Origin of the sequence: Lysobacter sp. BMK333-48F3 (genome assembly GCF_019733395.1) — a bacterium.
Classification (GTDB): domain Bacteria; phylum Pseudomonadota; class Gammaproteobacteria; order Xanthomonadales; family Xanthomonadaceae; genus Lysobacter.
In genome coordinates, this window is the sequence record NZ_JAIHOO010000001.1 from 1,143,988 (window position 1) to 1,199,959 (window position 55,972).

Annotated in this window: 51 protein-coding genes (2 of these 51 running past the window's edge); 29 read left to right on the top strand and 22 right to left on the bottom strand. The window is 71.6% G+C overall.

The genetic code is table 11. From position 1 onward, the window contains the following. The 5 genes from K4L06_RS04795 to K4L06_RS04815 all read left to right on the top strand — a co-directional run. Positions 1–28: the 3' end of a LacI family DNA-binding transcriptional regulator gene (locus K4L06_RS04795; RefSeq protein WP_221670312.1), read on the top strand. Its footprint begins 1,025 nt before the window's first position; only the last 28 of its 1,053 coding nucleotides appear in the window; the start codon falls outside the window, past its left edge; its stop codon occupies positions 26–28. Further along, the gene (gene fucP, locus K4L06_RS04800; RefSeq protein ID WP_221670313.1) at positions 25–1,323 is read left to right on the top strand and encodes an L-fucose:H+ symporter permease; all 1,299 of its coding nucleotides are present in this window, start codon (positions 25–27) and stop codon (positions 1,321–1,323) included. Before K4L06_RS04795 ends, fucP begins: the two co-directional genes overlap by 4 nt. Next, positions 1,323–2,336 carry a carbohydrate kinase gene (locus tag K4L06_RS04805; protein ID WP_221670314.1) on the top strand — a complete coding sequence of 338 codons (1,014 nt, stop codon included), beginning with the start codon at positions 1,323–1,325 and terminating at the stop codon, positions 2,334–2,336. The genes fucP and K4L06_RS04805 overlap by 1 nt, the downstream gene beginning before the upstream one ends. Positions 2,337–2,367: 31 nt before the next feature. Beyond that, complete coding sequence (locus tag K4L06_RS04810; RefSeq protein WP_221670315.1) at positions 2,368–3,579, top strand: AGE family epimerase/isomerase; 1,212 nt, start codon at positions 2,368–2,370, stop codon at positions 3,577–3,579. 393 nt (positions 3,580–3,972) lie between these two features. Next, positions 3,973–4,338, top strand: coding sequence for a nuclear transport factor 2 family protein (locus K4L06_RS04815; RefSeq protein WP_221670316.1), 366 nt, complete (start codon positions 3,973–3,975; stop codon positions 4,336–4,338). Between the two features lie 251 nt (positions 4,339–4,589). Here K4L06_RS04815 and rpoD read toward each other — a convergent pair whose 3' ends face one another. Beyond that, positions 4,590–6,452, bottom strand: coding sequence for an RNA polymerase sigma factor RpoD (gene rpoD, locus K4L06_RS04820; RefSeq protein WP_221670317.1), 1,863 nt, complete (start codon positions 6,450–6,452; stop codon positions 4,590–4,592). 92 nt (positions 6,453–6,544) lie between these two features. Continuing rightward, the gene (gene dtd, locus K4L06_RS04825) at positions 6,545–6,985 is read right to left on the bottom strand and encodes a D-aminoacyl-tRNA deacylase (RefSeq protein ID WP_221670318.1); all 441 of its coding nucleotides are present in this window, start codon (positions 6,983–6,985) and stop codon (positions 6,545–6,547) included. 99 nt (positions 6,986–7,084) lie between these two features. Between dtd and K4L06_RS04830 the strand changes: the two genes are divergently transcribed. From K4L06_RS04830 to K4L06_RS04840, 3 genes are all read left to right on the top strand, one after another. Beyond that, a complete protein-coding gene (locus K4L06_RS04830; protein ID WP_221670319.1) occupies positions 7,085–8,005 on the top strand; it encodes a lauroyl acyltransferase in 921 nt (306 codons plus the stop codon). Positions 8,006–8,080: 75 nt separating this feature from the next. After that, positions 8,081–8,626 carry a PH domain-containing protein gene (locus tag K4L06_RS04835; protein ID WP_221670320.1) on the top strand — a complete coding sequence of 182 codons (546 nt, stop codon included), beginning with the start codon at positions 8,081–8,083 and terminating at the stop codon, positions 8,624–8,626. 89 nt (positions 8,627–8,715) lie between these two features. Next, a complete protein-coding gene (locus tag K4L06_RS04840; RefSeq protein WP_255595521.1) occupies positions 8,716–10,158 on the top strand; it encodes a PH domain-containing protein in 1,443 nt (480 codons plus the stop codon). 33 nt (positions 10,159–10,191) lie between these two features. Here K4L06_RS04840 and K4L06_RS04845 read toward each other — a convergent pair whose 3' ends face one another. Further along, positions 10,192–11,076 carry a glycosyltransferase family 2 protein gene (locus K4L06_RS04845; protein ID WP_221670322.1) on the bottom strand — a complete coding sequence of 295 codons (885 nt, stop codon included), beginning with the start codon at positions 11,074–11,076 and terminating at the stop codon, positions 10,192–10,194. A gap of 117 nt (positions 11,077–11,193) precedes the next feature. Between K4L06_RS04845 and K4L06_RS04850 the strand changes: the two genes are divergently transcribed. Then, the gene (locus K4L06_RS04850) at positions 11,194–11,988 is read left to right on the top strand and encodes a glycosyltransferase family 2 protein (RefSeq protein ID WP_221670323.1); all 795 of its coding nucleotides are present in this window, start codon (positions 11,194–11,196) and stop codon (positions 11,986–11,988) included. A 27-nt stretch (positions 11,989–12,015) separates the two neighbouring features. Here K4L06_RS04850 and K4L06_RS04855 read toward each other — a convergent pair whose 3' ends face one another. After that, positions 12,016–13,086: a CDP-glycerol glycerophosphotransferase family protein gene (locus K4L06_RS04855; protein WP_221670324.1), complete on the bottom strand. Its 1,071-nt coding sequence runs from the start codon at positions 13,084–13,086 to the stop codon at positions 12,016–12,018. Between the two features lie 175 nt (positions 13,087–13,261). On the opposite strand from K4L06_RS04855, the gene K4L06_RS04860 reads away from it, so the two are divergent. After that, complete coding sequence (locus K4L06_RS04860) at positions 13,262–14,068, top strand: glycosyltransferase family 2 protein (protein ID WP_221673524.1); 807 nt, start codon at positions 13,262–13,264, stop codon at positions 14,066–14,068. A 137-nt stretch (positions 14,069–14,205) separates the two neighbouring features. Here the strand turns inward: K4L06_RS04860 and K4L06_RS04865 are convergent, their stop codons facing one another. The 5 genes from K4L06_RS04865 to def all read right to left on the bottom strand — a co-directional run bounded on the left by K4L06_RS04865 (position 14,206) and on the right by def (position 21,036). After that, positions 14,206–15,486 (bottom strand): O-antigen ligase family protein, encoded by a 1,281-nt coding sequence (locus tag K4L06_RS04865; RefSeq protein WP_221670325.1) that lies wholly within the window; start codon positions 15,484–15,486, stop codon positions 14,206–14,208. Between the two features lie 2 nt (positions 15,487–15,488). Then, complete coding sequence (locus K4L06_RS04870) at positions 15,489–17,228, bottom strand: glycosyltransferase family 39 protein (protein WP_221670326.1); 1,740 nt, start codon at positions 17,226–17,228, stop codon at positions 15,489–15,491. Between the two features lie 228 nt (positions 17,229–17,456). Next, positions 17,457–18,764 carry a 16S rRNA (cytosine(967)-C(5))-methyltransferase RsmB gene (gene rsmB, locus K4L06_RS04875; protein WP_255595525.1) on the bottom strand — a complete coding sequence of 436 codons (1,308 nt, stop codon included), beginning with the start codon at positions 18,762–18,764 and terminating at the stop codon, positions 17,457–17,459. Positions 18,765–19,413: 649 nt separating this feature from the next. Next, on the bottom strand, positions 19,414–20,337 hold the full coding sequence (fmt, locus tag K4L06_RS04880; protein WP_221670328.1) for a methionyl-tRNA formyltransferase: 924 nt from the start codon (positions 20,335–20,337) through the stop codon (positions 19,414–19,416). A gap of 186 nt (positions 20,338–20,523) precedes the next feature. After that, entirely contained in the window at positions 20,524–21,036 is a 513-nt protein-coding gene (def, locus tag K4L06_RS04885) for a peptide deformylase (protein WP_221670329.1), read from the bottom strand. Positions 21,037–21,194: 158 nt separating this feature from the next. Between def and K4L06_RS04890 the strand changes: the two genes are divergently transcribed. From K4L06_RS04890 to K4L06_RS04945, 12 genes are all read left to right on the top strand, one after another. Then, positions 21,195–22,346, top strand: a complete 1,152-nt coding sequence (locus K4L06_RS04890; RefSeq protein WP_221670330.1) for a LysM domain-containing protein — start codon at positions 21,195–21,197, stop codon at positions 22,344–22,346. A 93-nt stretch (positions 22,347–22,439) separates the two neighbouring features. Next, positions 22,440–23,606: a DNA-processing protein DprA gene (dprA, locus tag K4L06_RS04895; RefSeq protein ID WP_221670331.1), complete on the top strand. Its 1,167-nt coding sequence runs from the start codon at positions 22,440–22,442 to the stop codon at positions 23,604–23,606. A 91-nt stretch (positions 23,607–23,697) separates the two neighbouring features. Further along, positions 23,698–24,186, top strand: a complete 489-nt coding sequence (locus tag K4L06_RS04900; protein WP_064749151.1) for a DUF494 family protein — start codon at positions 23,698–23,700, stop codon at positions 24,184–24,186. A 238-nt stretch (positions 24,187–24,424) separates the two neighbouring features. Continuing rightward, positions 24,425–25,225 carry a pilin gene (locus K4L06_RS04905; protein WP_221670332.1) on the top strand — a complete coding sequence of 267 codons (801 nt, stop codon included), beginning with the start codon at positions 24,425–24,427 and terminating at the stop codon, positions 25,223–25,225. A 45-nt stretch (positions 25,226–25,270) separates the two neighbouring features. Then, on the top strand, positions 25,271–26,245 hold the full coding sequence (locus K4L06_RS04910) for an RDD family protein (RefSeq protein ID WP_221670333.1): 975 nt from the start codon (positions 25,271–25,273) through the stop codon (positions 26,243–26,245). Between the two features lie 243 nt (positions 26,246–26,488). Continuing rightward, entirely contained in the window at positions 26,489–28,984 is a 2,496-nt protein-coding gene (locus tag K4L06_RS04915; RefSeq protein WP_221670334.1) for a DNA topoisomerase I, read from the top strand. Positions 28,985–29,675: 691 nt separating this feature from the next. Beyond that, positions 29,676–30,686, top strand: coding sequence for a lytic polysaccharide monooxygenase (locus tag K4L06_RS04920; protein WP_255594989.1), 1,011 nt, complete (start codon positions 29,676–29,678; stop codon positions 30,684–30,686). 77 nt (positions 30,687–30,763) lie between these two features. After that, the gene (locus K4L06_RS04925) at positions 30,764–31,330 is read left to right on the top strand and encodes a Sua5/YciO/YrdC/YwlC family protein (RefSeq protein ID WP_221670335.1); all 567 of its coding nucleotides are present in this window, start codon (positions 30,764–30,766) and stop codon (positions 31,328–31,330) included. A gap of 71 nt (positions 31,331–31,401) precedes the next feature. Then, the gene (locus tag K4L06_RS04930; RefSeq protein ID WP_221670336.1) at positions 31,402–32,091 is read left to right on the top strand and encodes a DUF4124 domain-containing protein; all 690 of its coding nucleotides are present in this window, start codon (positions 31,402–31,404) and stop codon (positions 32,089–32,091) included. Then, positions 32,091–32,750 (top strand): DUF4124 domain-containing protein, encoded by a 660-nt coding sequence (locus K4L06_RS04935; RefSeq protein ID WP_221670337.1) that lies wholly within the window; start codon positions 32,091–32,093, stop codon positions 32,748–32,750. Before K4L06_RS04930 ends, K4L06_RS04935 begins: the two co-directional genes overlap by 1 nt. A 383-nt stretch (positions 32,751–33,133) precedes the next feature. Beyond that, positions 33,134–34,492 (top strand): Dot/Icm T4SS effector Zinc-dependent metalloprotease LegP, encoded by a 1,359-nt coding sequence (gene legP, locus K4L06_RS04940; RefSeq protein WP_221670338.1) that lies wholly within the window; start codon positions 33,134–33,136, stop codon positions 34,490–34,492. 24 nt (positions 34,493–34,516) lie between these two features. Beyond that, positions 34,517–35,488, top strand: a complete 972-nt coding sequence (locus K4L06_RS04945) for an MvdC/MvdD family ATP grasp protein (RefSeq protein ID WP_221670339.1) — start codon at positions 34,517–34,519, stop codon at positions 35,486–35,488. Here K4L06_RS04945 and K4L06_RS04950 read toward each other — a convergent pair. From K4L06_RS04950 to K4L06_RS04960, 3 genes are all read right to left on the bottom strand, one after another. Then, complete coding sequence (locus tag K4L06_RS04950; RefSeq protein ID WP_221670340.1) at positions 35,472–35,804, bottom strand: YbaY family lipoprotein; 333 nt, start codon at positions 35,802–35,804, stop codon at positions 35,472–35,474. The two genes, K4L06_RS04945 and K4L06_RS04950, sit on opposite strands and share 17 nt — an antisense overlap. A 120-nt stretch (positions 35,805–35,924) precedes the next feature. Then, positions 35,925–36,845 (bottom strand): hypothetical protein, encoded by a 921-nt coding sequence (locus K4L06_RS04955; RefSeq protein WP_221670341.1) that lies wholly within the window; start codon positions 36,843–36,845, stop codon positions 35,925–35,927. A 32-nt stretch (positions 36,846–36,877) separates the two neighbouring features. After that, the gene (locus tag K4L06_RS04960) at positions 36,878–37,654 is read right to left on the bottom strand and encodes an SDR family oxidoreductase (protein ID WP_221670342.1); all 777 of its coding nucleotides are present in this window, start codon (positions 37,652–37,654) and stop codon (positions 36,878–36,880) included. 112 nt (positions 37,655–37,766) lie between these two features. On the opposite strand from K4L06_RS04960, the gene K4L06_RS04965 reads away from it, so the two are divergent. Then, positions 37,767–37,994, top strand: a complete 228-nt coding sequence (locus K4L06_RS04965; protein WP_221670343.1) for a hypothetical protein — start codon at positions 37,767–37,769, stop codon at positions 37,992–37,994. Between the two features lie 110 nt (positions 37,995–38,104). On the opposite strand, the gene sppA is transcribed toward K4L06_RS04965, so the two are convergent. Both sppA and K4L06_RS04975 read right to left on the bottom strand, forming a co-directional pair. Next, entirely contained in the window at positions 38,105–39,991 is a 1,887-nt protein-coding gene (gene sppA / locus K4L06_RS04970) for a signal peptide peptidase SppA (protein WP_221670344.1), read from the bottom strand. 194 nt (positions 39,992–40,185) lie between these two features. Next, a complete protein-coding gene (locus K4L06_RS04975; protein ID WP_221670345.1) occupies positions 40,186–41,607 on the bottom strand; it encodes an MATE family efflux transporter in 1,422 nt (473 codons plus the stop codon). Between the two features lie 120 nt (positions 41,608–41,727). On the opposite strand from K4L06_RS04975, the gene K4L06_RS04980 reads away from it, so the two are divergent. Beyond that, on the top strand, positions 41,728–43,203 hold the full coding sequence (locus K4L06_RS04980; protein ID WP_221670346.1) for a DUF3667 domain-containing protein: 1,476 nt from the start codon (positions 41,728–41,730) through the stop codon (positions 43,201–43,203). A 17-nt stretch (positions 43,204–43,220) separates the two neighbouring features. Beyond that, entirely contained in the window at positions 43,221–43,544 is a 324-nt protein-coding gene (locus K4L06_RS04985) for a DUF4286 family protein (RefSeq protein WP_221670347.1), read from the top strand. A 13-nt stretch (positions 43,545–43,557) separates the two neighbouring features. Here K4L06_RS04985 and K4L06_RS04990 read toward each other — a convergent pair whose 3' ends face one another. The 3 genes from K4L06_RS04990 to K4L06_RS05000 form a co-directional block, all read right to left on the bottom strand. Next, positions 43,558–43,872 carry an antibiotic biosynthesis monooxygenase family protein gene (locus tag K4L06_RS04990; RefSeq protein WP_221670348.1) on the bottom strand — a complete coding sequence of 105 codons (315 nt, stop codon included), beginning with the start codon at positions 43,870–43,872 and terminating at the stop codon, positions 43,558–43,560. Between the two features lie 94 nt (positions 43,873–43,966). Continuing rightward, on the bottom strand, positions 43,967–44,617 hold the full coding sequence (locus tag K4L06_RS04995) for a DUF3106 domain-containing protein (protein WP_221670349.1): 651 nt from the start codon (positions 44,615–44,617) through the stop codon (positions 43,967–43,969). Further along, on the bottom strand, positions 44,607–45,644 hold the full coding sequence (locus K4L06_RS05000) for a hypothetical protein (protein WP_221670350.1): 1,038 nt from the start codon (positions 45,642–45,644) through the stop codon (positions 44,607–44,609). Before K4L06_RS05000 ends, K4L06_RS04995 begins: the two co-directional genes overlap by 11 nt. A gap of 443 nt (positions 45,645–46,087) precedes the next feature. Here K4L06_RS05000 and K4L06_RS05005 point away from each other — a divergent pair, with 443 nt between their 5' ends. Further along, complete coding sequence (locus K4L06_RS05005; RefSeq protein WP_221670351.1) at positions 46,088–48,334, top strand: primosomal protein N'; 2,247 nt, start codon at positions 46,088–46,090, stop codon at positions 48,332–48,334. Between the two features lie 10 nt (positions 48,335–48,344). On the opposite strand, the gene K4L06_RS05010 is transcribed toward K4L06_RS05005, so the two are convergent. Then, positions 48,345–50,051, bottom strand: coding sequence for a VanW family protein (locus K4L06_RS05010; RefSeq protein ID WP_221670352.1), 1,707 nt, complete (start codon positions 50,049–50,051; stop codon positions 48,345–48,347). 48 nt (positions 50,052–50,099) lie between these two features. Beyond that, positions 50,100–50,933, bottom strand: coding sequence for an NYN domain-containing protein (locus K4L06_RS05015; RefSeq protein ID WP_221670353.1), 834 nt, complete (start codon positions 50,931–50,933; stop codon positions 50,100–50,102). A gap of 139 nt (positions 50,934–51,072) precedes the next feature. On the opposite strand from K4L06_RS05015, the gene tal reads away from it, so the two are divergent. Together tal and K4L06_RS05025 are read left to right on the top strand one after the other, a co-directional pair. Then, positions 51,073–52,056 (top strand): transaldolase, encoded by a 984-nt coding sequence (gene tal / locus K4L06_RS05020; RefSeq protein WP_343225728.1) that lies wholly within the window; start codon positions 51,073–51,075, stop codon positions 52,054–52,056. Between the two features lie 16 nt (positions 52,057–52,072). Further along, complete coding sequence (locus K4L06_RS05025; RefSeq protein ID WP_221670355.1) at positions 52,073–53,335, top strand: NAD(P)/FAD-dependent oxidoreductase; 1,263 nt, start codon at positions 52,073–52,075, stop codon at positions 53,333–53,335. A 131-nt stretch (positions 53,336–53,466) separates the two neighbouring features. Here K4L06_RS05025 and K4L06_RS05030 read toward each other — a convergent pair whose 3' ends face one another. Next, positions 53,467–53,898, bottom strand: coding sequence for a hypothetical protein (locus K4L06_RS05030; protein ID WP_221670356.1), 432 nt, complete (start codon positions 53,896–53,898; stop codon positions 53,467–53,469). A 302-nt stretch (positions 53,899–54,200) separates the two neighbouring features. Between K4L06_RS05030 and K4L06_RS05035 the strand changes: the two genes are divergently transcribed. Then, positions 54,201–55,007 (top strand): phytanoyl-CoA dioxygenase family protein, encoded by an 807-nt coding sequence (locus K4L06_RS05035; protein ID WP_221670357.1) that lies wholly within the window; start codon positions 54,201–54,203, stop codon positions 55,005–55,007. Between the two features lie 55 nt (positions 55,008–55,062). Here the strand turns inward: K4L06_RS05035 and K4L06_RS05040 are convergent, their stop codons facing one another. Beyond that, positions 55,063–55,488 carry a hypothetical protein gene (locus K4L06_RS05040; protein WP_221670358.1) on the bottom strand — a complete coding sequence of 142 codons (426 nt, stop codon included), beginning with the start codon at positions 55,486–55,488 and terminating at the stop codon, positions 55,063–55,065. 200 nt (positions 55,489–55,688) lie between these two features. Further along, positions 55,689–55,972, bottom strand: partial view of a DUF1203 domain-containing protein gene (locus K4L06_RS05045; protein WP_221670359.1) — the 3' portion only. 184 nt of this gene lie beyond the right edge of the window; 284 of the gene's 468 nt are visible here — the last part of the coding sequence; the start codon falls outside the window, past its right edge; the stop codon is at positions 55,689–55,691.

The following is a 55,972-nucleotide window of genomic DNA, read 5'->3' on the forward strand; positions in this document are numbered from 1 at the left end:
CCTGCCGCACAACGGAGCTTCCGCATGAGCCGTCGCGACATGTCCTACACCGCCGCGCTGGCGGTGGTGACCACGATCTTCTTCACCTGGGGCGGCCTGACCAGCCTCAACGATGTGCTGATCCCGCATCTGAAGGCCGTGTTCCAGATGAACTACGCCCAGTCGATGCTGATCCAGTCGACCTTCTTCGGCGCGTACTTCCTGATGTCGCTGCCGGCCAGCCGGGTGGTGGCCAGGTTCGGCTACAAGAACAGCATCGTGATCGGCCTGATCGTGGCCGCGATCGGCGCGGCGATGTTCTTCCCGGCCGCGCGCATTCCGTCCTATCCGCTGTTCCTGGGCGCGCTGTTCGTGCTCGCCAGCGGCATCACCCTGCTGCAGGTCTCGGCCAATCCCTACATCAGCCTGCTCGGCGATCCGGCCGGCGCGCCTAGCCGCCTGAACCTGGCCCAGGCGCTGAATTCGCTGGGCACCACCGTGTTCCCGTACGTGATCGGCCCGCTGATCCTGTCCGGCGCGGTGCTCGGCACCGCCGAACTGGCGGCGATGACGGCCACCGAACAGGCCGCCTACCGCGCCCACGAGGCCGCGTCGGTGCAGATGCCGTACATGATCATCGCCGGCTGCCTGCTGTTGCTGGCGGTGTTCGTCTACACCATGCGCATCCCGCCGCTGACCGAGGCCACCGAGAGCGCCGACCCGGTGCACCACAGCTTCGCCGAGGTGTTGAGCCAGAAGCACCTGCTGTACGGGGTGATCGCGATCTTCCTCTACGTCGGCGCCGAAGTCTCGATCGGCAGCTTCCTGATCAACTACATCTCGCCGCCGGAGATCGGCAACATCGACCACGCCAAGGCCAGCGAATACCTGGCGTACTACTGGGGCGGGGCGATGGTCGGCCGCTTCGTCGGCGCGATGCTGCTGCAGCGCTTCGACGCGCGCCGCCTGCTGGCGCTGTTCGCGATCGCGGCGATGGCGCTGCTGGCGCTGACCATGAGCAGCAAGGGCTCGCTGGCGATGTGGACGGTGCTGTCGATCGGCCTGTTCAACTCGATCATGTTCCCGACCATCTTCACCATCGCCATCGAACGGCTCGGTCCGATGACCAGCAAGGCCTCCAGCCTGCTGATCATGGGCATCGTCGGCGGCGCGGTGGTGCCGTGGCTGCAGGGCGTGCTGTCCGACCGGATCGGCATCCAGCAATCGTTCGTAATTCCTTTGATCTGTTACGCCTTCATCGTCTGGTACGGCTTCGCCGGCTCGCGCATCCGCGCCGGCCAGGGCCAGCACGCCAGCGCCCAGGCTTCGGGAGTGATGCATTGATGTCTGCTGCAGTGCAGCCCGCGCAATCGCGCAACGCCGCCATCGTCTGCTTCGGCGAAGCCCTGATCGATTTCCTCGCCCGCCCGGCCAAGGCCCCGGGCGAGCCGCGCCATTTCGTCGAATACGCCGGCGGCGCGCCGGCCAACGTCGCCGTGGCCGCGGCCCGGCTCGGCGCGCCAGCGCGCTTCGTCGGCATGCTCGGCCAGGACATGTTCGGCGACTTCATCGCCGCGCAGTTGCAGCACTACGGCGTGGACACCCGCGACGTGGTCCGCACCGGCGAGGCCAAGACCGCGCTGGCCTTCGTCTCGCTGGACGGCGACGGCGAGCGCAGCTTCAGCTTCTACCGCCCGCCGGCGGCCGACCTGCTGTTCCGCGACGCCGACTTCCGCGCCGACGGCTTCGTCGATGCGGGCATCTTCCACGTCTGCTCCAACAGCCTGACCGAGGAAGCCATCGCCGCGACCACCCTGGCCGGGATGCGCCGCGCGCGCCTGGCCGGCGCGCTGGTCAGCATGGACATGAACCTGCGGCCCTCGCTGTGGCCGGCCGAGGTCGATCCGGCGCCGCGCCTGATCGCGGCGCTGCTGGAGGCCGACCTGATCAAGCTGTGCGGCAGCGAGTTCGAGTTCCTCGCCCGCCACCTGGGCGGCGAAGAGGCCGCGCTGCAGCGGCTGTGGCACGGCCATGCGCGCTGCGTGCTGATCACCGACGGCGCCACTCCGATCCGCTGGCATACCCGCACCCGCCAGGGCGAGGTCGCGACCTTCCGGGTCGCGCCGGCCGACACCACCGGCGCCGGCGACGCCTTCGTCGGCGGCTTGCTGCAACGCCTGTCCAGCCTGGGCGTGGACGCGGCCGGCTTCGCCGAGTTCATCGCCGACGAAGCCGCGCTGGTCTCGGCGCTGCGCTACGCCGCGGCCGCCGGCGCGCTGGCCACCACCCGCCACGGCGCGTTCGCGGCCATGCCCGACACCGCCGAGGTCGAGCGGCTGATCCGCGAACAGTCCTGACCGCCGCCCCGCTTCCGATCCGGTATCCCCCATGAATCTTCCCGCGCATCCGCTGCCCGACTTCCGCCGGCCCGAGACCCTGCTCGCGCATATCGCCGACACCATGGCCTTCTACGATCCGGTGGCGCTGGATCCGAACGGCGGCTTCTTCCATTACTTCCGCGACGACGGCTCGGTCTACGACGCCTCGCACCGGCATCTGGTCAGCAGCACGCGCTTCGTCTTCAACTATGCGATGGCGGCGGTCGAGTTCGGCCGCGACGACTATCGCGAGCGCGCCCGCCACGGCCTGCGCTACCTGCGCGAGGCGCACCGCGACCCGGCCGGCGGCTATGCCTGGACGATCCGCGACGGCCGCGCCGAAGACCGCATGAACCACTGCTACGGCGTGGCCTTCGTGCTGCTGGCCTACTCCACCGCGCGCAAGGCCGGCATCGCCGAGGCCGCGGCGTGGATGGACGAAACCTGGGACCTGCTGGAAGCGCGCTTCTGGGAACCGGCCCACGGCCTGTACCGCGACGAGGCCGACGCGGAGTGGAACTTCACTGGCTACCGCGGCCAGAACGCCAACATGCACATGTGCGAGGCGATGCTGGCCGCCTTCGAGGCCTCCGGCGAAGAGCGCTATCTGCAGCGCGCGCTGACCCTGGCGCAGAACATGACCCAGCGCCAGGCGGCGCAGGGCGACGGCCTGGTGTGGGAGCACTACGACCGCGATTGGAACATCGACTGGGACTATCACCGCGACGATCCCAAGCACCTGTTCCGGCCCTGGGGCTTCCAGCCCGGCCATCAGACCGAGTGGTCCAAGCTGCTGCTGATCCTCGACCGCCACCTCACCGCGCGCGGCGAAACCGTGCCGTGGCTGGTGCCGACCGCGCGCCATCTGTTCGACGTCGCCGTCGCCCGTTCCTGGGACAGCGAGCACGGCGGGCTGTGCTACGGCTTCGCCCCGGACGGCACGGTCTGCGACGACGACAAGTATTTCTGGGTCCAGGCCGAATCGCTGGCGACGGCGGCGATGTTGGCGATCCGCACCGGCGAAGCTCAGTACTGGGCGTGGTACGACAAGCTGTGGGCCTACGTCTGGCAACACATGGTCGACCACCGCTACGGCGCTTGGTACCGGATTCTCGATCGCGAGAACCGCAAGTACAGCGACGAGAAGAGCCCGGCCGGCAAGACCGACTACCACACCATGGGCGCGTGCTACGAAGTCCTGCGCTGGTTGCGGCAGCGCTGAGGTTCGCGGCCGCGCGGCGCACCGGCTTTCTGTAGGAGCGGCGTGAGCCGCGACCAAGGGACGCGCAGAAAACCATAGTCGTTCGCACCCCATCGAAGCCGCGCCGCCCCCTTGTAGGAGCGGCGTGAGCCGCGACAGCCGAAGCGGCGTACGCAAGCGCACCAAGCCGAGCGCCCGACAACCGCGAGCGCTCGCAGCGCAGGGCTTCGGCAGGCAAGGTGGTATCGAACCGCTGCGGTTGTCGCTGCTTACGCCGCTCCTACAGGGGCAAGGCGGGTTTCGACGCGAACATGTTGCGCCGCTCGTCGGGAGCGCTGCGCGGGGCCCGGCATCAGGGCCGTGCTGCGGTGCGCGCCGCGCCTATCCTGGTCGCCCGCCTCCGAGGATCGCGCCATGGACACCCAGCAGATCGCCAATCGCTACGTCGAGCTGTGCCGCGCAGGCAAGCACGAACAGATCCAGGACGAACTCTATGCCGACGACGCCGTCAGCATCGAGGCGCCGGGCAACCAGGCCGGACCGCTGGGCAACGTCGAAGGCCTGGCGGCGATCCGCGAAAAAGGCCGCCGCTTCATGGACGACGTGATCGAGATCCACGACAGCTGGTGCAGCGACCCGGCGGTCGGCGGTGACTGGTTCAGCCTGGCGATGAGCATCGACGCCACCTACAAGAGTATGGGCCGGATGCCGATGGCCGAGGTCGCGGTGTACAAGGTGCGCGGCGGCAAGATCGTGCACGAACAGTTCTTCTACGGCTGAGCCTGCGCGCCTTGAGTCGCTTCGGGCCCGTATCCGCGCGGCCGGCTGCGCCGGCGCACGTCGCTTCGCTGCCGCAGCTTAGGGCCGCAGGAAATCCCGTGGCAGGCCGCTCCTGCTGAAGCCGCGCACTGCGCCGACGATGCGGTCCGCCGGGAACCACGCGCAGCGCCGGCGATACGGGCCCGACCCCGCAAACGAAACAGGCCCCGCTCTCGCGGGGCCTGCCGTGTTCCGTGCGCTGCCCGACCGACTCAGTCGATATCGAGGAAGCTGCGCAGCTGTTCCGAGCGGCTCGGGTGACGCAGCTTGCGCAGGGCCTTGGCTTCGATCTGGCGGATGCGCTCGCGGGTCACGTCGAACTGCTTGCCGACCTCTTCCAGGGTGTGGTCGGTGTTCATGTCGATGCCGAAGCGCATGCGCAACACCTTGGCCTCCCTCGGGGTCAGGCCGGCGAGCACGTCGCGGACCGTCTCGGAGAGGTTGATGTTGGTGGTCGCTTCCACCGGGGACTCGACGTTGGTGTCCTCGATGAAGTCGCCCAGATGCGAGTCCTCGTCGTCGCCGATCGGGGTCTCCATCGAGATCGGTTCCTTGGCGATCTTCATGACCTTCCGGATCTTGTCCTCCGGCATGTCCATTTCCTTCGCCAGCTCTTCCGGAGTCGCTTCGCGGCCGTACTGCTGCAGCATCTGGCGGCTGATGCGGTTGAGCTTGTTGATCGTCTCGATCATGTGCACCGGGATGCGGATGGTGCGGGCCTGATCGGCGATCGAACGGGTGATGGCCTGGCGGATCCACCAGGTGGCGTAGGTCGAGAACTTGAAGCCGCGGCGGAATTCGAACTTGTCCACCGCCTTCATCAGGCCGATGTTGCCTTCCTGGATCAGGTCGAGGAACTGCAGGCCGCGGTTGGTGTACTTCTTGGCGATCGAGATCACCAGGCGCAGGTTGGCCTCGACCATCTCCTTCTTGGCCTTGCGCGCCTTGGCTTCGCCGTAGGCGACCTGGCGGCTGATTTCCTTGATGTCGGCCAGGGTCAGCAGCGAGGCCTGTTCCAGCTCGATGGTGGCCTGTTGCTCGGCGATGATCTGGTCCTTGACGTCGCGCAGGCCCGACGACCACTTCTGCTTGCGCTTGAGCAGCTCGTCGACCCATTCCAGATTGGTCTGGTTGCCTTCCCAGGCGCGGATGAAGTCCTTGCGCGGCATCTTGGCCACGCGGGTGGCCAGGTCGAGGATCTTGCGCTCGTGGTCCTTGATCGAGCCGACCACCTCGCGCAGGTTGCGCATCAGGGTGTCGGTCAGGGCCAGCGGAAGCTTCAGGGTGACGAACACCGCGGCGATGTCCTCGCGCAGCTTGGCCACGGTCTTGTGGCCGGCGCCGTTCTTGGCCTGGGCCTTGAGGAACTTGCCGTGCAGGTCGGCGATGGCCTCCATGCGCGCGGCCACTTCGACCGGGTCCGGACCCGAGGTGGTCTCCTCGGCGTCGGCGTCGTCGCCGGCCTCGACTTCCTCGTCCTCGTCGTCCGAATCGCCGCTGTCGTCGGCCGGCAGGGCCGCCGCCGGCGGCTCGGGCTCTTCGTCGAGGTGGTCGTTGAAGCCGACCACGATCTCGGCCAGGCGCTTCTTGCCGGCCTTGTGCTGCTCGTAGTCGTCGAGGATCAGCTGGACCGTGCCCGGGAACAGGCCGAGCGAGGCCTGGACCTGGTTCAGGCCTTCTTCGATGCGCTTGGCGATGGCGATTTCGCCTTCGCGGGTCAGCAGCTCCACCGTGCCCATTTCGCGCATGTACATGCGCACCGGGTCGGTGGTGCGGCCGCCTTCGCCGTCGAGCGCGGTCAGCGCCGCGGCGGCTTCTTCGGCCGCCGTGTCGTCGACTTCGCGATTACCGGTATTGCCGTCGGCCAGCAACAGCGTTTCGGCATCGGGTGCGACTTCGTGCACCTCGATGCCCATGCCGTTGATCATGCCGATGATGTCTTCGATCTGTTCGGCATCGACCAGATCGTCGGGCAGGTGATCGTTGACCTCGGCATAGGTCAGATAGCCCTGCTCCAAGCCCTTGGAGATCAGGAGCTTGATGTCGGACGGAGGGGGCTGACGTTCGTTGGCCATGGGCTGCGCCACCGCTGCTTGGATAGGGGAACGCTCCAGTATATCAGATCCGCCAGGGTCGGCCGGAGGGCCGGGGCCAGGCAGGGACGGATCTAGGACCGGAGAAGGAAGGTGACCGGGCCGTCGTTGACCAGGCTGACCACCATATGGGCACCGAAGCGGCCGGTTTCCACCCCTCCGGCGTGACGCGCCCGGCAAGTTTCGACCAGCCGGTTGAATAGCGGTTCAGCCAGGGCCGGCGCGGCCGCGGTGCTGAAGCCCGGACGCATGCCGCTGCTGGTGTCCGCGGCCAGGGTGAACTGGCTGACCAGCAGCAGGCCGCCGCCGGTGTCGGCCAGGCCGCGGTTCATCCGCCCGGCCTCGTCGGCGAACACCCGGTAGCCGAGCAGGCGTTCGGCCATGCGCGCGATCTGGGCTTCGCCGTCGCCGGGTTCGACCCCGACCAGGGCCAGCAGGCCGGGGCCGATCGCGCCGACGGTTTCGCCGTCGACCACGACCGAGGCCTGGGCGACGCGCTGGATCAGACTGAGCATGTGGACGGGCGGATCACGGCGTTCGGGCCCGAAAGTCTAAAGGGACGGAGGGGGTTAAGCCCGCTTAACCCCCTCCGTCCCTTTTACTAAACTGGGGCGATGACCCGTTTCGTCGCCCGCTTGCTCTACCTCGCCGCCGGTGCGCTCGGCCGCCTGCCCTGGTCCTGGCAGATGGGCCTGGGCGATGCGGTGGCCCGGCTATGGCAGCGCCGCGCCGCGCGCGAGGCCCGGGTCGCCCGGGTCAACCTGGAGCTGGCCTATCCGGACCTGGCGCCGGAGCCGCGCGAGCGCCTGCAGCAGGCCATCGTCCGCACCACCGCGCGCCAGGCGATCGAGACCCTGCGCCTGTGGACCCGGCCGCATGCCGAGAACCTGGCGCTGCTGCGCGAGCAGCACGGGGTCGAGCTGTTCGACGCCGCCCTGGCCTCCGGCCGCGGCCTGATCGTGGCCGCGCCGCACTACGGCAACTGGGAGCTGCTGAACCAATGGCTGGCCTCGCGCACGCCGCTGGCGATCCTGTACCGACCGCCCGAATCGGCGGTCGGCGAGGCCTTCCTCAACCTGGTCCGCGCCGACAGCGACACCGGTCGGGTGACCCAGGTCCGCGCCGAGGGCGCGGCGGTGCGCCAGCTGTGGAAACGGCTCAGCGCCGGCGGCGTGGTCGGGATCCTGCCCGACCAGCAGCCCAAGGCCGGCGACGGCGAGTTCGCGCCGTTCTTCGGCGTGCCGGCGCTGACCATGACCCTGCTCGGCCGGCTCGCCGAACGCACCGGCGCGACCGTGCTGTTCGCCTATTGCGAACGCCTGCCGGCGCATCCGCAGCAGCCGGCGTTCGCGCTGCGCATCGAGGCCGCGCCGGCCGGCATCGCCGACCCCGATCCGCAACGCGCCTGCGCCGCCCTCAACGCCGCAGTCGAACGCATCGCCCGGCGCGACCCGGCCCAGTACCAGTGGACCTACAAGCGCTACACCCTGCGCCCGTCCGGCAACGGCGACGACAATCCCTACCGCTTGCGCTGAGCGCGCCGCAACGCGCACTGCGCGGCCGTCGTCGCGGCTACACTCGGCGCTTCACGCACTAGCCGCCGACCGACGATGACCGACGCGCCCGCCAGCGCCGATTCCCCTGCCCCGCCGGCGCCCGCGCCCGCCATCGACGCGCCCGCCGCCGACGAGGGCTGGCAACAGCTGCCGCCGCGCGCCCAATTGCTGTGCACGATCGACGTCAGCATTTCCCTGGCGGTGGTGTTCGCGATCGCCGGGGTGGTCGCCGGGGTGCTGACCCGCGGCCTGCTGGTCGGCGCCGCCAGCGCGCTCACCGGCGCCCTGCTCGGCGCCGGCATCGGCACCTGGATCGGCCTGCGCCGTTATCGCAACACGCTGTGGCGGCTGGACGCGCACGGTTTCGCGGTGCGCCGCGGCGTCGCCTGGCAGCGCGAGACGCTGGTGCCGCTGACCCGGGTCCAGCACCTGGACCTCAAGCACGGCCCGCTGCAGCGATTGCGCGACCTGGCCACCCTGGTCGTGCACACCGCCGGCACCCGCCACAGCGCGGTGTCGATCGACCACCTCGACGCCGCCGACGCCGAGCGCCTGCGCGAACGCCTGGGCCGCCAGCTCGACAGCGACGACGAGGCCTGATGAGCGCGCCCGAGCCCGCCGCCGCGACCGCTCCGTCGCCGCCCGCCGCGCCGCGCGGCGAGGCCGCGCTGGACCGGCGCCTGCATCCGATGTCGTGGCTGTTCGTGCTGATCCAGCAGCTCAAGCAGTTCGTGGTGCCGCTGATCGCCCTGCTGGTGTTCGGCCGCGGCGACCGCAACGAGCTGTGGCCGCTGATCGGCGTCGGCGTGCTGGTCGTGGTGTCGATCTGGCGCTACCTGACCTATCGCTACGGCATCGGCGCCAACCACCTGGTGGTGCGCAGCGGGCTGTTCAACCGCAGCCTGCGCGAGATCCCGTTCGTGCGGATCCAGAACGTGGCCGTGCACCAGACCGTGCTGCACCGCTTGTTCGGGGTCGCCGAGGTGCGCCTGGAATCGGCTGGCAGCAAGGAGCCGGAGGCGCAGATGCGGGTGCTCAAGCTCGCCGACGCGCTGGCCCTGGAAGCGCTGGTGCGGCGGCGCGGCGACGCGGCCGCGCCGGACCAGGCCGAGCCGGCGGCCGAGGTCCTGCTGCGCCTGTCGCCGGCCGAGGTGCTGCGGCTGGGGCTGGTCTCCGACGGCGGCCTGGTCCTGATCGGCGCCGGCTTCGCCGCGCTGACCCAGGCCATGCCCGACTTCAACGCCAAGGTGCCGGGCCGGCTGATGCGCGAGGCGGTGCGCTGGCTGTTCGGCCGGGTCGAGTCCTATCACCTGGACGCGCTCGGCTACGTCGGCGTGGCCCTGATCCTGGCGCTGACCCTGGCGGTCGCGCTCAAGCTGCTGTCGGTGGCGCTGGCGGTGCTGCGCTATTACGGCTTCGAACTCAGCGAACACGGCCGCCGCCTGACCGCCGAACGCGGTCTGCTCGGGCGCTGGCGCACCACCGTGCCGCGCCGGCGCATCCAGGCCTGGACCCTGGAGGAAGGCCTGCTGCACCGCCTGTTGGCGCGGCGCCGGCTGGCGGTGGACACGGTCGGCGCCGGCGACCAGGACGACGGCCGCGCGCTCAAGGAGCTGGCGCCGATCGCGCCGCTGCCGGTCTGCGACGCCCTGGTCGACCGGCTGTTGCCGGGCGCGCAGCTGGAGCGGCTGCCGTGGCGGCCGCTGCCGGACGCGGCTTGGTGGCGACTGTTCCTGCCCGACCTGCCCTGGGTCGCGCTGGCGGCGTTCGCGCTGTACTGGCAGGTCGGAATCTTGAGCGCGCTGGCGCTGCTGTGGCTGCCGTGGGCGGCGTTCAAGGCCCAGCGCCGCGCGCGCCGGATCGGCTACGCCGTCGATGCGCAGTTGGTCGCGGTGCGCGAAGGCTGGTGGCGGCGCTATTGGCGTTTCGCCGAACTCGACAAGCTGCAGGCCTTGCAGATCACCCGCTCGCCGATCGACCGCCGCTGCGGCACCGCGACCCTGTGGCTGGACACCGCCGGCGCCGGCGCGCTGGGGCCGCCGTTGCGGATCCGTTTCCTGCCCGAAGCCGAAGCGCGGCGGCTGTACGCCGAACTGGCCGCGGTGCTGGCGCGGCGCCCGCTGCGTTGGTGAGCGCGCGCCGCCGAGACGCCCGGACGGCGGAACTCAGCCGGCCGGCTGCGGCCAGGCCGCACCGAGGCCGTCGACCGCCGCCGCGTCCGGCTGCGGTTGTTGCTGCAGGCCGTGCTCGGTCCAGGCCAGGCGCTGGCGCCGGGTCTGCGCGCGCAGGGCGCGATTGAAGGCGATGCTCTCGGCGCTGGCGTAGCCGCGCGGATGGTCCAGGTGGACCACGATCGCGCGATGGCGGATGCGGATGCCGCGCACGCCGGCGTTCTCCAGCCGTTCGCCGAATTCGCGGTCCTGGCCGCCGTAGCGCATGCGCTCGTCGAAGCCGTTGACGGCCAGGATGTCGCGCTTCCAGCCCGAGGCGCCGTGGCCGTTCCAGCTCGCCCGCGCCGGGCTGACCTGGTCCAGCAACCAGGCCAGCCGCGGCGGCGCCGTCAGTTTGAGATCGCGGCGCGTGGCCGGCATGCCGTGCGCGCGCAGCCAGTGCGCGTCGAAGCAACGGCCGGCGGCGATGTCGTCGCCGTCGATGCGCCGGCTCGTCTCCATCGGCAGCTTGTGATAGCCGCCGGACAGGAACCGGCCGGGGCGGCGCAGGCGCAGATGGGTGGCGACGAAGTCGGCGCGCGGGATGCAATCGCCGTCGGTGAAGATCAGATAGTCGGCGGCGCTGGCGCGGATCGCCATGTTCAGCGCCTGGCATTTGCGGAAGCCCTGGTCGGGCTGCCACAGGTGGCGCAGCGGCATCGGCAGCTGCGGCCGCAGGCGCTCGATGCATGCGCGGGTTTCCTCGCCGCTGCCGTCGTCGGCGACCAGGATCTCGAAATCGCGCCGGCTCTGCGCGGCGAAGCCCAACAGCACCTTCTCCAGCCAGGCCGGCTGGTTGTAGGTGGTGAACACGACGCTGGCGGCGGGCGATGGGGTCATGGCGGCACGTCGTCACGGAAGCGGCGGCGGAGCAATCAAGCCGCAACGCGTCCGCGCCATCATCGGTTTGCGCGTCCCGCGGTTGCGGCGCGCCCACCTTGACCTGCGAATACGACGATGCCGTTACCGGACCATGCCAGTTCTTCGCGCCGCCCGACGCTGTCGGCGACGGTGATCGCCTGCGACGAAGCCGACCGGATCGGCGATTGCCTGGCCTCGCTGGCGTTCTGCGACGAGATCCTGGTGGTCGACTCGGGCTCGCGCGACGCCACGGTCGAGATCGCGCGCGGCTTCGGCGCGCGGGTGCTGCACCGGCCGTTCGACGGTTTCCGCAGCCAGAAGCAGTACGCGGTCGAACAGGCCGCGCACGACTGGGTGCTGTGCGTGGATGCCGACGAGCGCATCGACGAGCGCTTGCGCGCGGCGATCGAGCGCGCCCGCGACGGCGGCTTCGCCGCGGCGGCCGGCTACCGCTTCGCCCGCCGCTCGGAGTACTTCGGCCGCTACCTGCGCCACGGCAACGCCTACCCCGACCGCAAGCTGCGCCTGTTCGACCGCCGCCGCGGCGGCTGGCGCGGCGACCGCGAAGTGCACGAAAGCGCCAGCGTCGACGGCGCGGTCGCGACCCTGCGCGGCGACCTGCTGCACCGCCCGTTCCGTTCGTTCGAACACCAACTGGCCAAAGGCCGGCGCTACGCGCAGATGATGGCCGAGCACGACCACGCCCGCGGCAAACGCGCCTCGCTGGCGCGCCTGGTGCTGTCGCCGGCCTGGCGCTTCTGGCGCGGCTACCTGTTGCGCGGCGGCTTCCTCGACGGCTGGCCGGGCCTGGTCTACGCCTATGTCACCGCGTATACGGCGCGGCAGAAGACGATCCGGTTGTGGCTGTTGGGGAGAAGCGGGGAGTCGTGAGCGAAAGCGAGTTAGCCCGCTCGCCGCTCACCCCGTCGGCCCCCAATAGCCCAGTTCGCGGCGGATCTGCAGGCCGCGCAGCAAGGCGGTGAACGGGCGCTTGCGCAGGCGGCCGAGGCGGCCGGCGAGCAGGTTGTCGGTGGCGGCGATGACCCGCTGCGAGGAGCGGCCGTCGCGGTAGGGATGGATCTGCTCGGCGTAGGCGTCGATCGCCGCCTGCAGCGACGCGTCCGGCGCGAACGCGCGCGCCAGTTGCCCGGGCAACTGCGCCGGATCGGCGAAATCCAGCATGTGCGGCTTGGGCGCGCGGTTGCGGAAGGTCACCACCGGCTTGCGCTGGACCACGAACTCCGACACCACCGAGGTGGTATCGGCGAGCAGCACGTCGGCGGCGCGCTGGGCCGCGACCAGTTGCTCGGTCTCGACGAAGTGCGCGTTCGCGCCCTGCAGGGCGCGGTAGCGCTCGAACAGTTCCGGCGCGCACTTGGGATGCAGGGTCAGCAGCCAGTAGCGCTCGCCGGCGGCGACCTGCGCGGCGATCGCCTCGAGCAGGTGCGGCGCGGCGCTGAGCCGCTCGGTGAAGGTCGAGGCGAACAGCACCACCGGCCGGCCGCCGGCGCGCGCGCGCAGTTGCGCGGCGCTGCCGTCGTCGTCGCGGAACAGCGGATCGAGCTTGGGCCAGCCGGTCTCGACCACGGCGAAATGCCCGGCCTGCTCGGCCAGGGCGCGGAACGGCGCGGTGGTCGCCGGGCCCTGGGTGCAATACAGGTCGAACAGGCCGCGCACGCGGAAGTGGCCGCGCGCGTCGTCGCGCTTTTCGACGTTGAAGCCATGGAACAACTGCACCTTGGCCCCGGCGATGAACGGCGGCACCCAGTTGGCGGCACTGAACACCGCGCGCGGCTTGAGCGCCACCGCCGCGCGCAAGCCCTCGCGCCCCGGCGCCAACCGCCGCACCGGCGCCGGCAGGGCCGAGCCGGCGGCGCCGTCGGCGAACCAGGCATGGGCGACGTGCCCCTGCGCGTGCAACGCCTCCGCCAGCGGCTGCAGGATCGGCAGGGCGTAGCGTTCGGTGGCGAAGAGCAGGTAATCGGACATGGCTGGAGCGCTGGGGAGCCAGGAACGAGTTTAGAGGAACGAGGAACCAGAGAAAGCCCGGCCCGGGACTCGCTTCCCCGCGCCTGTCCACTCGTTCCACTGCACTCGTTTCCGGCCCCCGGAGTATCCTGACGCCCAGCTCCCGCGTCCCCTCCCGCCGCCCCGGACCTTCGCCATCGACACGCCCTCGCCCGCCGCCGAACGTCCGCGCCTGTCGGCCTGCATCATCGCTTTCGACGAGGCCGACCGGATCGGCGACTGCATCGCCTCGCTGGCGTTCTGCGACGAGGTGCTGGTGGTGGATTCGCATTCGCGCGACGCCACCGCGGCGATCGCCCAGGCGGCCGGCGCGCGGGTGCTGCAACGGGCCTTCGACGGCTTCCGCAGCCAGAAGCAGTTCGCGATCGAACAGGCCGCGCACGACTGGGTGCTGTGCCTGGACGCGGACGAGCGGGTCAGCGAGGAACTGCGCGCGGCGATCGAGGCGGCGCGCGCGCGCGGCTTCGCCGACGCCGCCGGCTATCGCTTCGCCCGCCTGTCGGATTATTTCGGCAGGTTCCTGCGCCACGGCAACGCCTACCCCGACCGGGTGCTGCGCCTGTTCGACCGCCGCCGCGGCGGCTGGCGCGGCAAGCGCGAGGTGCACGAAGCAGCCAGCGTCGACGGCGCGGTCGCGACCCTGCGCGGCGACCTGATCCACTACCCGTATCGCTCGCTGGAGCAACAGCTGGCCAAGACCGAGCGCTACGCGCGGATGATGGCCGAGCACGACTACGCCCGCGGCAAGCGCGCGACCCTGGCCAAGCTGGTGCTGGCGCCGGCGTGGCGGTTCTGGCGCGGCTATCTGCTGCGCGGCGGCTTCCTCGACGGCTGGCACGGCCTGGTCTACGCCTATGTGCGCGCCAACTACGTGCGGCAGAAGACGGTGATGCTGTGGCTGCTGCAGAACGGGCAACCGGTGACTACGCCGCGGCGGGATTGAGGCGGGCGCGGGTTCGGCGCCAGACCGGTGAGCACGGTCGCGACGTGCACGGGTCCGGCAGGCGCATACGCGGCGAGACCGAAACATCGCGGTCGCGGCTTACGCCGCTCCTACAGGAGCCTGCTCGGCCGCACGTCTCAGCGCAGGGCGTCGCAGTCTTCCTCGTCCGACTCGCGCAGGGCGAAGCCGTACAGCACGCCGACCGCGATGGCGAAGAACGACGCGATCAGCTGGTGGGCGAACATCGACTGGGTCAGGCCGCAGGCCAGGTAGACCAGGATCAACACCAATCCGGCCAGGGCCGCGCTGCGCGCGCGCCCGGCCACGCGTTCGCGCAACCGGCGCGCGAACAGCGCCAGCGGCACCAGGTAGATCGCCAGCACCGCCAGCAGGCCGGGCGCGCCCATGGTCGCGGCCCACTCGGCCAGGTCGCTGTGGGCATGGCCGAGCTTGCAGAAACCGATCCGCGGCGCCGGCGGCCGGCATTGCGGGGTCGCCAGCACCACCTCTTCGAAACGGCCCACGCCGATGCCGCTGAGCGGATGCTCGGCGAAGGTCTCGCCGGCCAGGCGCAGCAGGGTCAGGCGCGCGCCCAGCGAGGACTCGGCATCGCCTTCGCGCAGACGGTCGACGTCGGTGCGCAGCTCGTGCATGCGGGTCTGCTCGGCCAGCGGCGCGACCCACACCGCGGCCGCCGCGGCCAGCACCAGCGCGGCCAGCATCGCCCAGCTGAGCTTGCGCGCGCGGCCGCCGCTGACCAGCAAGCCGACCAGCAGCACCAGGGCCAGGCCCGGCCAGACCCCGCGGCTGCCGCTGAGCGCGATCGCGCCGACCCCGAGCGCGCAGGCGACGGTGGTCCACAGCAGTTCGCCGGAGGGACGGCAGTAGACCGCGATCACCACCACGCCGATCAGCGCGTCGGCGAACACGATCGCGTTCGCGGTCCAGCCGGCGGCGCGGTCGGCGCCGCTGCCGACCTGGATCAGCGCGATCAGGAAACCGCCCGCCAGCCCCAACAACGCGCCGCGCCACAGCCAGCGCCGCGACGGCCGGTAGGCGTACACCATCAGGGCGAAGAACGGCAGGGTCAGCAGGCGCAGGCGGTTGTCGATTTCGCGCCAACGCACATCGAACTGGAACTTGGACACCACCGCCACCGCGACCACGCCCAACACCAGCCACCACAGCAGCCGCAGCGATCCGCCCAGTTCGCGCCAGCCGGCGGCCAGGCGCCCGGGCGCCAGGACCAGGGCCAACAGGGCGAACGCGGTGAACGGCGACAGGCCCCAGGGCGTGGCGACCAGCAACGCCGGCAGGCACAGCAGGCCGGCTTCCAGCGCATGCCGGGCCCAGCGCTGGCGCGGCGACTCGTTGCCGGGCCAGGACGCGGCGGAAACGGCGATCGGGCCGGACGTCACGCTCAATCCGGATCGTCTTCGTGCGGATGCACCGCCGGCGCGGCCGGACAGTCCGCGCGGGCGGCGTAGGGCACCAGCCACCACACGCGCCGGTTGGCGCGCCCGCCCAGTTCGATCCGGCTGCGGTCGACGCAGTCGGGCAGCGCCGGCTCCTGCACCAGCAGCCAGCGCCGGCCGGGCGCCTGCTTCTGCCAGGCCAGGCCGTGCTCGAGTTGCTTGGCCCAGCCCATGACGAAGCCGAAGGTGGTGGTGTCGGAGCGGCTTTGCAGCAGGTTCTGCTCCTTCCACGCGACCAGGCCGAGCTCGGCCTGCGGGCCGATGCGCTGCGCGACGTTGACCATCACTCCGCGCGCCGAAGAGGAATCGTTGAGCACCGGCGTGACCAGCAGGCCGTACAGCACCCACAGCCCGCACAGGGTCGAGGCCATGGCGTGGATCGGCCGGCGGCGGCCGAACCACAGCAGCGAAGCCAGGCCCCAGGCGCCGATCGCCAGGATCGCCGCCTCCAGCTGGCGGCCGCCGTCGGTGAAGCCGCGCTCGGCGATCAGCTTGGCCTCGAACTTGGGGTCGCCGAACCACATCGACAGGCCGACCCCGAGCAGGGCGAAGGTCAGCGCCGCGGCGAAGCCCAGGGCGATGCGCCGCGGCCACAGCTTGCGCACGATGCCCGGCAGCAGCGGCGCGAACATCAAGCAGGCCATCGGCAGCGCCGGCAGGATGTAGACGTCGCGCTTGCCGTGCGGAATCGAGAAGAACACGATCACCAGCGCCCACCAGGCCAGCGGCAGCAGGTAGCGCGGATCGATCCGGCGCAGGCGCCGGCGCCAGGCCGGCAGCGCCCACGGCAGCGCCAGCATCGGCGGCAGCCACATCGACAGCATCACCCCGAGGTGGTACCAGGCCGGCTGGTGGTGGTCCCAGGAGTTGGAATAGCGCCCCGCGGTCTGGCGGAACAGGATGTCGTTGAGATAGGCGCGGTAGCTGGGGTCGTCGTTGGACAGCGCGGTGGTCACCATCGGCACGATCCACAGCGACACCGCGGCCACGAACGCCAGCGGGCCGAGCCAGAAACGCGGGTTGCCGATGCCGGCGCGCACCGGCATCGCGGCCCAGGCCAGCAGGCCGCCGCCGTCGCGCGCGCGCAGCGGCCGCAGCAACGCGGCCAGCGCCACCGGCGCCAGCATCAGCAGGGCGATCGCGCCCACGCCCTTGGTGATCGTGCCGATGCCGGCGGCGAACCAGCCCAGCGCCCACCAGCGCCAGTTCGGCCCGGTCAGCAGATGGCGCAGCAGGCCGTAGTTGGCGAAGGTGATCCAGAACACCACCGACGGGTCGATCTGCGCCTTCTTGGCCTGGTAGGCGAAGTGCAGGGTCAGCAGCAGCGCCCAGCCGGCGTAGTAGCCGACCTGACGGGTCCACAGCCGGCGGCCCAGGTCGACCACGCACCACAGCGTGCCCATCGCCGCCAGCAGCGACGGCAGCAGGAAGGCGATGCGCCAGTTCTGGGTGATCAGGAACGAGACCGCCTCGGTCCACATGAACAACGGCGGCTTGTCCGAGTACAGCTCGGTGCCGCGGTGCGGGAACAGCCACTGGCCGCTCTCGACCATCTGCTTGGCGACCAGGGCGAAACGCGGTTCGTCGGCGGGCCAGGGGTCGCGCAGGCCCAGGCCGGCCCCGAGGACAAGCCAGGCGACGATCCAGAACAGCCAGGCTTGCTGGGAGCGGAGGGTCTTGAACATGCGCGAATGATACGAGGCCGTTCAGGCCGGGTGGAGGGGCGGATGGCCGCGACGCCCGGCCGCGGCCGGCGTCGACCGGGCGGCATTATCCAGGCCCGGGCTGAGGAATTCGTTACCGGAACGTCGGAATCGTGTCTGCGACCCGCAATCGCCGGCCGGCCATCGTCGGCCGGCCCCCATTGACCAACCCTCATCGGCTGGCCCTCATCGGCCGGCCGGCGTCGATCCTCAGCCGGCGCGGCGCAGGCGGGCGTAGAAGAAGCCGTCGCCGCCGTCTTCGCCGGGCAGGCGCTGGCGGCCGACCTCGCGGTCGTGGCCGTAGCGCGCGTCCAGCGGCTCGATCCGCGCATCGGCGGTGCGGGCCAGGAACGCGCGCACCTGGCCCTCGTTCTCGTCGTGCAGGATCGAGCAGGTCGCGTACAGCAGGCTGCCGCCCGGCGCCAGGGTGGTCCACAGCGCGTCGAGCAGGCGCGCCTGCACCGCGACCAGGGCGGTCAGGTCGGTTTCGCGCCGATGCAGGACCACGTCGGGCTGGCGGCGGACGATGCCGGTGGCCGAGCACGGCGCGTCGAGCACGATCGCGTCGAAGGCCTGGCCGTCCCACCACGCCGCCGGTTCGGCGGCGTCGGCGGCGCGCAGTCGCGCGCGCTCGGACAGGCCGAGCCGGCGCAGCGTGTCCTCGACCCGGCGCAACCGCGCGGCATCGATGTCGAGCGCGGTCAGGCGCAGTTGCGGGTCGCGTTCGAGCAGGTGCGCGCTCTTGCCGCCGGGCGCGGCGCAGGCGTCGAGCACGCGCGCGCCGGGCGGCGGCGCCAGCGCGTCGGCGACCTGCTGCGCCGACAGGTCCTGGACCGAGACCAGGCCGTCGTCGAAACCGGGCAGCGCCGCGACCGGCAGCGCGTGCTCCAGACGCACCGCTACGCCGGGGCCGGCGCTGGCCTCGACCCCGGCCTCGGCCAGGCGCGCGAGATAGGCCGCGGCGGTTTCGCGCTGCGCATTGACCCGCAGCCACATCGGCGGCGGCAGCGCGCTGGCGGCGAGGATTTCGGCGTACTGCTGCGGCCAGTCGCGGCGCAGGCGTCCGCGCAGCCAGCTCGGCCAGTGCGAATGGGTCGGGTCCAGCGCCGGCAGGCCGTCGCGCTGGGCGCGGCGCAGCAGCGCGTTGACCAGGCCGGCCTGGTGCGGATGGCCGAGCGCGCGCGCGGCTTCGACCGTCGCCGCCAGCGCGGCGTGTTCGGGCAGGCGCAGCGGATCGAGCTGGGCCAGGCCGACGTAGAGCAGGGCGCGCAGTTCGCCGTCGCGCGCCGACGGCGGCCGCGGCATCCAGGCTTCGAGGGTGCGCTCGTAACGCAGCGGCTGGCGCAGCACGGCGAAGCAGATCGCCTCGACCAGGGCGCGGTCGCGCGGGTCGCGCAACGCCGGCAGGCTCAGCGCCAGCTCGGCCTTGAGCGAGCGGCCGCGGTGCAGCACCGCGTCGAGCACGCGCGCGGCCAGGGCGCGGGTCTGCACGCCGCTGCCGGCGTCGGCCGGCGGCAGATCGCGGGCGGCGCCGCGGGCGGGATGGCGCTCGGCCGCGGCGGCCGCGGCCGGACGCGCGCGATCGGAGCGTTCGGAGGCGGAGCGCGGGCCGCGCTGCGATCCGGGACGCGAGGCGCCGGGACGCGGCGCGCGGCGCGAGCCGTCGCCGTCGGCGCGGCCGGGACGCGGCCGATCGCGTTCGGGCCCGCTGCGGCGCGGACGTTCGTCGCGTTCGCCGGCGGCGCGCGCAGGGCGCGCACGCGGCGCATCGCCGTCGCGGCGCGGCGCACCGTCGCGGCGGCCGGCATCGCGCCGCTCGGCGCCGAACTTGCCGCCTTCGCGCCGTTCGCTGCCGCGCCGGTCGGAGGCTGGCCGGTCGGAGGCTGGCCGGTCGGAGCTTGGCCTGTCGGAGCTTGGCCGGTAGGAGCCTGGCCGATCCGCAGCGCCCGCCCTCGTCGGCGCACGGGCCGGACGCGCGGAACGCGACGATTCGCCCTCGCCCGTCGCGCCGGCGCGGCGCGCCTTGGCATAAGGATCGGGCGAAGGCAGCGGCTTGAGCGCGGGCTTGGCGGCCGGCTTGGGCGCGGCGGCCGGTTCGTCGGCCAGCGAGGGGCGACGGCCGGGCGGGCGGCGCGGCGGCTTTTCCGGATCGTGGTCTTGGCTCATGTCAGCTCACCGCCAGCAGGTCGCGACGACCGTTGAGGTAATCGGCGGCGGTGATCGCCTTGCCGCCGTCGCGTTGCAACACGCGGATGCGCAGGACGCCCTCGCCGCAGGCGACATCGATGCCGTCGCGGCCGGCGCCGAGCACCGTGCCGGGCGCGGCAGCGTGGGCCTGCGCCAGCGCCGCCGCGCCGTGCACGCGCACGCGCTCGCCGGCGATCAGCGCATCGGCCATCGGCCAGGGATTGAATGCGCGCACCTTGTTCGCCAGCGCGATCGCCGGCTGATTCCAGTCCAGCCGCGCCTCGGCCTTGTCGAGCTTGTGCGCATAGGTCACGCCCTGCTCCGGCTGCACCCACGGCCGCGGGAACAGTTCCGCGCGGGCCAGGCCGAGGCCGTCGCCGAGCACTTCCGCGCCGAGCTCGGCCAGGCGGTCGTGCAACTGCCCGCCGGTCTCGTTGTCGCCGATCGCCAGCTTGGCCGACAGCAGCACCGGGCCGGTGTCCAGGCCTTTCTCCATCTGCATCAGGCACACGCCGCTCTCGCGGTCGCCGGCTTCGATCGCGCGCTGGATCGGCGCCGCGCCGCGCCAGCGCGGCAGCAAGGAAGCATGCACGTTCCAGCAGCCGTAGGTCGGGATGTCGAGCACCGACTGCGGCAGGATCAGGCCGTAGGCGACCACGATCATCAGGTCGGGCTTGAGCGCCGCCAGCGCTTCGCGCGAGACCCGGGACTTGAAGTTCTCCGGCTGCAGCACCGGAAACCCGCGCAGCAGCGCCTCGCGCTTGACCGGCGAAATCGCCAGCTCGCGCCCGCGCCCGGCCGGCCGGTCCGGCTGCGTGTACACGCCGACGATCTCGCCCTTGAGCGCCGCGGCGCGCAGGCAGGGAACGGCGAATTCGGGAGTACCGGCGAAGATCAGGCGCATGGGGCGGGAATGGGGAATGGGGAGTGGGGAATCGGAAAGGCGCTACGGCGGCTCGAACGCCGCCGCCAAGGCACACGCGTCGCTAATGCAGAATCGATGGAACGGAAACGAAAAAGGGAACGGAGACCCGCCGCAACGCCAAGTCGCGACGCCGATTCCCCATTCCCTATTCCCGATTCCCGGCGATTACGCCGACAAGCGCTTCTGCTTGGCCAGCTTCTTGCGCACCATCTCGCGCTTGAGCGGGGACAGGTAATCGACGAACAGCTTGCCGTCGAGGTGGTCCATTTCGTGCTGGATGCAGACCGCGAGCAGGCCGTCGGTGCTCAGCTCGAACGGCTGGCCGTCGCGGCCGATCGCCTGCACGGTGATCTCGTTGGCGCGGGTCACGTCGGCGAAGATGCCGGGCACCGACAGGCAGCCTTCCTGGTAGACCTGCTCGCCGGACTTGGCGACGATCTGCGGGTTGACGAACACCTGCGGCCGGCTCTTATCCTCCGACACGTCGATGACCATGAAGCGCTGGTGCACGTCGACCTGGCTCGCCGCCAGACCGATGCCCGGGCACTCGTACATGGTCTCGAACATGCTATCGAGCAGTTGCTGGAACTCGGGCTCGGTAACGCGCGCGGGGTCGACCGCAACGGCCTTGGTGCGCAGGCGCGGATCGGGGAACTCGAGGATGGGAAGAAGGGCCATGGCGTCAAAAAATGGGGGCGTGGGTCACATACGCAAGCTTTGGTTGCATTGTACCCCCGTTATAGGCTGCAAAGGCCTGCTAACGTTACGCAGCTTCTGGGCTATAGTCCGGGTGCCCGCTTAGGGCACCCTGAAGGGGAATCAGGTAGATGGCCGCCATGTTTAAACCGATCCGCGCGGTTTTCGCCGCCGCGTTGCTGACTGTCGCCACGTACGCCATTGCGGCGGAACTGCGCGGCGACCACCCCGACACCTACGTGGTCAAGCGGGGCGACACCCTGTGGGATATCTCGGCCCGCTTCCTGAAGCGGCCGTGGCTGTGGCCGGAAATCTGGCAGGCCAACCCGCAGATCAAGAACCCGCACCTGATCTACCCGGGCGACGTGATCTCCCTGGCGTATCTGGACCGGGTCGCCGCCCAGGTCAAGCCGGGTCCGCGCCAGGAGGCCCCGATCAGCGGCATCCCGCTGTCGGAGATCGAGCCGTTCCTGAAGAACCTGCGCGTGGTCGACGAGTTCGAGCAGCTGCCCTACGTGGTCGGCCTCGAGGAAGACCGCCTGCGCGTCAGCCAGGGCCAGGTCGCCTACATCAAGAACCTGCCCGAGCAGAGCCCCGGCACCCGCTACGCCGTGGTCCGCCCGAGCCAGCGCTACACCCGCCTGGATCGCGTGGCCTGCTGCGACATCATGCGCGCCGCCGACCTCGACTTCCGCGGCAAGCGCACGGTCGATTTCGAAGCCATCTGGACCGACGTGGTGGTGCCGGACAAGGGCCGCGAGCTGCTCGGCTACGAGCTGGTCCAGGTCGCCACCGGCACCCTCAGCCGCGGCGCCGTGGGCGGCATGCAGGCCAGCACCCTGGTGGTCGACACCACCCATCGCGAGATCCGGGTTGGCGACCGCCTGATCCCGGTCGAAGCGCAGCCCTACGACCTGCAGTTCTTCCCGCACCCGCCCAAGGCCCAGTTCGACTACGGCCGGGCCCAGGTCCTGGCGGTGGCCGACCTGGTCAAGCACGGCGGCCCGCGCGACGTGATCGCGCTGTCGGTCGGCGCCCGCGACGGCATCGACAACGGCACCGTGTTCTCGACCTGGCGCGTCGGCAGCAGCGCTCCGGACCGGGTCAAGATCGGCGCCGACCGCGCCGAAGACCTGTTCGGCAAGCACTCGCGGGTGCGTCTGCCGGACGAGTTTGCCGGCCACGCGATGGTGTTCCGCACCTTCGACAAGGTCAGCTACGCCCTGATCATGGACGGCGTGCGCCCGACCAAGGTCGGCTACGAGCTCAAGCACCCCGACTCGCCGTACTGAGTCCGGACACCCCGCACGGCGCGGGGTTTTCCGACAGCATCACGCGACGGCGCCTGCGGGCGCCGTCGTCGTTTGCGGGCTAGGCTGCCGCCCATGCCCATCGCCTCCCCCGACGACCTGCCCGCGCTGCTGCGCCTGATCGATGCCGCCGGCGCCAGCGCGCCGCGGCGCGCCCTGCTCGAGGCCCATGGCGGCCCTGCCGCCGCGCTCGCCGCCGGGCCGCGCGCCTGGCAGGCGGCGCAACTGTCGCCGACGCAGATCCAGCGACTGCAGGCGCCGCCGTCGCCGGCGCTGGCTTACGCCCTGGACTGGCTGCAGGCGCCCGGCCACCACCTGCTCGGCTGGCACGAGGCGGACTACCCGGCGCTGCTGCGGCGCGCGCCCAGCCCGCCGCTGGCCCTGTTCGTCGCCGGCGAGCCCGGCCTGCTCTGGCACCCGGCGGTGGCCGTGGTCGGCAGCCGCTCGCCGACCCCGGGCGGGCGCGACAACGCCGCCGACTTCGCCCGCGCCCTGGCCCGCTCCGGGCTGGCGGTCAGCAGCGGCCTGGCGGCCGGCATCGACACCGCCGCCCACCGCGCCGCGCTGGAGGCCGGCGGCCTGACCGTGGCCGTGCTCGGCACCGGCCCGGACCTGGCTTACCCGCGCAGCAACGCCGAGCTGCGCGAGCGCATCGCCGCCGCGGGCGCGGTGGTCAGCGAGCACCTGCCCGGCACCCAGGCCCGGCCGGAGCATTTCCCCAGCCGCAACCGGATCCTGGCCGGGCTCAGCCTGGCGACCCTGGTGATCGAGGCCGCCGAGCGCTCCGGCGCGCTGATCACCGCGCGCCTGGCGGCCGAGTCCGGGCGCGAGGTGTTCGCGGTGCCGGGCTCGATCCACAACCCGCTGGCGCGCGGCTGCCACCGCCTGATCCGCGAGGGCGCCGGGCTGGTCGAAAGCGCGGCCGAGGTCGCCGCCGCCCTAGCCCCGCTGGCGGCCGAACTGGCGGCCGACTTGCGTCGGCGCCTGGCCGCCCCCATACCCGGTGGCCATGAAGCCGTCACGGACCGCGCGCAGGATCCCCGCGCGGTCGCCGCGGGTTCGGAATTCGCCGACCCCGACTACCAGCGCTTGTGGCAGGCCCTGGGCCACGACCCTACCGGTATGGATCTGCTGGTCCAGCGCACCGGATTGACGGCCGCGGAACTGTCCTCCATGCTGCTGGTCATGGAGCTTGAAGGTCGCGTGTCGGCCCAGCATGGCCGTTACTTCCGCAACCGCTGAATCCGTATCGGTGTTCCTGCCGGCGGGTCATACGGTGAATCAGCAACTCCTGTGAGACCCACCGCGCCGCATGCGGCGCAGGCCGAGGGAAATGAAAGAGAGCATCCTGGACGTCCTGCTGTACCTGTTCGAGCATTACTTCACCGACGATGCGGACCTGGTCCGCGACCGCGATTCGCTCCGCAGCGGCCCCCTGTTCGACGAACTGGGCCAGGCCGGTTTCAGCCCCGCCGAGATCAACAAAGCCATCGAATGGCTGGATGCGCTGGCCCAGCAACGGCCGAGCGTCAGCCAGCCGCGCGCGGGCGGCCCGACCCGGGTCTACTTCGGCCCCGAACTCGACAAGCTCGATGTCGAGTGCCGCGGCTTCCTGCTGTTCCTGGAACAACACGGCATCCTCGATGCCGCCCAGCGCGAGCTGGTGCTCGACCGCGCCATGGCCCTGGACCAGGACGAACTCGACCTGGACGACCTCAAGTGGGTGGTGCTGATGGTGCTGTTCAACCAGCCCGGTTCCGAGGCGGCCTACGCCTGGATGGAAACCCAGATGTTCGAGGACGAGCCCGAGCCGGTGCACTGAGCGCCGGCCCGCGCGGCCTCCCTGCTGCGGCGCGACCGCCTTCGCGGTGCGCCGTCGTGCTAGCTTCTTGCGTCCGTCGCGCGCCCGGGGAGGCGCCGGCGCCGCCGACCGCGCCTCGGCCCGGCCCGCTTTGCGGCGTCGGGCTGGCTGCGCCGGCGACACGTCACCAAGGACCGTCGTCCGCCCGCATCCGCCCCGACGGCGGCCCGCGGCGGCGATCACAAGCAGGGGGAAGGCAATGAGCAACTGGTACTACCACGACCCGGCCCAGGGTCGCGTCGGCCCGATCGACGTCGACGCCGTGCGCGGCCACTACCGCGCCGGCCGGATCCGCCGCGACACCCTGATGTGGCGCGAGGGCCTGCGCGAATGGCAGCCGCTGGAGCGCTTGTCGAGCGAACTCGGCCTGGACGAGGACATGCTCTCGTCCAATCCGCCGCCGCTGCCGCCGGACCTGCCGCCGGAATTGCCCGCGCAGCTGCAGCCGATGGCCGGCGGCGACGCCCAGGCGCCCAGCGCCGGCCACGCCTACCGCGCCCAGGCCCACCAGGCCCCCGGTCCCGGCCCGTCCCCGGCGCGTCCGGCCGCGCCGCCGCCGCGCCGCGGCCTGTCCGGCTGCGTGATCGTGCTGATCGTGCTCGCCGCCCTGTCGATTCCGGTGATCGGCATCCTCGCCGCGATCGCCCTGCCGGCCTACCAGGACTACACCCACCGGGCCAAGATCAGCGAGGCCCTGCTGATCTCCAGCCAGCTCAAGATCCAGGTCGCCGAATACGTCGCCGCCCACGACGCCTGCCCCGACAACGCCAGCGAAGGTTTCAAGCCGGCCGCCGCCTACGCCGGCCCGCGCGTGGCCAAGGCCGAAATCGGCGAGTTCGAGGACAGCGACCGTTGCGGCATCCAGCTGGAACTGCGCGGGGTCGGCAACGACCAGATCGACGGCAAGAAACTGTGGCAGGAATACGACCGCAGCAGCGGCGCCTGGACCTGCGGTTCCGAGATCGCCGACCGCTTCCTGCCGGCCCAGTGCCGCGGCTGAGCCGCGACCGCCCCGCCCCACGCCCCGCCCGATGAGATCCGCGCAATGACCCAGTGGTATTACAGCGACGCCGACCGCAACCGACATGGACCGCTCGGCGCGGACGCCATGATCGAACGGCACCGGCGTGGCGAACTGGGCGCGGACACCCTGGTCTGGCGCGACGGCCTGACCCAGTGGCGGGCCTGGCGCGAGCTGGCCGGCGAGCTGATCGCCTCGCCCGGCTTCGCCGCGCCCGCCGCGCCGGCGCCGGCCGACCCGGTCGCGGCCGCGGTCGAAGCGCGCCTGGACGCGGCCGACGCCGCCGCGCCGGCCTCCCAGGCCGCGGCCGCGGCCGCGCCGTCGGCCCGGACCGGCGCCGACGGCGACTCGCCCTACGCCGCGCCGCGCGCCGGCGTCGACGAGATCGCCGAGGTCGTGCACGGCCACGAAGTGGTCGCGGTCGGCTTCTGGAAGCGCCTGGCCGCCTACCTGATCGACTCGATGCTGATCGGCATCGCCTACTACGCGGTCAGCATGTTCCTGACCGTGTTCGTGCTGGCGCTGGGCTTCGCTTCCTCGAAGTGGATGTCCAACCCGGAAGTGGCGATGGTGCTGATGGTCGGCGGGATCTACCTGGTCATGGGCGCGCTGAGCCTGGCCTACTACGTCGGCTTCGAGTCCTCGTCGATGCAGGCCACCCTGGGCAAGCGCGCGGTCGGGATCAAGACCGTCGACCTCGACGGCCGCCGCCTGAGCCGCGGCCGCGCCTTCGGCCGCTGGCTGGCCAGCTGGCTGTCGTATGCCACCTTCGGCGTGGGCTATCTGATGATCGCCTTCACCGACCGCAAGCGCGGCCTGCACGACCTGATCGCCAAGACCCAGGTGGTCGACCGCTGGGCCTACACCGCCCAGCCCGACCTGCAGCGCCGCGACCTGGGCCCGGTGGCGATCGTGGTCCTGGTCCTGGGCGGGCTGATGTGGCTGCTCACGATCGGCTTCGTCGCCATGCTGGCGTTGCTGCCGATGCTGTCGCGCTGAGGGGGCCGGACTATTACCTGAACGGGCCCCGAGCCGTCACGCCTCCTTGAGCCGTTTCAGTGCCAAGGTATTGGCGGTTCCGGGAGGCCGGGCTTGACAGCCCCAGCCGCCGCATGATTCCACTAGAAAAAGGAAACCTGAACGCCCGCGGCCGGCAGCTGCGGGCGTCGCCTTCTTAACCCCTTGTCTGTCAAGGCAATCGTTGTCGTGCAGCGGCCGCCCCCGCGGTCCTGCGGAGTACCCATGGCCAAGAACCTCCTCATCGTCGAGTCGCCCGCCAAGGCCAAGACGATCAACAAGTACCTCGGCAAGGATTTCACCGTCCTGGCCTCCTACGGCCATGTCCGCGACCTGGTGCCCAAGGAAGGCGCGGTCGATCCGAACAACCACTTCGCGATGGACTATGCGGTCATCGAGAAGAACGAGAAGCACGTCGACGCCATCGCCAAGGCGGCCAAGAGCGCCGACAACCTCTACCTGGCGACCGACCCGGACCGCGAAGGCGAAGCGATCAGCTGGCACATCGCCGAGATCCTGCGCGAGCGCGGCCTGCTCGCAGACAAGCCGCTGCGCCGGGTGGTGTTCACCGAGATCACCCCGCGCGCGATCAAGGAAGCGATGAACCAGCCGCGCGACATCGCCGCGCCGCTGGTCGACGCCCAGCAGGCGCGCCGCGCGCTCGACTACCTGGTCGGCTTCAACCTCTCGCCGGTGCTGTGGCGCAAGGTCCAGCGCGGCCTGTCCGCCGGCCGCGTGCAGTCGCCGGCGCTGCGCATGATCGTCGAGCGCGAGGAGGAGATCGAAGCTTTCGTCGCCCGCGAGTACTGGACCGTCGAGGCCGAGTGCGCGCATCCCACCCAGGCCTTCACCGCCAAGCTGACCAAGCTGGACGGCAAGAAGTTCGAGCAGTTCACCATCACCAACGGCGCCGACGCCGAGGCCGCGCGCGCGCGCCTGGTCAAGGCCGCCGCCGGCGCGCTGCACGTCACCGACGTGGTCAGCAAGGAGCGCAAGCGCCGCCCGGCGCCGCCGTTCACCACTTCGACCCTGCAGCAGGAAGCCGCGCGCAAGCTCGGCTTCACCACCCGCAAGACCATGCAGGTGGCGCAGAAGCTGTACGAAGGCGTGGCGATCGGCGACGAGGGCACGGTCGGCCTGATCACCTACATGCGTACCGACTCGGTCAACCTGTCGCAGGACGCGCTGGGCGAGATCCGCGACGTGATCGCCCGCGACTACGGCACCCGCGCGCTGCCGGACAAGCCCAACGCCTACACCACCAAGTCCAAGAACGCCCAGGAAGCGCACGAAGCGGTGCGCCCGACCTCGGCGCTGCGCACCCCCTCGCAGGTCTCGCGCTTCCTCAGCGACGACGAGCGCAAGCTCTACGAGCTGGTGTGGAAGCGCGCGGTCGCCTCGCAGATGGTGCCGGCCACGCTCAACACGGTCTCGGTCGACCTGGCCGCGGGCAGCGAGCACAGCTTCCGCGCCTCCGGCACCACCGTAGTCGATCCGGGCTTCCTGGCCGTGTACGAGGAAGGCAAGGACGCCAAGGGCGCCGACGACGACGACGAAGGCCGCAAGCTGCCGGCGATGAAGACCGGCGACCGCGTGCCGGTGGACCGCATCCACGCCGACCAGCACTTCACCCAGCCGCCGCCGCGCTTCACCGAAGCGGCCCTGGTCAAGGCGCTGGAGGAATACGGCATCGGCCGGCCCTCGACCTACGCCTCGATCATCCAGACCCTGCTGTTCCGCAAGTACGTCGACATGGAAGGCCGCAGCTTCCGTCCCAGCGACGTCGGCCGCGCGGTGTCCAAGTTCCTCAGCAGCCACTTCACCCGCTACGTCGACTACGACTTCACCGCCAAGATGGAGGACGAGCTCGACGCCGTCTCGCGCGGCGAGGAAGAGTGGGTGCCGCTGATGGAGAAGTTCTGGGGCCCGTTCAAGGAACTGGTCGAGGAGAAGACCGAATCGGTCGACCGCTCCGAGGCCACCGGCGCGCGCGAACTCGGCACCGATCCGAAGAGCGGCAAGCCGGTCAGCGTGCGCCTGGGCCGGTTCGGGCCCTACGCCCAGATCGGCGACAAGGACACCGACGAGAAGCTGGAGTTCGCCTCGCTGCGTCCCGGCCAGTCGATGCACACCATCACCCTGGAAGAGTCGCTGGAGCTGTTCAAGCTGCCGCGCAAGCTGGGCCTGAGCAACGACGAGGAAGTCAGCGTCGGCATCGGCCGCTTCGGCCCGTTCGCCAAGCGCGGCAGCACCTACGCGTCGCTGAAGAAGGAAGACGACCCCTACACCATCGACCTGGCGCGGGCGGTGTTCCTGATCGAAGAAAAGGAAGAGATCGCGCGCAACCGGATCATCAAGCAGTTCGACGGCAGCGACATCCAGGTCCTCAACGGCCGCTTCGGCCCCTACATCAGCGACGGCAAGCTCAACGGCCGCATCCCCAAGGACCGCGAGCCGGCCTCGCTGACCCTGGAGGAAGTGACCAAGCTGCTGGAAGAGACCGGCAAGCCGATGCGCGGCCGCTTCGGCAAGAAGACCGCGGCCAAGAAGGAGCCGGCCAAGAAGGCGGCGAAGAAGGCCGCCAAGACCGTAGCCGAACCGGCGGCGAAGAAGGCTCCCGCGAAGAAGGCCGCGGCCAAGAAAGCGCCGGCCAAGAAGGCGGCGAAGAAGACCGCGAGCAAGGCGGCCAAGAAGACCGTGGCCAAGAAGGCGGCCAAGTAAGCGGCATCGCGCCGCCGCTTGGCTTCGCCGCAACGGCAGCTCGCTTCGCTGCAACGACAAAGAGCGGACTTCGGTCCGCTCTTTTCGTTTGCGCGCACGCCCTCTCCCGACACGTCATCCCCGCGCAGACGGAGATCCAGGACGGCACCGCGACCTACCCCTCACGCTCCGGCGTCGCCGCAGCATGGCGCTGAAGTCTCTGGATGCCCGCTTGCGCGGGCATGACGGTAGGCGGGTTTTGCCACGCCTCCTCAATAGGTGGGCTTCGCGCGCCTCCCCCAGCACGTCATCCCCGCGAAAGCGGGGATCCAGGGCGGCACCGCGACATGTCCTCGCCTCGCCCGCCTCATCGCGTCGCGCCCCACGCCCGGCATCGACCTGGCACGACCCTGCACCGGCGCCCCGCCAGCGACACCGCGTCGCAGTCCCGCCCCCGTGGCGTGACTGGGTTCGCGGTTACGCGCCGGCGCCGGCGACCGTGCGCCGGCGCATGCGCGCGCAGGCGACCGCCGACACAGATTCGCATCGGGAACGGCCTCTAGGATCGCCGCTTCGAGGCTGCGGCCCCGCGGCGAACGCCGCGGCGGACCAAGACGGCCCGCGCCAGACGCGATCGCAATCGCGCACGAGTCATGCCACTGCGAGACCTGCCGGGGGGTGTCCTTCGCCTATCCCGTCGTCAGGAGTCGTCATGTCCGCCATGTCCTCGTCTTTCCGCCTGTCCCTGCTCTCCGCCGCGGCTGCGCTGTGCGCCGCCGGCCTGCCGCTGTCCGCGGCCTGGGCCCACGGCAGCTTCGTCAACCCGCAAAGCCGCATCTACAAGTGCTACCTCGGCAACAAGGAAAACCCCGCCGACCCGGCCTGCCGCGCCGCCTGGGAAGTGGCCGGCTCGCAGCTGTTCTACGACTGGAACGGCATCAACCAGGCCAACGCCAACAGCAATCACCAGGCCGTGGTGCCCGACGGCAAGCTGTGCAGCGGCGGCAACCCGACCTTCCGCGGCCTCGACGTGATCCGCACCGACTGGCAGGCCACCACCCTGCGCTCCGGCGCCAGCTATACCTTCAGCTTCTACGCCACCGCGCCGCACGCGACCAAGGACTGGACCTTCTACGTGACCCGGCAGGGCTGGAACCCGGCCTCGCCGCTGCGCTGGGCCGACCTGCAGCAGTTCTGCAAGAGCGCGCGGGTGCCGCTGTCGAGCGGCAACAACTACCACATCACCTGCACCCTGCCGGCGCGCAGCGGCCGCCACGTGATCTACAACACCTGGCAGCGCTCGGATTCGACCGAGGCCTTCTACACCTGCATGGACGTCAACTTCACCAGCGTCCTGGCGGCGCAGGACGCGCGCTGGAAGGACGCCGGCAACCTCGCCGTGGCCAACGACTACCCGGTCGGCACCTCGGTGACCTTGCGCGTGTTCAACGCCGACGGCAGCGATGCGGAGAAGATCGAGACCGTGCTGCGCGCCGGCGAAACCTCGGTCGCGGACTGGCCGCGCCGGCTCGGCGAAGAGGTCAACCGCCGCTCGCGCTATGCGCGCATCGGCGAACCGGCCGACGGCGGCCGCTTCCAGGCCCGCTCCGGCCTGGCCGGCAACCACGTCTGGCTGGACGGCAACCGTTCGCACGCGATCGACGTGCGCCTGCCGGCCTCGGCGCGTCCGGCCGCCGGCGAGCACGCCCACCACGGCCATTGACCGGCCGCGGCGACGGCGGCGCGCGCCGCCGTCGCCGCGCGCATGCGACACTCGCGGCTGAACTTCGCGGAGCCGCCATGACCGTCGCCGACCTCTCGCTCGCCGCCGCCGCCGAAACGCTGCGCCGCGGCGGGGTGGTGATCTATCCGACCGAGGCGGTGTGGGGCATCGGCTGCGATCCGCGCGACCAGGCCGCGGTGCGGCGGCTGTTGGCGATCAAGCAACGCCCGCTCGACAAGGGCGTGATCCTGATCGCCGCCGAACTCGCCCAGCTCGACGCTTGGGTCGACTGGGAGGCCTTGCCGGCGGCGCGACGCGAGGCGGTGCTGGCCAGTTGGCCCGGCCCCAACACCTGGGCAGTGCCGGCGACCGCGGCGGTGCCGGCCTGGATCCGCGGCGTCCACGCCAGCGTCGCGGTGCGGCTGACCGCGCACCCGCAGGCGCGCGCGCTGTGCCAGGCCTGCGCGCAGCCGCTGGTATCGACCAGCGCCAACCTCAGCGGGCAGCCGCCGGCGTTCCGCCGCGGCGAGCTCGACCCGGCCCTGATCGCGCTCAGCGACGGCGTCTGCGCCGGCGAAACCGGCGGCCTGGCCGCACCGACCCCGATCCGGGTCGCGCTCACCGGCGAAGTGCTGCGCGCCTGAACCGCGCGCTCGACCGCCGCCGGACCGCGACGCCGCTTTCGTCCTGCGCGCGGCTGGCGCAAGATGCGCGCATGTCGCCCGGCCGCGCCTTCCGCTCTCGTTCGCTCACCGCGCTCGCGCTGTGCTGCGCCGCCGCGTCGGCCGGCGCCGCCGAGGTGACGATCTATCGCTGCACCGATGCGCAGGGCCGGCTGACCCTGCGCGATACGCCCTGCGCCTCCGGTCAGCGCCAGCAGACCCAGACCATGCTGCGTCCGGTCGACCCGCCGCCGCGACCGCCGACGGCGGTACAACCCGCGGCCGCCCCCGCGCCGACCGCGGCCGCGCCGCGACCGCGGGTACTGGTGATACAGCCGCCGCGGCCGATGTACGAATGCGTCACCCCGGACGGCGAGCGCTATACCAGCGATACCTCCGAGGGCAATCCGCGCTGGCTGCCGATGTGGTCGCTGGGCTATCCGGCCTATCCCTCGCGCAATCCGCTCGGCGACCGGGTCGGCGCGCCGCCGCCGCGGCTGGGCGACCCGGATGCGCGCCTGCCGCGCCACGGCCACGGCTACGGCGTGCTCTACGGCGGCAACACCCTGGCCCGCGACGAATGCCATGCGCTGCCGCAGCAGGACGTGTGCGCGCGCCTGCGCGACCGGCGCTATCAACTCGACCGGCGATACAACAGCGCGCTGCAGAGCGAGCGCGCGCAGATCGTCGAGCAACAGCGCGGCATCGACGCGCGCCTGAATACCGATTGCGGAGCGTACTGATGCGAGTGTGGTGGTCCCTGCCCGTTCTGTTGCTGGCCAGCGCCGGCGTTGCCGCCCAAGGCAAGGTCACGATCTATCGCTGCACCGACGCGCTCGGCCAGCTGACGGTGCAGAACGACACGCCCTGCCCCAAGGGCAGCCAGCAGGAGAAGCGAGTGATCGAAGGCGCGCCCAGCTCGTCCGCGCCGCCGACCTTCATCACTGCGCCGGTGGCGCCGATCCCGCAGGCCAATCCCTCGCCGCACCCGCCGGTGTCCTCGCAGCTGCCGTCGGTGACCAAGCCCGCGCCCAAGCCGGCGCCGGCCGCGCCCAAACAGGCAATCGCCGATGCCGACCGGTTGCCGCCGCCGGCGCTGTTCGAATGCCGCACCTACGACAACGGACGCTACCTCAGCGACGACGGCAACCCGCCGCAACGCTGCGCGCCGCTGCAGACCACCGGCCTGGGCACCACCGCCAGCGGCGCCGGCGTGGCCTGCCAGATGGTGACCGACCAGTGTCAGCGCATTCCCGACCAGAGCCTGTGCGAGAACTGGAAGCAGCGCCTGCGCGAGGCCGAGTCGGCGCTGCGCTTCGGCCGCAGCGAAACCCGCGCCGCCGCGCAAGCCGAGGTCGAGCGGATCCAGCGCATCGTGGTCGAGAGCACCTGCGGCCGCTGAGCCGTTCGCAGGCCGCGCCGCGACGGCGCCGCCGTTCGTCGCCGCGGGCGCGATCGCTGTCCGACCGCGCCGGGAGCGCGCGTTGCTATAGCTGGAACCGCGGCGAGCAGAGCGCGGTTCGGCCTCGTCGAAGGACACGACGCGCTGCGCCACGGTGGACGACGCCCAGCTACGGGACGGCATCCCGCTAGAACGGAACGGCGACCGCGCCCGGGCACCGGCGCGCGCACGCTCCGCCCCACCCGCATGAGCCGGACACCGGCGCGCGACCGCGCGGACGCCGGAGTGCGGCCCGAACGCCGCCGCCCGCGGCGATGGCCGCGTGCGCGCCTGCGTCCGCGCGCCGGTCCGCGGCGCGCCGGCGACGCCAGGAGACAGCCCCCATGGCCACCCGCAAAGGCAACGACGACGACAACACCCGCCCGCCCAAGCAAGGCGAATTCCGCGGCGGCGGCCCGGTCCGCACCGCGCTGATCCGCGGCGAGACCTTCCGCGCCAAGGCCGTGCAATACGTCGAGATCGACGGCATGGCGATGTTCGAAGGCGACATCGTCCTGGGCACGGTCGAGGAAGTGGAAGCCGTATCGGACATGCTGCGCGAAGAAGCCTCCGCCGGCGTGGCGATGGCGGTGGCGATCAGCGGCTCGCAGTTCCGCTGGCCGGGTTGCAGGATCCCCTACACCATCGACCCGGGCTTGCCGAACCAGGCCCGCGTCACCGACGCCATCGCGCACTGGGAAGCCAACACCCGCTTCCGTTTCGTGGTGCGGACCAACGAAGCCGACTACGTCACCTTCCGTCCCGGCAGCGGCTGCTCGGCCCAGGTCGGCCGGCGCGGCGGCCAGCAGTTCGTCAACCTCGCCAACACTTGCAGCCTGGGCAACACCATCCACGAGATCGGCCACGTGGTCGGCCTGTGGCACGAGCAAAGCCGCGAGGACCGCGACTCCTTCGTGCGCATCGAGTGGGCCAACATCACCTCCGGCTTCGAGCACAACTTCAACCAGCACATCAGCGACGGCGACGACATCGGCGGCTACGACTACGGCTCGATCATGCACTACCCGCGCAACGCGTTCTCGTCCAACGGCCAGGACACCATCGTGCCGGTCGGCGCGGTGCCGCCGGGCACGGTGATCGGCCAGCGCAACGGCCTGTCGCCGGGCGACATCGCCGCGGTCAACTCGTTCTGCCCGCTGGTCACGATCAAGGAGAAGCTCAAGGAAGCGCCGCTGGACACGCTCAAGGAAAAGACCAAGGAAGTTCCGCTGGACACGCTCAAGGAGAAGATCAAGGAAGCGCCGCTGGATACGCTCAAGGAAAAGACCAAGGAAGCCCCGCTGGACACCCTCAAGGAGCTGCGCAAGGACGTCATCAGCGACACGATCAAGGAGCAGATCGCCGATACGCGCAAGGAAGGCGTGTTCGACCCGGGCCCGACCCTGGCCGAGAACCTGACCACGCCGGGCCGCGGCGCGGTGATCAACCCGGTACTGCCCGGCGGAGTGCGCGGCGCGGTGCCGTTCGCGATCGCCACCGGCGCCGGCGCGCTGCCGGGCGCGGCCGGCGACGGCGGCGCGGGCGATGCGGAGATCGCCGACGCGGTCGTCGCGCTGGATGCGCAATTGCAGCAACTGGCCGAGGAACTGGCCCGCGCCGACGCCGCGCGCGCGGCGTTGCAGGCCCAGTACGACGAAACCGCCGCGCTGCTGGCGCAGATCGCCCAGTCCGGCCAGGGCTGAGCCGCCACCGAGGGAGGACGTGCCGTGATCCTGGTGATATCGCACGACGAGGACATCCACGCCCGGCGCGTGGTCGACCACCTGCAGTCGATGGACCAGCCGGTGCTGTTGTTCGATCTGGCCGAATTGCCGGATCGCGCCACGCTCTCGATCGAGTACGCCGCCGACGCGCGCCCGCGCATCGACTACGCCCGCGCCGGCGGCGAGCGCTACGCCCTGGACCGGGTCAGCGCGGCATGGTGGCGCCGGCCGCAGGCGCCGGACCTGTCCAGCGTCACCGACGCCAACGCGCACCTGTTCACCGCCAACGAATGGAACGAGGCCTTGAACGGGCTGTGGCGGCTGCTCGGCGATGCGCGCTGGATGAACGACCCCGGCCGCGACGACGCCGCCTCGCGCAAGGCCGCGCAACTGCGCGTCGCCGCCGAGCTGGGGCTGAAGGTACCGCGCACCCTGATCAGCTCCGACCCGCAACGGGTGCGCGATTTCGTCGCCGCGCGCGGCCCCGGCGCGACCGTGCACAAGACCTTTTCCTGCACCCATGCGGTGTGGCGCGAGACGCGCCGCTTCGACGACAGCGACCTGCCGCACCTGGACACGGTGCGGCTGGCGCCGGTGATCTTCCAGGAGTTCGTGCCGGCCGACGCCGACATCCGGGTCACCGCGGTCGACGGCCAGCTGTTCGCCGCCGAAATCAAGCTCGACCCGGGCAGCGCCGCGGCCGCCGCCGGCGCGGTCGACTTCCGTCCCAACCTGGGCGACGCCGAGGTGCGCGAGCACGCTCTGCCGGAAGCGCTGCGCGAACGCCTGCGCGCGCTGATGCGCAAACTGGGCCTGGTCTACGGCGCGATCGACCTGCGCCGCACGCCGGAAGGCGAGTACTACTTCTTCGAGGTCAATACCGCCGGCGAGTTCTTGTTCATCGAACACCGTACCGGTCAGCCGATCGCGCGCGCGGTGGCCGACTGGCTGGCCGGGGTCAGTCGATCCGCTTGACCTGCAGGGTCAGCGCGTCGTCGCCGGCGCGCAGCGGATAGGACTGCACGGTAACGTAGTCGCCCCGGCCGAGGCGGCCGTCGCCGTCGCTGTCGACGTGCACCCACCAGGTGGCGTCGGCGGCGTCGATCAGGTCGTCGGCGATCTCGACCTGCAACGGCAGCGACTGGGCGTGTTCGGGCACGGTCTGCGCCCATTCGTCGAGCACCCGCGCCGGCGCGTCCTCGAACGAGGTGTCGCGCAGCTGCACGCTGACCGCACTGCCGGCGGGCAGTTCGGCGCCGTCGGCGGCGACGATGGTCAGGGCGAGACGCATGGCCGCAGTATACGCCCGCGGTTCGCGCCGCAACGGCGCGCCGCGGCGCCGCCGCCGAACGGTCGCGCGCTGCGTCGATGCGCGGGGTTCGCCGGCCGGGGCACCGCTTCGGCCGCGGCCTCAGCAGCCGCCTCCGCCGTCCAGCGCCTGCCAGGACCCGCCCTCGCCGCCGGAACGCAGCAGTCGGTGGCTCCAGCTTTCGTACTGCTGGACCTCGAACAGGAAGTCGGGGGCGCCGTCGCGGTCGAGGTCGGCGAAGTCCAGCGCTTGGTGGCGCGGCTCCATGCCCTCGCAATCGGCGCAGGACGCGGTCGAGACCCAGGCCCTGCGGCGCCAGCCGCGATCGTCCGCCTCGCGCGCGAACAGCGCCACCGCGCCGATCCGTTCGCGCGCATCGTCCGCGCCGGCGTCGAACTCCGCGTCCAGGGTCAGCAGCGCCCAGCGGCGTTGCGGCGCGCGCGCATCGGCGACCAGCCACAACTCGCGCCGTCCCGCGGCCTCGCCGTCGCGCCGCCACTGGGCCACGGCCTGGCGCAGGCGCTGCGGCCGCTCGACCCGGCCCGGCACCGCCATCGCCACCAGTTCGGCCAGCAGTTCCTCGCGCTCGGCGGCCGTCGCCGCGCGGCGCTGCAGGCGCTGCTCCGGATTGAGATCGAAATCGGCCAGCCAGGCGCCGTGCTCGCCCAGCGCGGGCGCCTCGTCGCCGGGCGCGAACGCGAGCCGGTCCGGCTCGCTGCAGCCCAGGTCGGAACCGGCGATGCGGCGCAGCGGACGCGCCCGGCCGCGCGCCTGGCCATCGGCGTAAACGCGCAGCTCGCGGCCCAGCCAGGGCGCTGCGGCGGAATCGTCGCCGGCGTCGCCGAGCGCCAGCGAGAACGGATATTCGCCCGCGTGCTGGTGGTCGGCGCCGATCCACAGCGCGGTGCCCGCCTCGGGCGCGCGCAATGCGGCCTCGCCGGCCTCGGCCGCGATTGCGGCAGCGCCGGCGTGGGCGAGAGTCGCGCCGGCCAGCGCCAGCACCGTCGATGCCATCCACCGCATGTCCGCCTCCTTGCCCGCGCCCGCGGCGCGAATCAGAAACCGTAACGCTGAAAACCGCCGTCGACCGCGATGCATTCGCCGGTGATGTAACCCGAGGCCGGCAGGCACAGGAAGGCCACCGCCGCGGCCACCTCTTCCGGCTCGCCGATCCGGCCCAGCGGCGTGCGCAGCAGCACCTCGTCCAGGTAATCGGGATCGGCCAGCTTGTCGGAGGTGCGGCGGGTGCGGATGTACCAGGGCGCGACCGCGTTGACCCGGATCCCGTCCTCGGCCCATTCCACCGCCAGGTTGCGGGTCATCTGGTGCATCGCCGCCTTGCTCATGCCGTAGGGCGAACCGGTGCGCACGTGCAGGTTGCCGGACACGCTGCCGACGTTGACGATGCTCGAGGCCGCATGCCGGGTCAGCAGCGCATGCGCGTAGCGCGACAGTTCGAAGGCCGAGAACAGGTTGATCTCGAAGATCTGCCGCCACTCGTCCTCGGTGTAGTCGTTGGTCGGCTTGCTGAGGTTGCCGCCGGCGTTGTTGACCAGGATGTGCAGGCCTTCGCCGAAGTCCTCGACCCAATCCAGCAGTTCGCGCCGCTGCTCGTCGTCGGCGACGTCGGCGACGAAGGCGTGGATGTCGCGCTCGGGATAGTCCTCGACCAGTTCGGCGCGCGCCGACTCCAGCGCGGTGGCGTCGCGCGCGGCCAGCAGCACGTCGGCGCCGAAGCCGAGCAGCTCGCGCGCGATCGCCCGGCCGATGCCGGCGCTGCCGCCGGTCACCAGGGCCAGCTGTCCGTCCAGGCGCCAACGTTTCGGGTCCATAGCCTTCTCCAGATCTGCGCGGAATGGGTTGCGTGGAACGGCTTGCATGAAATCGGGCGCGCCGCCGGCGCGACCGGCGTAGCATAACGGCCAGCCGACCGAGGATGCCGCCATGACGCCTTGCCGCACCCTGCCTCTCGTGATCGCCGTCGCCGCGCTGGGCGCGCTGTCGGCGTGCAGCAAACCGCAACCGCCGGAAAAAGAACGCCCGGTCGAACCGCAGGCGACCCAGCTGCGCGACGCAATCCAGCAACCGCTGGAACAGGCCAAGGGCACCGAGGACGCGGTCGACCAGGGCGCGCAGCGCCAGCGCGACGCGATCGAAGCCGCCGGCGGCTGAGTCCCGCCGCACGACCGCCATCCCTTAACGAAAACGGGCCGCCGTAGCGACCCGTTTCGGCGACGCTGCGGCGGCCCAGACCCGGCCGCCGCCGTCATCGGGCGACTGGCTTACAACTCGCAGAAGCAATACGCCAGCGACTTCACCGGCACGCCGCGGGTCGGCACCGCAGCGCTCTGCAGGAAGCGCAGGTCCGCCGCCGCCTGCGGCATCGCCTTGACCAGCAGGCCGCGGGCGAAGTCCGATTGGCCGAGCATGGCGCTGCCGGCGCGGCTCTGGGCGAAGTTGGCGAAGAAGCGCTCGAACGGGGTCGGCATCTTCTCCACGTAGCGCACCCGGTACTCGCCGGCCTTGCCGAGCTTGGCCCGCTTGGCGACGTCGTCGACCGCATCGGACAGACCGCCCAGCGCGTCGACCAGGCCGCGTTCCTTGGCCTGCGCGCCGCTCCACACCCGGCCGCGCGCGACCGCATCGATCTCCGCCACCGGACGCTTGCGCGCGTTGGCGACGCGGCCGGTGAAATCGGCGTAGCCCTTGTTGATCACGCTCTGGATCACGCTGCCGACTTCCGGCGCCAGCGGCCGGGTGATGTCGAACGCGCCGGCCAGGCGAGTGGTGCCGACGCCGTCGGTGTGCACGCCGATCTTCTCCAGCGCGCGCGGCACGGTCGGGATCATGCCGAAGATGCCGATCGAGCCGGTGATGGTCGAAGGATCGGCGTAGATCCGATCGGCGTTCATCGAGATCCAGTAACCGCCGGACGCGGCCAGGTCGCCCATCGACACCACCACCGGCTTGCCGGCGGCCTTCAGCGCGACCACTTCGCGGCGGATCTGCTCGGAGGCGAACACTTCGCCGCCGGGCGAATCCACCCGCAGCACCAGCGCCTTCACGTTTTCGTCCTCGCGCGCTTCGCGCAGCAGGGCCGCGGTCGATACGCCGCCGATCGTGCCCGGCGGCTGCTCGCCGCCGGTGATTTCGCCCTCGGCCACCACCACCGCCACCTGCGGACGCTGGTCGGCCGGGTTGATCACCCGATCCAGGCTGGCCACGTAGGCCTCGAGGGAAATCTGCCGGAAGCCGCCTTCGGCGTCCTCGTCGGCGACGCCGCGCTTGGTCAGCAGTTCGTCGACTTCGCCGCGGGTCTTCAGGCCGTCGACCAGCTTCTGCTGCAGCGCGTACTTGCCCAGGTCGCCCTGGACCGCGTCCAGCCGCTCGGGCAACTGGTCGATGCTGGCGGCGAGCTGGGCCGGGTCGAGCTTGCGCGCCTTGGCCACGTCGCCAAGGTAGCGCGACCACAGATCGTTCATCCAGAACAGGTCGGCGGTCTTGGACTCTTCCGAGGCCGCGTCGAGGATGTAGGGCTCGGCGGCGGACTTGAACTCGCCGACCCGGAACAGGTGCACGTCGACGCCGAGCTTGTCCTGCAGGCCTTCGCGGTAGTACTGGCGATAGCGGCCGAGGCCTTCCAGCAGCATGCCGCCCATCGGGTCCAGGTACAGCTGGTTGGCCTGGGCCACCACCAGGTACTGCTTCTGGTCCATGGCTTCGGAGAAGGCGATCACTTCCTTCTTGCTCTCGCGCAGGCGCGCGACCGCGGCGGCGACCTCGCGCAGCGAGGCCATGCCCGAGGCCTGCAGCTTGTCCAGGCGCAGCACCACGCGCTCGATCCGCTTGTCGTCCTTGGCCGCGTCCAGCGCGCGCAGCAGGTCGCGCAGCTGCACTTCCTCGTTGCGGTCGCCGAAGGCCTTGCCGAGCGCGCGCGAGGCCGGATCGGAGCTGTACTGCTCGACCAGGTTGGCCTCCGGTGCGATCACCAGGGTGGTGCGCTCCAGCAGCGGCTCGGGCCGGCCGCCGAACATCACCGCCAGGGCGAAAAACAGCAGCACACCGAAAAACACCAGGTTGAAGAACAACCGGCGGGTGAAATTCATCGCATCCCAGGCGCCGACGATCAGCCGGGCCAAAGGCCCGCGGGACGAGGCGGTATCGTTCATTTGCAGAAGCTCCATGAATACGCGCCCAGCCTAACCGGGCCGGGGCCGGGTTTCACCCGCCATTCGTAAGGGCTACGAGCGGGAATGGGGAATGGGGAATGGGGAATCGTTATAAAGCGGACAAACCGCAAAAGTTTCCCGCCCGCCGGTCCCGGCTTTTCCGATTCCCGATTCCCCATTCCCGATTCCCGGCCTCAAGTGCACCCCGTCTCATGCGGGTCCAGCTCGTGCGGGTGCTCGGCGGCGATGCGGCGGGACAGGGCGTCGGGGGCGCTGGAACGCAGCAGGCGCAGGCCCAGCAGCACCGCGGCCACGGTCAGGCCGGCGATCAGGCCGATCCACATGCCCTTCGGTCCCCAGCCCAGGCCCAGGCCGAGGCCGGCGCCGACCGGCATGCCCACGCCCCAATAGGCCAGGGCGGCCAGCAGCATCGGCATGCGGGTGTCCTTGAGCCCGCGCAGGGCGCCGGCGGACAGCACCTGGACCCCGTCGGGAAACTGGAACATCGCCGCGTAGAACAGCAGCGAGGCGGCCAGGGCGGCGACCGCGGCGTCGCGGGTGTAGAAACTCACCAGCAGATCGTTGGCGCTGAGCAGAACGATGCCGGACATCAGCTGGGTGCCGATCACGATCGCGTAGCCGGCCCAGATCGCCCGCCGCACCCCGTCGACGTCGCCGCGGCCGAGCGCGTGGCCGACCCGCACCGTGGTCGCCTCGGCCAGCGCCATCGGCACCATGAAGCACAGCGCCGACAGGTTGATCGCGATCTGGTGCGCCGAGGCCTGGACCTCGCCGAGGCGGCCGATCAGCAAGGCGGTGACGATGAACAGACTGCCTTCCATCAGCACGGTCACCCCGATCGGCAGGCCGGTGGCGAGCAGGCCGCGGATGGTCGGCCAGTGCGGACGGTCGAAGCGCGCGAACAGGCCCAGGTCGGCGAACCGGCGCGCCCGGCGCAGAACCAGGAAGAAACCGATCGCCTGCACCCACAGCATCGCCGCCGAGGCGATGCCGAGCCCGCCGGCGCCGAGTTCGGGCAGGCCGAACTCGCCGAAGGTCAGCACGTAGCCCAGCGGCAACAGCACCAGCAGGCCGCCGGCGCTGAGCAGCATGGTCGGCAAGGTCCAGTGCAGGCCCTCGCTGAGGTAGCGCATGCAGAAGAACAGGGTCAGCGCCGGCACGCCCCAACGGATGCCGTGCAGGAAAGCCTGCGCGCCGGGAATGATTTCCGGCGCGATGCCCATCGCGCCGAGCGCATAGGGAATCGCGGTCAGGAACGCGAACAGGAACACGCTCAGCAGCGCCGCCAGCCACATCGCCTGGCGGAACAGCGCGCCGATCTCGCCGCGGCGGCCGGCGCCTTCCAGCTGCGACACCGACGGCGGCACCGACAGCAGGGTGCCGATCGGCACCATCATCGGCAGCCACCACAGCGCGGTGCCGATGGTGACCGAGGCCAGGGTGGTGGTGCCGTGGTGGCCGGCCAGGGTGTTGTCGACGAAGCCGATCAGGCCGGTCGAGACATGGCCGGCGACCAGCGGCGCGGCCAGAACCACGGTGGTGCGGATCTCGCCGGGCAGGCCGGAGCGCGAGACGGAGGGGGATGACGCGGACATCGGGGAACCCAACAGCACGACTGCGGCCGCGCATCCGGTCTAGGGCGCTGGCGCCGGGTCGCGGCGGAGGGCTATCTTACCCGCTCGAAAGTGAAGGCCGGGGAGCCTCGTTCGTCACTCATGAGCGCAAGCGCAGGTTCCGCCCACGGCCATGGCGATCTCAGCCATTGCGAGAACTGTCACGCCGAATTGCACGGCGAGTTCTGTCACGCCTGCGGGCAGTCGGTGCACAACCCGATCCGTCACGTCGGCCACGCCCTGGAAGAGGTGTTCGAGTCGTTCTGGCACCTGGACGGGCGCATTTTCCGCACCTTGCGCGATCTGCTGTCCCCGGGCCGGGCCGCGGCCAACTACATCCGCGGCCACCGCATGCGCTACGTGCCGCCGCTGCGGCTGTTCGTGGTGCTGTCGGTGCTGACCTTCTTCGTCGCCAAGTTCGCGATCCACTTCGACGATAACCAGCGCCTGATCAGCTTCAACGACGTCCAGGGCCCTACCGTGCGCCTGGGCAACACCAAGAAGCAGTTCCGCGAGGCCGACTCGGTGCTCGAGGTCGAGGCCTTGCGCACGCGCATGGTCAAGGAGCTGGAACTGGCCCGGCAGTCGGTGCCGGAGGCGGCGCGCAGCCCGATCCAGAAATCGATCGAGGGCGTGCAGCGCCAGGCCGACAAGCGCATCGAAGCGCTGCGCGCGCTGCAGAGGCTCGACGACGCCGAGGTCGCCAAACAAAAAGCCCAGGGCCAGCGCGAAGGCGGCGCCGCGGCCGCCGGCTCGGTGCAGGCGGCCGAAACCATGGGCGCAGTCGAGCAATGGCGCAACCGCCAGATCGCGCCCCTGCAGGCGCAGCTGAGCAAGCTCGCGCCGGCCTCGCCGCAGGCCTTCGAACTGGCCAAGCAGATCCGCCGGACCAACGCCGAAGCCGGTTGCCGCGTCGCCGCCCTGCAGCAGGCGCATGCGGAAGTCAGCGAAGGCCGGGCGGCGCGCAAGTCCGACCGCGACCGCTACGGCGATGCCGACTGCGACGACATCCACGATCCGCTGAGCTTCAACGGCAAGCCCTGGGACGCGCAGACCAACCCGCTGGTGTCGCCTTACCTGCCCAAGTTCGCCAACGACTGGCTCAACCGCCAGGTCGGCATCGGCCAGACCAACATCAGCCGGCTCAGCAAGGAGCCGTGGCGCTACATGAACACCCTGATCGGCGCGATTCCGTCGGCGCTGTTCCTGATGGTGCCGATGTTCGCGCTGCTGCTGAAGCTGGCCTACCTGGGTTCGGGCCGCGGCTATCTCGAGCATCTGGTGGTCGCGCTGTACAGCCACGCCTACCTGTGCCTGGTGTTCCTGGCGATGTTCCTGCTGACCCTGCTGGGCGGCGCGATCGCGCCGCACTGGCCCGCGTTCGGCATCGTCGGCGGCACCGCGATCGGCCTGCTCTGGCTGTGGATGCCGATCTACCTGCTGATCATGCAAAAGCGCGTGTACGGCAACGGCTGGCTGCTGACCCTGGTGCGCTACAGCGTGATCGGTTCGCTGTACTTCGTGATGCTGAGCATCGCCGCCGTCGCCCTGGCGGTGACCACGATCGTGCGGATGTGAGCGCGGACCGAACCGCCATGAGCGCGAACCAGGCCGAGGTCGTGTACGAAGTCTCGCTCGAGGTCGATGCGGCGATCGAAGCCGAGTACCTGGCCTGGCTGCGCGCGCACATCGACGAGATCTGCGCCCTGCCGGGGTTTCTCGGCGCGCAATGGTTGCGGGTCGAGGAGCCGGCCGCCGCCGCGGGCCGCTTCGGCCTGTGCGTGCAGTACCGCCTGCGCGATCGCGCCGCGCTCGAGGACTACCTGCGCGAGCACGCGCCGCGCCTGCGCGCGGACGGCGTCGCCCGCTTCGGCGGACGCTTCCAGGCCAGCCGGCGGATTTTGCAGCCGCTGGCTTGAACCCGGACCGCGCTCAGGCCGCCGGCTTGCGCGCGGCCACGCCGCCGACCCGGTAGTGGCGCATCTCTTCGATCGCGCCGATGTAGCCGCGGATCGCGGCCAGGAAGTCGGCGAAGCCGGCGCTCTTGCGGAAGCCTTGCAGGTGGCCGTCGACGCTGTCCCATTCGATCCGCAGCAGGTAGCACGCGGGTTCGTCGACGCAACGCGACAGCTCGTAGGCCAGGCAGTGCGGCGAGGCGTCCAGCACCTGCGCGGCGCGCGCATAGTCGCGCTCGAACGCCTCGCCGGCGTCGGCCGGCAGGCGGTAACGGATGTACTCGACGATCATGCGCGAAGCCCGGTGGCCGACGGAGCGCCGACTCTAGCCCGCGGCCGCGACGAGGGCCGTCGCAGTCTGTAGCGGCGCCGACCCGGTCACGGTTTCAGCGCTGCAGGGCGTCCTGCAGCCAGGCGCCGCGGCTGGCCGCCGGCGCCGCCAGCAGCTCGCCGCGCAACCTGGCGCGTTCCTGCGGCGGAGTGCGCTGGACCAGCACCGCCAGATCCTTGCGCTGCTGCGCGCTCAGGCCGTGCAGCGCGGCCAGCAAGGCGGCGTGCTGCGGCGCCGGCAGCTGCGCCAGCAGCGGCTGCAGCGCGGGATAGTCGGCGCCCAGTTGCGGGCCGAGCAGCCAACCGTGGCGTTCGCTGCCGTCGAGCGCGTCGAAACGGGCGCGCAGCGCCTGCTGTTGCTCCGGCGGCAGCGCGGCGTAGCGCGCCGCGGCGGCCTGGACCTCGGCCCGGTCGCCGGCGCTCAGGTTCTGCCAGGCCCGGTAACGCTCGCGCACCGCGCCGCGTTCGCCGGCCGGGCGTTGCTCCCATTGCGCCGCGCGCTGGCCGAACTGGCGCCGCTCGCTCTCGTTCCAGCTGTCCCAGCGCGCGCCCTGCGCCTGCAGGCGGGCGCGGGCCTCGGCCGGCAACCGCGACAGGGTCTGTTCCAGATCCGGCGGCAAGGCCGCGGCGGCGCCGGCCAGGGCGATGACGACCAGGCCCAAGGCGGCCCGCGCCGGCCAGCGGCGGGTGCTGCGGTCACGGCGCATCGGCGCTCTCCAGGTCCTGGGTTTCGCTGCCGGTGGCGGGCGCCGCCGGCGTCGACGACGGGTCGACGGCGGCCGGGTCGGACGACGGCTCGGCCGGCACGATCCGGCCGGCGTCCAGCGCCGCCAGCCAGCTGTGGAAGGCCAGATCCGCCGCGGCGGCTTCGCCGGCCGGGTCGGCGATCAGTTCGAAATCGCGGTGGGCGATCAGCCCGGATTCGCGCTGGTAGCGTTCGGCCGGAGCCGAGGCGGCGGGCAGCGGCTCGATCTCGATCCGGTCCGACCCGGCCAGCCAGCGTCCGGCCGGGCCCTCGCTCCAGAAGGTCGCCGCGAACGCCAGCGCGCAGGCGGCCAGGCCGCTCCACAGCAGCGGCATCAGCCAGCGCGGGCGGGCCGGCGCGGCAGCGGCGGCGCGGCGTCCGGCCGGGGCGGTCGCGGCCGGCTCGCCGCCCAGCGCCGTCTCGCGCGCCTGGCTCAGCCGTTGCAGGCGCTCCGCCGGCAAGGTCTTGATCCGGCGGTGGACCTGTTCGCGCAGCTGCTGCCAGGCCACCGGGTCGGCGCGGCCGTCGGCATGGCGCGGCAGGGCGCGCTGCAGGGCCAGGCGATAGCTAGGCGCAGCCACGCCCAGCGCCGCCGCGGCCTCGTTCTCGTCCAGCCCGGCGGCCAGGCGCAGCAGCAGCGCCGCGCGCGGCCCGCTGCCGAGCTCGGCCAGCCGGTCGGTGGCTTCGAGCGCGATCGCCACCGGGGTGCGGTGGCGCAGGCCCGGCTGGGTCAGCAGCAGCGACCAGAACCGGCTCGGCCATTCGCCCAGCGCCGCTTGTGCGGCGATCGGGCGGAACTGGGCCATCGCCGCGGCCAGCGCGGCGTCGCCGGCAGCGGCATCGCCGGCCTGCAACTCGGCCAGTACCGCGCCGCGCCGTTCGACGCCGCGCAGGAAGGCGGACAGGGCGGCCGGCGGGCCGGAACGCGGGCCCGAACCGGGGCCGGCGGCGGTCGCGGCGGGGGCCGCGGCGGGGGACTTCGAACTCATCGGAACGGCTTCACCATACGCCGCATCATAGCGAGGCAGGGCGCGCACAAAACGCTTGACAAGCGCCCGATCCGGCGCCGCGCAAAGCCCGGCGCGGCTCGCGGCCCAAATGCGGTTGTGCACAGCAGTAATGGAATCGTCACGAAGCCACACTTTGCCCGGTACGGAACCCGCATTACAGCGATGTTTCACACCTAAGCCGATGATTCCAAAGAAAATAACCGCTGTGGCTATTTTTTCACCAACCTAACCCTTCCCTGTATTTGCATGCACTCGAAGACCCCCGCGGGCCCGCCATGCACAGATTTATCCACAGACCGTGTGGATAAGGGAAAAACCCCTTGGCACACCATCACTTGCGTGATTTTTGTCACGTAACCGGGAGCAATGGTCCGCAACTGCTTCGCCTGCCGCCGGCGCGGCGCTGTCGCTAGACTGGGCCGATGCCCGAAGCCCCGTTTCCGCCGCCGCAGACCGTCTGGCGCGTCGCCCTGCCCCTGCCGTTGCCGCGCCTGTTCGACTACCTGCCGCCGGCCGGCGAGACCGGACCGGACGCGATCGGCTGCCGGGTGCAGGTGCCGTTCGGGCGGCGCGAACTGGTCGGGGTGGTCGCCGAGGTCGGCGCGCCCGAGTTCGACGGCGACGGCGCGGCGCTCAAGACCGCGCTGGCCCGGCTCGACCCGGCGCCGCTGCTGCAGGGCGAACTGCTCGAGTCGCTGCGCTGGCTGGCGCGCTACACCCACGCCCCGCTGGGCGAGGTCCTGGCCACCGCCCTGCCCGGGCCGCTGCGCCACGGCGAGCCGCTGCCGGACACCCACGCCTGGGCCTGGTGCGCGACCGAGGCCGGGGCCGCCGAGCGCGAGCGGCTGCGCGCCGGCAAGCCGCGCCGGCTGGCCGATCTGCTGCACGATCACGGCACGCTCGACGAAGATCGCCTCGACAACCTGTTCGACGGCTGGCGCGAGGCGGCCCGCAGCCTGGCCAAGCGCGGTCATGCCGAGCGCATCGCGGTGCCGGCCCTGGCGCAGGCGCCGCAGCCGCAGCCGGGCCCGGCGCTCAACGACGAACAACAGGCCGCGGTCGACGCGGTGCTGGCCGCCGAGGGCTTCAACGCCCTGCTCCTGGACGGCGTCACCGGCAGCGGCAAGACCGAGGTCTACCTGCACGCCATCGCCGACTGCCTGGCGCGCGGCAAGCAGGCCCTGGTGCTGGTGCCGGAGATCGGCCTGACCCCGCAGACCCTGGCGCGCTTCCGCGCCCGCCTCGGCGTGCCGGTGCACGCCCTGCATTCCGGGCTCGGCGACGGCGAACGCGCCCGCACCTGGGCCGCGTTCGCGCGCGGCGAGGCGCGGGTCGCGGTCGGCACCCGTTCGGCGGTGTTCCTGCCCCTGTCCGAGCCGGGCCTGATCGTGATCGACGAGGAACACGACGCCAGCTTCAAGCAGCAGGACGGGATCCGTTACCACGCCCGCGACTTCGCCCTGGTCCGGGCCAAGGCCCTGGACGTGCCGGTGCTGCTCGGCAGCGCGACCCCGTCGCTGGAGTCGCTGCGCAACGCCCAGGCCGGCCGCTACGGCCATCTGCGCCTGCAGCGCCGCGCCGGCCAGGCGCAGGCGCCGCGGGTGCGGGTGGTCGACGTGCGCAAGCGCCCGCTCGAAGCCGGCCTGTCGCCGGAGCTGTTCGAACGCGTCCACGCCGAGCTGCGCGCCGGCGGCCAGGTGCTGGTGTTCAAGAACCGCCGCGGCTATGCGCCGGTGCTGCTGTGCCACGACTGCGGCTGGAGCGCGCACTGCCCGCGCTGCAGCACCCCGCTCAAGGGCACGCCGATGACCGTGCACGGCGGCGGCCGGCGCCTGCAATGCCACCACTGCGGCACCCGCCGGCCGGCGCCCGACGCCTGCCCCGACTGCGGCGGCCTGGCCCTGCAGTCGCAGGGCGCCGGCACCGAACGGATCGAGGAATCGCTGGCCGCGCGCCTGTCCGACTTTCCGGTGCTGCGCATCGACCGCGGCAGCACCCAGAAGCGCGACGCGCTGGAAAAACTGCTGGCGCAGTTCGGCACCGCGCCGGGCGTGCTGGTCGGCACCCAGATGCTGGCCAAGGGCCACGACTTGCCCAACCTGACCCTGGTCGCGGTGGTCGGCATCGACGAAGGCTTGTTCAGCGCCGACTTCCGCGCCCCGGAAAAACTCGCCCAGTTGCTGATCCAGGTGGCCGGCCGCGCCGGCCGCGCGAACAAGCCCGGCGAAGTGCTGCTGCAGACCCACCACCCCGACCATCCGCTGCTGCACACGCTGTTGTCGGGCGGCTATGCCGCTTTCGCCGAGACCGAGCTGGCCCAGCGCGAGGCCGCCGAGTTCCCGCCGTTCGCGCACATGGCGCTGATCCGCGCCGAAGCGCAGCAGGTCGAACTGGCCAATGCGTTCCTGGCGATGGCGCGGCGCGAACTCGAGCGCGCCGCCGCCGCGCGCCGCGGCGACGGCGACGCGCGCGCGCTGGAGATCAGCGGCCCGGTGCCGGCGCCGATGCCGCGCCGCGCCGGCTACTTGCGCGCGCAGCTGATCCTGTCGGCGCCGCAGCGGCGCAGCCTGCACGCCGCGCTCGACGCGGCGCTGCCGGCGATCCACGCCGCGCCGGAAACGCGCAAGGTGCGCTGGTCGCTGGACGTGGATCCGGCCGACCTGTACTGAGCGGCGCCGCTCAGGCCAGGGCGTCGCGCACCGCGCTGCGCAGGCCGTCGACGTCGCCGGCCTCCACCCGCCGCCAGGGCAAGGCCTCGCCGAGCCCGCAGGCCGGCGTCGCGACCACCGGAATGCCGCTGGCGATCGCACTCAGCAAGGCCCGCGGCTGGTGTTCGACCCAGGCCGGCAAGACCACCGCATCGGCTTCGCTCAAGCCCTGCGCATAGCTGGCGACGCGGCGCAGGCGGGCGCGGCCGGGATCGAGGCCGCGCTCGCCGTCGCCCGGCGGCAGCAGGATCTCGACCTCGTCGCCGCGCAGCGCTTCGAGCAGTTCGTGGATGCCTTTGCGCGCCAGCGCCGAAGCGGCGAACAGCGCCCGCGGCGGCGCGCCGACCGCGCGCGGCAGGCGCTGCAACGCCGTCGGCAACGCCCAAGCCAGGGCGCTCGCGCGCGCGCCGGCCAGCTGCAGCACCTGCGCATGCGGACTCAGCCAGGCCTGCGCGCCGAGCAGGCCCTGCCACTCGTCTTCGATCAGCTGCGGATCGGCGCGGAAATCGCGCAGCGAAGCGCATTGCGGCCGGCGCCGCACCGCGCGGTCGAGTTCGTCCTGCAAGGCCGCCATCGGCAATGCGGTCATCAGCACCGCATAACGGCGCCCGGCCAGTTCGCCGTCGCGCCACAGGAACGGCAGCAGACTCTGCGGCAGCACCAACTCGACGTCGCGCGCCTGCAGGCGCCGGGCCAGATCGCGCGCATGCCCCTGCAGCTGCGCCAGCCGCACCTGCGGCAAGGCCTGGCCGCGCCGGCGCCGATAGCGCCAGGCCAGCGACTGCGCCACGCGCCGGTGCGCGGCCTGCGCCGGCAGCGCCGCGCCGCCGGCGCCGAACACGCGGTCGCCTTCGCCGCGCTGGTCCTGCAGATGTTGGCGGAACTCCGGCCAGGCCTCCTCGATCCACCAGGTCCGGCGCAGACCGCGCGCGGACGGCCCGGTATGACGATGGCATTCGGTCTGGCCGCAGCTGCCGCAATCGTTGACCACCGAGGTCGCGCGCCGCGGCGACGGCGCCAGCGGCAGGGCGGCCTGCATCTGCGCCCGGGCGCGGATGCGCAAGCGCAAGCGCTGCGCATCCATCGTCACTTCCAGGCGCCAGGCGAACGGCGCACGCAGGCGCAGGTCGAGGTAATTCCAGAACACGGTCGCGTCGCGGTCCTGCTCGGCCAGCGAACCCGGCAGGGTGCGCGAATGGCGGTGGCGTTCGACCACCTCCAGGCCGGCGCGCACCGCGCTGTCGTACAAGGCGTTGGACAACTGGCACAGGCCGCCGCCGATCGCCGGAATCACGCAGCCCTCGCGCAGCTCGCGGCCGCTGACGTAGCCGCGCGCGCGGGTCGCGCGGCCGACCTGCTTCCAGAAACCGAACACCGCCCCGGCCGGCACCTCGATGCCGTCGAGCCGGCGCAACGCCACGCGCAGGTTCTGCAGTTTGCCGGCGACCAGCAACGGGTCGGCCTCGTCGCGAGGCCACAGCGCGCCGTCGAACTCGGCCAACACCGGCGCGTCGCGCAACGCGGGCGAAGGCGCATGCGCGCGCGGGCGCTGCGGATCGCGCGCATCGCGCCAGAACCGGATCGTGCGCAGGCCCCAGGCCTTGCAGGCGAACAGCAAGGCCTGGCGGCGGGTCGGCAGGTCGCTGCGGGCGGGCGGCGGAAGCGTGACCGTGCTCATTTCGTCCTTGAAGAGGTGTCGATCCTGGGCGATGCCGTCCGGCGTCGCTTACTTGGCCTTGAGCCTGGGTTTGCCGGCCGCGGGCGCTGCCGGCGCGGGCTTGGCGGCGGGCGCGTCGGCGGGCTTGGGCGGCGATTTGGCCGCGCCCTTGCCCTTGGGCTTGTCGCGCACCCACACGATCTGGTTGTCGCGGCGCAGCTCGAACAGGCCGCTGGCCTCGATCAGGTCGCTGAGCTTGCGATAGCCGTAATTGCGCGAGTCGAACGAAGCCTGATTGCCGATCTGGTGGCCGACCGCACCCAGATGCGACCAGCCGTCGTCGCCGGCGACCGCATCGACCGCGCGCCGCAACATCCGCACCAGGCGGGTGTCGCTGCGCAGATCGCCGGCGCTGCGCGGCGGCGTGGCCGGCGCCTCGTCGGCCGGCGCGTCGGTGCCGGCCGGCTGGCCCAGCGCTTCCAGATAGGTGAACTTGGAGCAGGCGTTGACGAACGGCTCCGGGGTCTTCTGCTCGCCGAAGCCGTAGACCTTGGCGCCTTCGGTCAGCAGCCGCATCACCAGCGGGGTGAAGTCGGCGTCGCTGGAGACGATCGCGAACCCGTCCAGGTTGCGCGCGTACAGCAGGTCCATGGCGTCGATCACCAGGGCCATGTCGGAGGCGTTCTTGCCCTTGCTGTAGGCGAACTGCTGCATCGGCCGGATCGCGTACTCGTGCAGCACCGCTTCCCAGCCCTTCAGGCTCTGGCTTTTCCAGTTGCCGTAGGCGCGGCGCACGTTGGCCACGCCGTAGCGGGCCACCTCGGCCAGGATCGCCTCGATCTTTGCCGCCGGCGCGTTGTCGGCGTCGATCAGCAACGCGATGCGTTTTTCCTCAGCCGCCATGCCCGCTCCTCCTCGCGTCCGGTCCGGCCGCTCCGGCCGGTCCCGCTGCGGCCAGCCTAGCGCAACCGCGGTTGCGGCACGACCGTCGCCGCGCGCCGCTCAGGGCGCGCTCATGACGCCGCCATCGCGATCGGCGAAAATGTCCGCGAACCCAACGACGAAACCTATCCCCATGACCCAGCTCGAACAACTGCGCGCGCTGTCCGCGGTAGTCGCCGACACCGGCGACATCGAGGCGATCGCCCGCTTCCGTCCGCTCGACGCCACCACCAACCCCTCGCTGCTGCTCAAGGCCGCGTCCCTGCCCGCCTACGCGCCGCTGATCGAGTCGGCGCTGGCCGCCGCCGAGGGCGGGGACATCGCCGAACGGGTAAGCGACGCCGGCCTGCGCCTGGCGGTGGCGATCGGCGGCGAGATCCTCAAGCTGATTCCCGGCCGCGTCTCGACCGAAGTCGACGCGCGCCTGAGCTTCGATACCGACGCTACCCTGGCCCAGGCCCGGCGCATCGTCGAACTGTACGAACGCGCCGGCATCGGCCGCGAGCGCCTGCTGATCAAGATCGCCTCGACCTGGGAAGGCATCCGCGCCGCCGAGCAGCTCGAACGCGAAGGCATCCACTGCAACCTGACCCTGCTGTTCTCCTTCGCCCAGGCGGTCGCCTGCGCCGAGGCCGGGGTCTATCTGATCTCGCCCTTCGTCGGCCGCATCCTCGACTGGCACCTGGCCAACGGCGCGGCCAAGCCGGCCACGCCGCAGGACGACCCCGGCGTGCAGTCGGTGGCCCGGATCTGGAACTACTACAAGCGCCACGGCTACGCCACGGTGGTGATGGGCGCCAGCTTCCGCAACACCGGACAAGTCCTGGCCCTGGCCGGCTGCGACCGCCTGACCATCTCGCCGGAGCTGTTGGCCGAACTCGACGCCGCCGCGGGCGAAGTGCCGCGCGCGCTGATCGACGACGGCGCCCGCGCCGCGCCGGAGCCGGCGCTCAGCGAGGCCGCGTTCCGCTGGCAGCACAACGAGGATGCGATGGCGACCGACAAGCTCGCCGACGGCATCCGCCGTTTCGCCGCCGACCAGCGCAAGCTGGAAGACCTGCTCGCGCAGCGCCTGCGCGGCTGACGGAGACCCAACGGCCATGAGCGATTCGCGCAAACACGTCGTCATCGTTGGCGGCGGGTTCGGCGGATTGTGGGCGACGCGCGCGCTGGCCAACGCCGACGTGCGCATCACCCTGATCGACCGCCGCAACCATCATCTGTTCCAACCCCTGCTGTACCAGGTCGCCACCGCCGGCCTGTCGGCGCCCGACATCGCCGCGCCGCTGCGCCACATCCTGCGCAAGCAGGCCAACGTCGAGGTGCGGCTGGGCGAAGTCGTCGCCCTCGATGCCGGCGCGCGCCGGCTGCGCCTGGCCGACGGCGAGGCGATCGGCTACGACTACCTGCTGCTCGCCAGCGGCGCCACCCACGCCTACTTCGGCCACGACGAGTGGGCGGCGAACGCGCCCGGGCTGAAGACCCTCGACGACGCGCTGCTGATCCGGCGCCGGGTGCTGCTCGCGTTCGAACGCGCCGAGGCCGCGCAGACCGAGGCCGAACGCGCCTCCTGGCTGCATTTCGCCGTGGTCGGCGGCGGCCCGACCGGGGTCGAGCTGGCCGGCACCCTGGCCGAGATCGCCCGCCACACCTTGCGCCGCGAGTTCCGCCGGATCGATCCGGCGCAGGCCAGGGTGCGCTTGATCGAGGCCGGGCCGCGGGTGCTGGCGAACTTCCCCGAGTCGCTGTCGGCCAAGGCGCGCGCGCAGCTGGAACGCCTGGGCGTGGAAGTCGTTACCGGCACGCCGGTCGCGGCGATCGACGGCGACGGCTACCGGCTCGGCGAGGAGACCGTCGCCGCGCGCACCGTGCTGTGGGCGGCCGGCGTCGCCGCCTCGCCGCTGGGCGCGATGCTCGACGCGCCGCGCGACCGCGCCGGGCGGGTGCAGGTGCAGCCCGATCTCAGCGTGCCCGGCCACCCGGAGATCTTCGTCGCCGGCGACCTGGCCAGCCTGCAGCAGGCCAACGGCCAGCCGGTGCCGGGCGTGGCGCCGGCGGCCAAGCAGATGGGCGGCTACGTCGCCCGCGCGATCCGCGCCCGCCTGCGCGGCGAGACGATCGCGCCGTTCGGCTACGTCGACTACGGCAACCTGGCCACCATCGGCCGCCGCGCCGCGGTGGTCGACCTGCGCGGCCTGCGCTTCTCCGGGTTCATGGCCTGGGCGTTCTGGCTCGCCGCGCACGTGTTCTTCCTGATCGGCTTCCGCAACCGCCTGCTGGTGATGCTCAACTGGTCGTGGGCGTATTTCACCTATCAGCGCCACGCCCGGATCATCTTCGGCGGCAAGCCCGATCCGTCCTGAGCCGGACGCCCGGTCCGGTCCCGACGCCGCGATCGGCCGGCAGCCAAAAACGAAGGGCGCCGCGAGGCGCCCTTCGTCCTTGCCCTTCGTGCTTGCCCGCCGGCCTCGCAGCCGGCGCGGCCGTGCGCCGATCAGGTGAACCCGTCGTAGTAGAACGCGGTGGCCTGCACCTGCCGCACCGCGCCGGTGTCCAGGTCGGTGATGGTCACCTGCAAGGTGGCCTGGCCGTCGCCGTAGACGTCGGTGTAGATGAGCTTCTCGCAGTAGGGCGCATTGCCGCAGCCGGCCGGCACCGTGTTGTTCTCCAGGTCGCGCCAGGCGTAGGCGTAGTTGCCCGCGCCGACCCCGGTCACCTGGAACAGCGCGGTGCTCGGATTGTTCGCCGAGCCCGGCCGCCAGATCGAGCTGCAACTGCCGACTTCGGGCACGTCGAAGGCGTAGGTGTCGACGAAGCAGGTCACCGCCGCGTTGCTGACGTCGCCGGCGCGCGCCGGCGGCGCCGCCGCGGTCAGGCCGAGCAGCGACAAGATGACGCCCAACACCCAGGTCTTGCTGGTCTGCATAAAACCCTCCATTGGTTCGTGTCGTCGGGCCCCCGGCCCGCGGGCGCGGCAGCGCCGCACCGCCTGCGAGTGTAGGTAGGCGCCGGCGCGGATACCGCGACGCAGGCGGCGGGAATCCGGCCGGAACTGGGCGCTGGCTTCCGGATCGCGCCGAAACCGCCGCGAGGCCCGGCGCAACCGGAGATGAAGTCCCGGCGGCGCCACCGCCGAACGGCCATGGCCGGCGCGGCGCGGTCGCGGCAAGATAGGCCGCCTCCCGCCGGCCGGTCGCCGCGCGGCCGCAACCCGTCCAGGACTTCCGCGTGCTGACCGCCGAGCAAAAGCAGCAATTCGCCGACCAGGGCTACCTGGTCATCGACCCGCAAATCGATCCCGCGATCATCGACGGCGTGCGCGAGCGCGTCGGCAACGGCCTGCTCTATCCGGACGGCCGCACCGTGGCGCGGGTCCAGGATGCCTGGCGCCAGGACGCCGGGGTCAAGACGATCGCCTGCGCGCCGACCGTGCTGGCGGTGCTGGCGCAACTGCACGGGCGCAAGCCGCTGCCGTTCCAGACCCTCAACTTCCGCGTCGGCACCGAGCAGAAGGTCCACTCCGACACCGTCCACTTCAATTCCAACCCGGCCGGGCACATGTGCGGCGTGTGGGTGGCCTTGGAAGACATCGACCAGCACAACGGCGCGGTGATCTATTACCCCGGCAGCCACAAGCTGCCCGAAGTGGGCATGAGCGAAGTGTTCGCCGAACCCGATCTGGGCGCGCGCCGCGCGCCGATGCGCGACGGCCCGCTGTCGCCGCGCGGCTGGTGGCGGGAACTGCGCGGCCATTCGCCGGCGCACGATTCCGCGCACAACTACCTGCTCTACGAAACCTACATGGAACGGCAGATCGAGCGCGCCCGGATCGCGCCGGCGCTGGCGACGATCCGCAAGGGCCAGGCCTTCGTCTGGGCGGCCAATCTGATGCACGGCGGATCGCCGCGCACCGATCCCGCGCGCACCCGCCACAGCCAGGTCAGCCACTACTACTTCGAAGGCGCGCGCTACCACCGCCCGCTGCTCAATCCGGACGGACGCGTGCGCTATTTCCAGCCCGACTGGATCGTCTGATCCGTCGCCGCGAAACGGCCGCGGGGGCGCCGGCCGGCGCCCCCGCGCTCGCCGATCAATTCCAGCCGTCGTAGTAGTGCGCGACCGCGCTCACCGTGCGCACCGCGCCGGTGTCCAGGTCGGTGACCGTCGCCGCCAGGTGCGCTTCGCCGTCGCCGTTGGTCTCGGTGGCGATGCGGACGTTGCAGCTGCGGGTATTGCCGCACGCCGGCGCCGGGCCGCCGCTTTCCAGGTTGCTCCAGCTGTAGCCGTAGTTGCCGGCCGGCAGGCCGGTCACTTCGAAATGGGCGATGGTCGGGTTGTTGGCCCGGTTCGGCGTCCAGGTGGCGACGCAGACGTTCGCCCGCAAGGTGTCCAAAGCGAAGGTATCGACGTAGCAGCTCAACACCGCGGCGTTGACGTCGCCGGCCCGCGCCGGTGCGTGCGACAGCGCCATCAACGCGGCGAACCCGGCCGCGACCAGCATCTTCTTGGCGTGCATGTACCCCTCCATTGGGTAAGTGCGCCGGCTCCGGACGGAGCCGGCGGCGCAGTCTGGTCGCCGCGTTCGCGGCCCGGCAAGCGCGCGCGCGGGGGGCTGCGACGCCGCTTCCAGTTCTCAACCGGCGCTGCGCGCGCCGGCGCATCGCCGGCGCCACCGGCAATGGCGCCGATTCGCCAGCGCAACGCGCGTAGCCGCGCTCAGGCGCGGTCGATCGCGCACAGGAAGCAGCCGTAGCGCGCGTTGTGGGCGGCGACCCGCACGATCGCCGGATCGGCGAACAGTTCCTGCACCGCTTGCTCGCCTTGCGCGCCGTCGGCTACCCGGGCCTCGCGCAGCCAGCCTTGGCCGTCGTAAGCGCGCAGCGACAGGTAGCGGGTCAGCAGCACCGGCGGCCATTGGTCCTGGTAGGCCTGCGCCCGGCTCGCGGCCTCGCGCACGAAGATCGGACCGCTGGCGCGGTACGGGCCCTGGGCCTGGTGTT

Coding starts and splice junctions, on each gene's coding strand:
- fucP (WP_221670313.1), top strand. CDS start 25: ATGAGCCGTCGCGACATGTCCTACACCGCCGCGCTGGCGGTGGTGACC.
- K4L06_RS04805 (WP_221670314.1), top strand. CDS start 1,323: ATGTCTGCTGCAGTGCAGCCCGCGCAATCGCGCAACGCCGCCATCGTC.
- K4L06_RS04810 (WP_221670315.1), top strand. CDS start 2,368: ATGAATCTTCCCGCGCATCCGCTGCCCGACTTCCGCCGGCCCGAGACC.
- K4L06_RS04815 (WP_221670316.1), top strand. CDS start 3,973: ATGGACACCCAGCAGATCGCCAATCGCTACGTCGAGCTGTGCCGCGCA.
- rpoD (WP_221670317.1), bottom strand. CDS start 6,452: ATGGCCAACGAACGTCAGCCCCCTCCGTCCGACATCAAGCTCCTGATC.
- dtd (WP_221670318.1), bottom strand. CDS start 6,985: ATGCTCAGTCTGATCCAGCGCGTCGCCCAGGCCTCGGTCGTGGTCGAC.
- K4L06_RS04830 (WP_221670319.1), top strand. CDS start 7,085: ATGACCCGTTTCGTCGCCCGCTTGCTCTACCTCGCCGCCGGTGCGCTC.
- K4L06_RS04835 (WP_221670320.1), top strand. CDS start 8,081: ATGACCGACGCGCCCGCCAGCGCCGATTCCCCTGCCCCGCCGGCGCCC.
- K4L06_RS04840 (WP_255595521.1), top strand. CDS start 8,716: ATGTCGTGGCTGTTCGTGCTGATCCAGCAGCTCAAGCAGTTCGTGGTG.
- K4L06_RS04845 (WP_221670322.1), bottom strand. CDS start 11,076: ATGACCCCATCGCCCGCCGCCAGCGTCGTGTTCACCACCTACAACCAG.
- K4L06_RS04850 (WP_221670323.1), top strand. CDS start 11,194: ATGCCGTTACCGGACCATGCCAGTTCTTCGCGCCGCCCGACGCTGTCG.
- K4L06_RS04855 (WP_221670324.1), bottom strand. CDS start 13,086: ATGTCCGATTACCTGCTCTTCGCCACCGAACGCTACGCCCTGCCGATC.
- K4L06_RS04870 (WP_221670326.1), bottom strand. CDS start 17,228: ATGTTCAAGACCCTCCGCTCCCAGCAAGCCTGGCTGTTCTGGATCGTC.
- fmt (WP_221670328.1), bottom strand. CDS start 20,337: ATGCGCCTGATCTTCGCCGGTACTCCCGAATTCGCCGTTCCCTGCCTG.
- def (WP_221670329.1), bottom strand. CDS start 21,036: ATGGCCCTTCTTCCCATCCTCGAGTTCCCCGATCCGCGCCTGCGCACC.
- K4L06_RS04890 (WP_221670330.1), top strand. CDS start 21,195: ATGTTTAAACCGATCCGCGCGGTTTTCGCCGCCGCGTTGCTGACTGTC.
- dprA (WP_221670331.1), top strand. CDS start 22,440: ATGCCCATCGCCTCCCCCGACGACCTGCCCGCGCTGCTGCGCCTGATC.
- K4L06_RS04900 (WP_064749151.1), top strand. CDS start 23,698: ATGAAAGAGAGCATCCTGGACGTCCTGCTGTACCTGTTCGAGCATTAC.
- K4L06_RS04905 (WP_221670332.1), top strand. CDS start 24,425: ATGAGCAACTGGTACTACCACGACCCGGCCCAGGGTCGCGTCGGCCCG.
- K4L06_RS04910 (WP_221670333.1), top strand. CDS start 25,271: ATGACCCAGTGGTATTACAGCGACGCCGACCGCAACCGACATGGACCG.
- K4L06_RS04915 (WP_221670334.1), top strand. CDS start 26,489: ATGGCCAAGAACCTCCTCATCGTCGAGTCGCCCGCCAAGGCCAAGACG.
- K4L06_RS04920 (WP_255594989.1), top strand. CDS start 29,676: ATGTCCGCCATGTCCTCGTCTTTCCGCCTGTCCCTGCTCTCCGCCGCG.
- K4L06_RS04925 (WP_221670335.1), top strand. CDS start 30,764: ATGACCGTCGCCGACCTCTCGCTCGCCGCCGCCGCCGAAACGCTGCGC.
- K4L06_RS04930 (WP_221670336.1), top strand. CDS start 31,402: ATGTCGCCCGGCCGCGCCTTCCGCTCTCGTTCGCTCACCGCGCTCGCG.
- K4L06_RS04935 (WP_221670337.1), top strand. CDS start 32,091: ATGCGAGTGTGGTGGTCCCTGCCCGTTCTGTTGCTGGCCAGCGCCGGC.
- legP (WP_221670338.1), top strand. CDS start 33,134: ATGGCCACCCGCAAAGGCAACGACGACGACAACACCCGCCCGCCCAAG.
- K4L06_RS04950 (WP_221670340.1), bottom strand. CDS start 35,804: ATGCGTCTCGCCCTGACCATCGTCGCCGCCGACGGCGCCGAACTGCCC.
- K4L06_RS04955 (WP_221670341.1), bottom strand. CDS start 36,845: ATGCGGTGGATGGCATCGACGGTGCTGGCGCTGGCCGGCGCGACTCTC.
- K4L06_RS04960 (WP_221670342.1), bottom strand. CDS start 37,654: ATGGACCCGAAACGTTGGCGCCTGGACGGACAGCTGGCCCTGGTGACC.
- K4L06_RS04965 (WP_221670343.1), top strand. CDS start 37,767: ATGACGCCTTGCCGCACCCTGCCTCTCGTGATCGCCGTCGCCGCGCTG.
- sppA (WP_221670344.1), bottom strand. CDS start 39,991: ATGAACGATACCGCCTCGTCCCGCGGGCCTTTGGCCCGGCTGATCGTC.
- K4L06_RS04975 (WP_221670345.1), bottom strand. CDS start 41,607: ATGTCCGCGTCATCCCCCTCCGTCTCGCGCTCCGGCCTGCCCGGCGAG.
- K4L06_RS04980 (WP_221670346.1), top strand. CDS start 41,728: ATGAGCGCAAGCGCAGGTTCCGCCCACGGCCATGGCGATCTCAGCCAT.
- K4L06_RS04985 (WP_221670347.1), top strand. CDS start 43,221: ATGAGCGCGAACCAGGCCGAGGTCGTGTACGAAGTCTCGCTCGAGGTC.
- K4L06_RS04990 (WP_221670348.1), bottom strand. CDS start 43,872: ATGATCGTCGAGTACATCCGTTACCGCCTGCCGGCCGACGCCGGCGAG.
- K4L06_RS04995 (WP_221670349.1), bottom strand. CDS start 44,617: ATGCGCCGTGACCGCAGCACCCGCCGCTGGCCGGCGCGGGCCGCCTTG.
- K4L06_RS05000 (WP_221670350.1), bottom strand. CDS start 45,644: ATGAGTTCGAAGTCCCCCGCCGCGGCCCCCGCCGCGACCGCCGCCGGC.
- K4L06_RS05005 (WP_221670351.1), top strand. CDS start 46,088: ATGCCCGAAGCCCCGTTTCCGCCGCCGCAGACCGTCTGGCGCGTCGCC.
- K4L06_RS05010 (WP_221670352.1), bottom strand. CDS start 50,051: ATGAGCACGGTCACGCTTCCGCCGCCCGCCCGCAGCGACCTGCCGACC.
- K4L06_RS05015 (WP_221670353.1), bottom strand. CDS start 50,933: ATGGCGGCTGAGGAAAAACGCATCGCGTTGCTGATCGACGCCGACAAC.
- tal (WP_343225728.1), top strand. CDS start 51,073: ATGTCCGCGAACCCAACGACGAAACCTATCCCCATGACCCAGCTCGAA.
- K4L06_RS05025 (WP_221670355.1), top strand. CDS start 52,073: ATGAGCGATTCGCGCAAACACGTCGTCATCGTTGGCGGCGGGTTCGGC.
- K4L06_RS05030 (WP_221670356.1), bottom strand. CDS start 53,898: ATGCAGACCAGCAAGACCTGGGTGTTGGGCGTCATCTTGTCGCTGCTC.
- K4L06_RS05040 (WP_221670358.1), bottom strand. CDS start 55,488: ATGCACGCCAAGAAGATGCTGGTCGCGGCCGGGTTCGCCGCGTTGATG.